The organism is Prevotella illustrans (assembly GCF_017426725.1).
Taxonomy (GTDB): Bacteria; Bacteroidota; Bacteroidia; order Bacteroidales; family Bacteroidaceae; genus Prevotella; species Prevotella illustrans.
On the sequence record NZ_JAERMS010000011.1, the window covers coordinates 303 to 57973 of the forward strand.

Annotated in this window: 48 protein-coding genes, 4 tRNA genes and 2 pseudogenes (2 of these 54 cut by a window edge); 32 read left to right on the forward strand and 22 right to left on the reverse strand. The window is 47.7% G+C overall.

The window, feature by feature from the left end:
• From JHU38_RS05140 to JHU38_RS05175, 8 genes are all read left to right on the forward strand, one after another.
• Positions 1-54 (forward strand) — tRNA-Gly (locus JHU38_RS05140); it begins 119 nt to the left of the window's first position.
• A 40-nt stretch (positions 55-94) separates the two neighbouring features.
• Positions 95-179, forward strand: a tRNA-Leu gene (locus JHU38_RS05145).
• A 23-nt stretch (positions 180-202) separates the two neighbouring features.
• Positions 203-286, forward strand: a tRNA-Leu gene (locus JHU38_RS05150).
• A gap of 21 nt (positions 287-307) precedes the next feature.
• Positions 308-380: transfer RNA gene (locus tag JHU38_RS05155), tRNA-Gly, on the forward strand.
• A 29-nt stretch (positions 381-409) separates the two neighbouring features.
• Positions 410-949 carry a hypothetical protein gene (locus JHU38_RS05160; RefSeq protein ID WP_107582815.1) on the forward strand — a complete coding sequence of 180 codons (540 nt, stop codon included), beginning with the start codon at positions 410-412 and terminating at the stop codon, positions 947-949.
• A 33-nt stretch (positions 950-982) separates the two neighbouring features.
• Positions 983-1399, forward strand: coding sequence for a single-stranded DNA-binding protein (locus JHU38_RS05165; RefSeq protein WP_107582813.1), 417 nt, complete (start codon positions 983-985; stop codon positions 1397-1399).
• Positions 1400-1454: 55 nt separating this feature from the next.
• Positions 1455-2789 carry a gliding motility-associated protein GldE gene (gene gldE / locus JHU38_RS05170; RefSeq protein WP_107582812.1) on the forward strand — a complete coding sequence of 445 codons (1335 nt, stop codon included), beginning with the start codon at positions 1455-1457 and terminating at the stop codon, positions 2787-2789.
• Positions 2776-3402 (forward strand): 4'-phosphopantetheinyl transferase family protein, encoded by a 627-nt coding sequence (locus JHU38_RS05175; protein WP_107582810.1) that lies wholly within the window; start codon positions 2776-2778, stop codon positions 3400-3402. Before gldE ends, JHU38_RS05175 begins: the two co-directional genes overlap by 14 nt.
• Before the next feature lie 130 nt (positions 3403-3532).
• Here the strand turns inward: JHU38_RS05175 and JHU38_RS05180 are convergent, their stop codons facing one another.
• The 3 genes from JHU38_RS05180 to radA all read right to left on the reverse strand — a co-directional run bounded on the left by JHU38_RS05180 (position 3533) and on the right by radA (position 7515).
• Positions 3533-4786 carry a phosphoglycerate kinase gene (locus JHU38_RS05180; RefSeq protein ID WP_107582808.1) on the reverse strand — a complete coding sequence of 418 codons (1254 nt, stop codon included), beginning with the start codon at positions 4784-4786 and terminating at the stop codon, positions 3533-3535.
• Between the two features lie 639 nt (positions 4787-5425).
• Positions 5426-6079: a 7-cyano-7-deazaguanine synthase QueC gene (gene queC, locus JHU38_RS05185; RefSeq protein WP_107582806.1), complete on the reverse strand. Its 654-nt coding sequence runs from the start codon at positions 6077-6079 to the stop codon at positions 5426-5428.
• A gap of 47 nt (positions 6080-6126) precedes the next feature.
• Complete coding sequence (gene radA, locus JHU38_RS05190) at positions 6127-7515, reverse strand: DNA repair protein RadA (RefSeq protein WP_107582804.1); 1389 nt, start codon at positions 7513-7515, stop codon at positions 6127-6129.
• 102 nt (positions 7516-7617) lie between these two features.
• Here radA and JHU38_RS05195 point away from each other — a divergent pair, with 102 nt between their 5' ends.
• A complete protein-coding gene (locus JHU38_RS05195) occupies positions 7618-8526 on the forward strand; it encodes an ABC transporter substrate-binding protein (RefSeq protein WP_107582802.1) in 909 nt (302 codons plus the stop codon).
• A gap of 10 nt (positions 8527-8536) precedes the next feature.
• On the forward strand, positions 8537-10756 hold the full coding sequence (locus JHU38_RS05200; RefSeq protein ID WP_107582800.1) for a tetratricopeptide repeat protein: 2220 nt from the start codon (positions 8537-8539) through the stop codon (positions 10754-10756).
• Between the two features lie 133 nt (positions 10757-10889).
• Here the strand turns inward: JHU38_RS05200 and rho are convergent, their stop codons facing one another.
• From rho to JHU38_RS05225, 5 genes and pseudogenes are all read right to left on the reverse strand, one after another.
• Positions 10890-12914, reverse strand: a complete 2025-nt coding sequence (gene rho, locus JHU38_RS05205) for a transcription termination factor Rho (protein WP_107582799.1) — start codon at positions 12912-12914, stop codon at positions 10890-10892.
• 242 nt (positions 12915-13156) lie between these two features.
• The gene (gene rpsA / locus JHU38_RS05210) at positions 13157-14935 is read right to left on the reverse strand and encodes a 30S ribosomal protein S1 (protein ID WP_107582797.1); all 1779 of its coding nucleotides are present in this window, start codon (positions 14933-14935) and stop codon (positions 13157-13159) included.
• A gap of 174 nt (positions 14936-15109) precedes the next feature.
• Positions 15110-16588: a DUF438 domain-containing protein gene (locus JHU38_RS05215; RefSeq protein WP_107582795.1), complete on the reverse strand. Its 1479-nt coding sequence runs from the start codon at positions 16586-16588 to the stop codon at positions 15110-15112.
• A gap of 22 nt (positions 16589-16610) precedes the next feature.
• Positions 16611-16934, reverse strand: coding sequence for a cupin domain-containing protein (locus JHU38_RS05220; protein ID WP_107582793.1), 324 nt, complete (start codon positions 16932-16934; stop codon positions 16611-16613).
• A gap of 34 nt (positions 16935-16968) precedes the next feature.
• Positions 16969-18257, reverse strand: a pseudogene (locus JHU38_RS05225) (NAD(P)/FAD-dependent oxidoreductase).
• Between the two features lie 373 nt (positions 18258-18630).
• On the opposite strand from JHU38_RS05225, the pseudogene JHU38_RS05230 reads away from it, so the two are divergent.
• From JHU38_RS05230 to JHU38_RS05260, 7 genes and pseudogenes are all read left to right on the forward strand, one after another.
• Positions 18631-19401: pseudogene (locus tag JHU38_RS05230) on the forward strand (imelysin family protein); the annotation flags it as partial.
• Positions 19402-19625: 224 nt separating this feature from the next.
• Positions 19626-20693: a hypothetical protein gene (locus tag JHU38_RS05235; protein WP_158267319.1), complete on the forward strand. Its 1068-nt coding sequence runs from the start codon at positions 19626-19628 to the stop codon at positions 20691-20693.
• Positions 20694-20728: 35 nt separating this feature from the next.
• Entirely contained in the window at positions 20729-21169 is a 441-nt protein-coding gene (locus JHU38_RS05240; RefSeq protein ID WP_232369848.1) for a cytochrome c biogenesis protein, read from the forward strand.
• A gap of 489 nt (positions 21170-21658) precedes the next feature.
• On the forward strand, positions 21659-21886 hold the full coding sequence (locus tag JHU38_RS05245; protein WP_232369849.1) for a hypothetical protein: 228 nt from the start codon (positions 21659-21661) through the stop codon (positions 21884-21886).
• A 100-nt stretch (positions 21887-21986) separates the two neighbouring features.
• A complete protein-coding gene (locus JHU38_RS05250) occupies positions 21987-24701 on the forward strand; it encodes a fimbrillin family protein (protein ID WP_107582785.1) in 2715 nt (904 codons plus the stop codon).
• Positions 24702-24940: 239 nt separating this feature from the next.
• Positions 24941-25201, forward strand: coding sequence for a surface protein (locus JHU38_RS05255; protein WP_158267317.1), 261 nt, complete (start codon positions 24941-24943; stop codon positions 25199-25201).
• Complete coding sequence (locus JHU38_RS05260) at positions 25198-25620, forward strand: PIN domain-containing protein (RefSeq protein WP_107582781.1); 423 nt, start codon at positions 25198-25200, stop codon at positions 25618-25620. Before JHU38_RS05255 ends, JHU38_RS05260 begins: the two co-directional genes overlap by 4 nt.
• A 418-nt stretch (positions 25621-26038) precedes the next feature.
• Here JHU38_RS05260 and JHU38_RS05265 read toward each other — a convergent pair whose 3' ends face one another.
• The 5 genes from JHU38_RS05265 to JHU38_RS05285 all read right to left on the reverse strand — a co-directional run bounded on the left by JHU38_RS05265 (position 26039) and on the right by JHU38_RS05285 (position 31076).
• Positions 26039-27229 (reverse strand): double zinc ribbon domain-containing protein, encoded by a 1191-nt coding sequence (locus JHU38_RS05265; RefSeq protein WP_107582779.1) that lies wholly within the window; start codon positions 27227-27229, stop codon positions 26039-26041.
• Positions 27230-27240: 11 nt separating this feature from the next.
• Positions 27241-27945, reverse strand: coding sequence for a glycoside hydrolase family 25 protein (locus tag JHU38_RS05270; protein ID WP_107582777.1), 705 nt, complete (start codon positions 27943-27945; stop codon positions 27241-27243).
• A gap of 64 nt (positions 27946-28009) precedes the next feature.
• A complete protein-coding gene (locus tag JHU38_RS05275) occupies positions 28010-28705 on the reverse strand; it encodes a hypothetical protein (protein WP_107582776.1) in 696 nt (231 codons plus the stop codon).
• 3 nt (positions 28706-28708) lie between these two features.
• Positions 28709-30001, reverse strand: a complete 1293-nt coding sequence (locus JHU38_RS05280; protein WP_107583194.1) for a Na+/H+ antiporter NhaC family protein — start codon at positions 29999-30001, stop codon at positions 28709-28711.
• A gap of 10 nt (positions 30002-30011) precedes the next feature.
• Positions 30012-31076 carry a LacI family DNA-binding transcriptional regulator gene (locus JHU38_RS05285; protein WP_107583192.1) on the reverse strand — a complete coding sequence of 355 codons (1065 nt, stop codon included), beginning with the start codon at positions 31074-31076 and terminating at the stop codon, positions 30012-30014.
• Between the two features lie 209 nt (positions 31077-31285).
• On the opposite strand from JHU38_RS05285, the gene JHU38_RS05290 reads away from it, so the two are divergent.
• From JHU38_RS05290 to JHU38_RS05300, 3 genes are read left to right on the forward strand one after another with little or no spacing between them, the layout of a single operon-like run.
• Positions 31286-34741: a sensor histidine kinase gene (locus JHU38_RS05290; RefSeq protein ID WP_107582774.1), complete on the forward strand. Its 3456-nt coding sequence runs from the start codon at positions 31286-31288 to the stop codon at positions 34739-34741.
• Positions 34728-35453 (forward strand): DUF5932 domain-containing protein, encoded by a 726-nt coding sequence (locus JHU38_RS05295; protein ID WP_107582772.1) that lies wholly within the window; start codon positions 34728-34730, stop codon positions 35451-35453. Before JHU38_RS05290 ends, JHU38_RS05295 begins: the two co-directional genes overlap by 14 nt.
• A complete protein-coding gene (locus JHU38_RS05300) occupies positions 35450-36037 on the forward strand; it encodes an ABC transporter substrate-binding protein (protein WP_107582770.1) in 588 nt (195 codons plus the stop codon). Before JHU38_RS05295 ends, JHU38_RS05300 begins: the two co-directional genes overlap by 4 nt.
• Positions 36038-36103: 66 nt before the next feature.
• Here the strand turns inward: JHU38_RS05300 and abc-f are convergent, their stop codons facing one another.
• Both abc-f and yihA read right to left on the reverse strand, forming a co-directional pair.
• Entirely contained in the window at positions 36104-37903 is a 1800-nt protein-coding gene (abc-f, locus tag JHU38_RS05305) for a ribosomal protection-like ABC-F family protein (protein WP_107582768.1), read from the reverse strand.
• A 6-nt stretch (positions 37904-37909) separates the two neighbouring features.
• Positions 37910-38497, reverse strand: coding sequence for a ribosome biogenesis GTP-binding protein YihA/YsxC (gene yihA / locus JHU38_RS05310; RefSeq protein ID WP_107582766.1), 588 nt, complete (start codon positions 38495-38497; stop codon positions 37910-37912).
• Between the two features lie 90 nt (positions 38498-38587).
• On the opposite strand from yihA, the gene JHU38_RS05315 reads away from it, so the two are divergent.
• The 7 genes from JHU38_RS05315 to JHU38_RS05345 all read left to right on the forward strand — a co-directional run bounded on the left by JHU38_RS05315 (position 38588) and on the right by JHU38_RS05345 (position 47781).
• Entirely contained in the window at positions 38588-39571 is a 984-nt protein-coding gene (locus JHU38_RS05315; protein WP_107582764.1) for a Gfo/Idh/MocA family protein, read from the forward strand.
• A 60-nt stretch (positions 39572-39631) separates the two neighbouring features.
• Positions 39632-40723 carry a DUF4421 domain-containing protein gene (locus tag JHU38_RS05320; protein WP_107582763.1) on the forward strand — a complete coding sequence of 364 codons (1092 nt, stop codon included), beginning with the start codon at positions 39632-39634 and terminating at the stop codon, positions 40721-40723.
• 623 nt (positions 40724-41346) lie between these two features.
• Positions 41347-42258, forward strand: a complete 912-nt coding sequence (locus tag JHU38_RS05325; RefSeq protein WP_107582761.1) for a glycosyltransferase family protein — start codon at positions 41347-41349, stop codon at positions 42256-42258.
• 68 nt (positions 42259-42326) lie between these two features.
• Positions 42327-43364 (forward strand): DHH family phosphoesterase, encoded by a 1038-nt coding sequence (locus tag JHU38_RS05330; RefSeq protein ID WP_107582759.1) that lies wholly within the window; start codon positions 42327-42329, stop codon positions 43362-43364.
• 82 nt (positions 43365-43446) lie between these two features.
• Positions 43447-44082 (forward strand): DUF4827 domain-containing protein, encoded by a 636-nt coding sequence (locus tag JHU38_RS05335; RefSeq protein WP_107582758.1) that lies wholly within the window; start codon positions 43447-43449, stop codon positions 44080-44082.
• Between the two features lie 43 nt (positions 44083-44125).
• Positions 44126-45517: a phosphoglucosamine mutase gene (glmM, locus tag JHU38_RS05340; RefSeq protein ID WP_107582756.1), complete on the forward strand. Its 1392-nt coding sequence runs from the start codon at positions 44126-44128 to the stop codon at positions 45515-45517.
• 68 nt (positions 45518-45585) lie between these two features.
• The gene (locus JHU38_RS05345; RefSeq protein WP_107582754.1) at positions 45586-47781 is read left to right on the forward strand and encodes an alpha-galactosidase; all 2196 of its coding nucleotides are present in this window, start codon (positions 45586-45588) and stop codon (positions 47779-47781) included.
• Positions 47782-47819: 38 nt separating this feature from the next.
• On the opposite strand, the gene JHU38_RS05350 is transcribed toward JHU38_RS05345, so the two are convergent.
• Positions 47820-48227 (reverse strand): hypothetical protein, encoded by a 408-nt coding sequence (locus tag JHU38_RS05350; protein ID WP_317196011.1) that lies wholly within the window; start codon positions 48225-48227, stop codon positions 47820-47822.
• A gap of 140 nt (positions 48228-48367) precedes the next feature.
• Here JHU38_RS05350 and JHU38_RS05355 point away from each other — a divergent pair, with 140 nt between their 5' ends.
• The 3 genes from JHU38_RS05355 to rsgA are packed head-to-tail and all read left to right on the forward strand — an operon-like array spanning position 48368 to position 50419.
• Entirely contained in the window at positions 48368-48871 is a 504-nt protein-coding gene (locus JHU38_RS05355) for a GAF domain-containing protein (RefSeq protein ID WP_107582750.1), read from the forward strand.
• Positions 48872-48904: 33 nt separating this feature from the next.
• Positions 48905-49465, forward strand: coding sequence for a ribosome recycling factor (frr, locus tag JHU38_RS05360; protein ID WP_107582748.1), 561 nt, complete (start codon positions 48905-48907; stop codon positions 49463-49465).
• Positions 49466-49486: 21 nt separating this feature from the next.
• On the forward strand, positions 49487-50419 hold the full coding sequence (gene rsgA, locus JHU38_RS05365; RefSeq protein WP_107582746.1) for a ribosome small subunit-dependent GTPase A: 933 nt from the start codon (positions 49487-49489) through the stop codon (positions 50417-50419).
• A 94-nt stretch (positions 50420-50513) separates the two neighbouring features.
• Here the strand turns inward: rsgA and serB are convergent, their stop codons facing one another.
• From serB to JHU38_RS05385, 4 genes are all read right to left on the reverse strand, one after another.
• Positions 50514-51755, reverse strand: coding sequence for a phosphoserine phosphatase SerB (gene serB, locus JHU38_RS05370; RefSeq protein WP_107583190.1), 1242 nt, complete (start codon positions 51753-51755; stop codon positions 50514-50516).
• Between the two features lie 19 nt (positions 51756-51774).
• Positions 51775-52644, reverse strand: a complete 870-nt coding sequence (locus tag JHU38_RS05375; RefSeq protein WP_107582744.1) for an aldose 1-epimerase family protein — start codon at positions 52642-52644, stop codon at positions 51775-51777.
• A 599-nt stretch (positions 52645-53243) separates the two neighbouring features.
• Positions 53244-53438, reverse strand: a complete 195-nt coding sequence (locus JHU38_RS05380; RefSeq protein ID WP_107582742.1) for a DNA-binding protein — start codon at positions 53436-53438, stop codon at positions 53244-53246.
• 29 nt (positions 53439-53467) lie between these two features.
• Positions 53468-54430, reverse strand: a complete 963-nt coding sequence (locus tag JHU38_RS05385; protein ID WP_232369850.1) for an SPFH domain-containing protein — start codon at positions 54428-54430, stop codon at positions 53468-53470.
• A 211-nt stretch (positions 54431-54641) separates the two neighbouring features.
• Here JHU38_RS05385 and mnmA point away from each other — a divergent pair, with 211 nt between their 5' ends.
• Both mnmA and JHU38_RS05395 read left to right on the forward strand, forming a co-directional pair.
• On the forward strand, positions 54642-55760 hold the full coding sequence (mnmA, locus tag JHU38_RS05390; protein ID WP_232369851.1) for a tRNA 2-thiouridine(34) synthase MnmA: 1119 nt from the start codon (positions 54642-54644) through the stop codon (positions 55758-55760).
• 148 nt (positions 55761-55908) lie between these two features.
• Complete coding sequence (locus tag JHU38_RS05395) at positions 55909-56646, forward strand: sigma-70 family RNA polymerase sigma factor (RefSeq protein WP_107582740.1); 738 nt, start codon at positions 55909-55911, stop codon at positions 56644-56646.
• Positions 56647-56762: 116 nt separating this feature from the next.
• Here JHU38_RS05395 and JHU38_RS05400 read toward each other — a convergent pair whose 3' ends face one another.
• Together JHU38_RS05400 and JHU38_RS05405 are read right to left on the reverse strand one after the other, a co-directional pair.
• On the reverse strand, positions 56763-57185 hold the full coding sequence (locus JHU38_RS05400) for a DoxX family protein (protein ID WP_107582738.1): 423 nt from the start codon (positions 57183-57185) through the stop codon (positions 56763-56765).
• 104 nt (positions 57186-57289) lie between these two features.
• Positions 57290-57671, reverse strand: the final stretch of a protein-coding gene (locus tag JHU38_RS05405) for a GYF domain-containing protein (RefSeq protein WP_146157025.1). The gene runs 524 nt beyond the window's last position; the window shows 382 of its 906 coding nt (coding positions 525-906); the start codon falls outside the window, past its right edge; it ends in the stop codon at positions 57290-57292.

The following is a 57671-nucleotide window of genomic DNA, read 5'->3' on the forward strand; positions in this document are numbered from 1 at the left end:
TAGAGCACGACCTTGCCAAGGTCGGGGTCGCGGGTTCGAGTCCCGTTTTCCGCTCAACATGCTGAATAAAATACCTTAGAAGATTTCTTCTTTTGCCCAGGTGGCGGAATTGGTAGACGCGCACGTTTCAGGTGCGTGTGTTTCACGACGTGCAGGTTCGAGTCCTGTTCTGGGCACCATTTTATTCGGCATACAACATTCTGGAGAGGTGGCGGAATTGGTAGACGCGCTACTTTGAGGGGGTAGTGTCAATTGTGACGTGGGAGTTCGAGTCTCCTCCTCTTCACCTTGTTGGTGGATTTTATTTGCGGAAATAGCTCAGTTGGTAGAGCACGACCTTGCCAAGGTCGGGGTCGCGGGTTCGAGTCCCGTTTTCCGCTCTTTGTTTTTTACGAGAAACATCAAATCAATGAATTTATACTTGCGATATTTTGATAAAGAGACGTTAGTTTCTAATGTCGAAGGAGCTTTAGACTTTCTTTATTCCATTCCGGAAATAGGTGTCAGCCCGGAGCTTGAAGCTGATATTCGCGAATATGTGAATAGCGATGTTCTTTACCCCAAGCGCTATAAAGTACGTCAGCGGGTGTATTTCATCATTATCAAGACATTAGCTCCCACGATGATGGATTTCAAGCAGAAGAAAGCTTTACGTCCTATTATCAATGAGAAGCAGGATTTAGCCGCAACGGCAGTAACACGCTTGACGGAGAATGTACCCGGTTGGTACGAAGGTTCTTTGGACTTCAAGCGGGTTGTCATGATTCCGGCAACAGGCAAACATGAGTATCGCGATACACATTTTGTGGTGGCTTGCAAGGCAACTTCCGGCCAGGAATGCTACGATCGTATTGTCGATTACCTGCGAGGACGCGTGGATGGCCGTTCTCAATTTCCTTCCGCAAAAGGAAAAAACTTCCGTTTCAGATATTTGGGAATGTGGAAATAATCCCTATCGCTTTGATAATTTCCTTTTTAGCCTATGAATAAAGTAATGTTGATCGGTAATGTGGGGAAAGACCCTGATATCCGTTATTACGATAATGATCAAGCTGTGGCCCAGTTTCCATTGGCTACGACAGAACGAGGCTATACGTTACAGAATGGTACGCAGGTGCCTGATCATACGGATTGGCATAATATCATTATGTGGCGGGGACTGGCTAAGGTCGCGGAAAAGTATATTCACAAAGGTGACAGGATTTATGTTGAAGGGCGGTTGCGCTACCGGACTTATGATGACCAAAAGGGACAACGTCGCTATGTGACAGAGATTCTGGCAGACAATATGGAATTGCTTTCGGTAAAGCATGATGACGGTTCGACCAGAAAGCCGCAGACCCCAACCGAAGAACGTAAAGAAACTACTACAGATTCAAATAGTCCACTTCCATTCTGATGCTTTTTGTCAGAATGGATTTTGATTTTTCAGATTAACATAAAGACCATCTACTTTGGATATTTCATTTCTTACAAACGCTTTGGACGACATCTACTTTCAGATGCCTACAATAGGAATTATGCTTGCAGGCATTCTGACGATCGTTTTGTTGTTTTTTTCCGGTTTTGCCAGTGGGTCTGAAATCGCGTTCTTTAGTCTCTCGCCCACAGATATCGCAGAGTTGTCGCAAGGTAAAACTCAAGATGACAGGAATATCCAACTTCTAAGAGAGGACAGTGAACGAACTTTGGCTACCGTACTGATCGTAAATAATTTCGTAAATGTTACGATCATTATGCTCTGCAATTATATTTTCGGGTCGCTGATTCACTTTGGACCGCAGGCGTATTGGCTGCAGTTTCTGATTATTACGGTCTTACTTACATTTCTTTTGTTGCTGTTCGGAGAAATCATACCTAAGATTTACAGTCGGCAGACCCCTTTGATGTTTTGTCGTAGGGCAGTGAATAGCATCCTGTTTTTGCGTAAATTCTTCTGGCCATTGGAAACACTTCTGTTGCGAAGTGGAGTGATGGCGGAAAAAGTGGTGCAGAAAGAGAGCCATGTGCTTAGTGTAGATGAGTTGGAACAGGCTTTGGAGTTGACCGATAAGAATGATATCAAGAACGAGCAAAGTATGCTCAAAGGTATCATAAAATTTGGTGATGAAACCGCAAAGGAAGTCATGACAAGCCGTCAGGATATTGTCGATTTGGAAATACACAGCAATTTCTCTATGGTATTGAAGTGTATCGTGGAGAATAATTACAGTCGTATTCCCGTTTATCAGGATAACGCGGACAATATTCGGGGAATTTTATATATCAAGGATCTGCTGCCCCATTTGCAGAAAGGAGCTAATTTCAGATGGCAAACATTGATTCGTCCTGCTTATTTCGTGCCTGAGACAAAGAAAATAGATGACTTGCTGCGGGAGTTTCAGGACAATAAGGTGCATATAGCCATTGTAGTTGATGAGTTTGGAGGTACGAGCGGCATTGTCACGTTGGAAGATATTCTGGAAGAAATTGTAGGAGAAATCAATGATGAATACGATGAGGACGAGAAAACCTTTTCGAAACTCAACTACAATACTTACATCTTCGAGGGTAAAACGCTACTGAGTGATTTCTGTAAAATACTCAATATCAACGACAATGAGTTCTCTGAGGTTGAGGGAGAAGCAGACTCTTTGGCCGGATTACTGCTCGAAATCAAAGGCGATTTTCTCAATGTTCATGAAGTAATAAACTACAAGAATTATACGTTTGAGATACTGTCTGTAGATGAAAGGCGAATTACCAAGATTAAAGTAACCGTTCATAAGAAAACCGATGGCACTCATTAAAGTTGAGCGACTTCAGCCCGACATCCTGTTGGGTTTGTGGGAAATCGAGAACGAAGTAGAAGACTTGCGCCCGCTTGTGCCCGAATTTATTTGGGAAAAGACGCAGGCAGACAGCAAGAGCGATTCGCGCCGAAAGGAAAAGCTGGCAGTCTATGCCCTGCTTCATACCATGACAGGCGATCGTGAACTTGTAATCTTTCATGAATCCTCGGGCCGTCCGGTCGTGGAAGGCTGGCATATCGCCATCAGTCACACCCGTGGTTACGCGGCAGTAATGCTCTCTAAGGAACACGATGTAGCCGTCGATGTGGAATACATGAGCAATCGGGTAGACCGGATAGCCGGCCGTTTCATCCGAGAAGATGAATACGCGCCTGATACGGTCAGTCGCCTGATCGCCTGGTGTGCCAAAGAAACGCTGTATAAGCTGTTCTATGAAGACGATTTGCAATACTTTGACATGCGTATAGTTGACTTTTCAGCGCTTGAAAAGGCCACGCCGGTTGACAAAAAGGCACATCGGGGCAGGATAGAGAACCTTTTGCGCAAAGTTACCGTCGATTTCAGCTATCAAATAACGCCTGCTTATGTGCTGACTTGGGCCGTCGGATAGCGAAAAAGGGCATAGCGCTCGAAATGTCGTTGTATGTAAAAAAGCAATAAAACAACATAAAAAAACTCATCTTGGTTTTGCGCCAAGATGAGTTTTTTTTATAATATAGATTCAATAAAAGTATCGTGCTTTATTCGCCTTTGATGGCGGCAACACCCGGCAACACCTTGCCTTCAATGGCTTCGAGCATAGCACCACCGCCGGTAGACACGTAGCTTACCTTGTCAGCCAGGCCAAACTTGTTGACCGCGGCAACGGAGTCGCCACCACCTACGAGTGAGAAAGCGCCGTTTTCCTGGGTAGCCTGAGCCACATACTTGGCGATTTCGCCGGTTCCGTGAGCGAAGTTCTCCAGTTCGAAGACTCCTACAGGACCATTCCAAAGAATAGTCTTAGAGCTGAGGATAATCTTCTTCCATGCTTCGAGACTCTCTTCAGAAGCGTCCATGCCTTCCCATTCGTCAGGAATCTGGTTGATTGGGAATACCTTGCGCTCCGTGTCGTTAGAGAAATCCTTGCCGCATACGGTAGCGACAGACAGACTGAGGTTGACACCCTTCTCCTTGGCAGCAGCCATTACATTGAGTGCTTCGGGCATTAAGTCGTCCTCGTGGAGCGACTTACCGATCTTTCCGCCCTGTGCCTTGATGAAAGTGTAGCCCATACCACCACCGATGATGAGGTTATCTACCTTGTCGAGCAAGTTCTTGATAACGCCGAGCTTAGAGCTTACTTTCGAACCACCGATGATAGCGGTGAACGGGTGCTGAGCGTTTTTCAATACATTGTCGATAGCGGTTACTTCTTTCTCCATCAAATAGCCCAACATCTTGGAGTCGGCGTCGAAGTAGTCGGCGATGACGGCTGTAGAAGCGTGTTTACGGTGTGCGGTTCCGAAGGCGTCGTTCACGTAAACATCGGCATAAGAAGCCAATTTCTTGGCAAATTCCTTCTGCCTTTCCTTCATGGCTTTCTTGGCCTCATCGTATTCGGGGGTGCCCTTTTCTACGCCAACCGGCTTGCCTTCTTCTTCCGGATAGTAGCGCAGGTTTTCGAGCAGCAGAGCCTCTCCCGGCTTCAATGCGGCGGCAGCCTCGTCGGCTTGGGCGCAGTCAGGAGCGAACTTGACGTCAACACCGAGGGCGGCGCTTACGTTCTTGACAATCTGACCAAGTGAAAGTTCAGGTTTTACCTTGCCTTTAGGCTTGCCCATGTGGCTCATCATGATGAGGGCACCGCCGTCGGCCAGAACCTTTTTCAGTGTAGGAAGAGCTCCGCGAATACGGGTTTCGTCAGTCACATTACCATTTTCATCCAATGGAACATTGAAGTCTACACGAACAATAGCCTTTTTACCGGCAAAATTGAATTGATCGATTTTCATTTGTTTTACGTTTATTTTGTGAATTAAAAATATACGAATAGTAAACTATCGCAAAGATAGCATTTTAAATTTGATTGATAAAATAAGCCATTGATAATTAATAGTTTTTTGTATAGCCGCAATTACTTATGCCATGTGAACATGGCAAAATCTGAAGATTTTGTTAGAAAAAACTACCTGATTTTAACACTTCTACAACACGTCATCCAGCTGCCGGCATGTCGAAAAAATCCTTCAATTTGCCGATTTTGAACCCCTTTTACACTAAAAGCTATCCTTTTATCGGCTCAAAGCATAACGATTACGCCGTCAAAGCATAGCTTTTAGCGGGTGAAAGAGCCGCGATTACGGCCTAAAAGCATAGCTATTGATGATAAAAAAGCAAAGAGAAAACACACGAAAAAGTACAATCTGTTGATAACCAGCGATTTATAAAGTTGCTCTAAAATCGCTTATTTGCGCCCGTCGCTTTTCTTTTTCAGAATAACGCCACTTTTTTGATGGTATATGTAAAGATAATTCAGCGCATTAGACATCATTGAGACTTGTAAACCTGTCCTTACTGATTTTCTACAGCCCCGTTCTTCCTTTACAAACGATCTAAAATTTCCGCCGAAGCCGATAAAAAGGCACAGTTGGTTAGGCTTCGTATGGTGTGGTATCGTTAATGTCGGCAAAGGCCAAGGCTTCTTTGCGTTCAATGCAGGTGCCACATTTGCCACAATGTTTGTTGCCGCCCTTGTAACAGCTCCACGTCTCGGTATAGTCTAACTTCAACTTCTTGCCGATGACGGCAATCTCGCCTTTCGTAATATCGGTGTAGGGAGCTTCTACGCTCACGTTGACAAAGGTTCCGGCTTGCGCGGCACGGTCGATGGCTGTGATAAATTCGGGTCTGCAATCGGGATAGATGGTATGGTCACCGGCATGATTGGCAATGAGAACCTTTTTGAGGCCGTGGCTCTCGGCGATGCCAATGGCTATCGACAGCATGATGCCATTGCGAAAAGGCACGACGGTCGACTTCATGTTGTCTTCTGTGTAGTGGCCTTCGGGAATGGCCGTGGCCCCATCGAGGAGCGAACTCTTAAAATACTTGCTCATGAAATCGAGCGGAATCGTCAGATGGTTGATTCCTAAACGCTCACAGTGCATCTTGGCCAGTGGAATTTCTTTGGCGTTGTGGTTGCTTCCATAGTCAAACGATATTCCAAGGGCTATTTCGTCCTTTTTGTCGTAAAGCAGTGTGATGGAATCCATGCCACCGCTGACAATAATAATAGAATCTTTCATTGTTATTAAGTATAATCCCCCGTGGCTGAAAGCTATTTGTCGGGGGGCTATCCGAAGAGGAATCTGAGCGCCTCTTCCACCTTTCTTACAGGGTATAATTTCATGTTAAACTTTGCGGTATTGAGTCCCTGCAGATTATATTTGGGGATAATCATGTGGGCAAATCCTAACTTCTCGGCCTCTGAAATGCGTTGCTCAATGCGGTTGATGGGGCGCACCTCACCGCTCAGTCCCACTTCGCCGGCCATGCACCAGCCCGATTCTATAGCCGTGTCGACATTGCTGGAAAGAATGGCCGCGATAACGCTGAGGTCCATAGCTAAGTCCGTGACACGCAGTCCACCGGCGATGTTGACAAACACGTCTTTCTGCATCAGTTTGAAGCCGACCCGCTTCTCAAGTACGGCCAGCAGCATATTGAGCCTGCGTTGGTCGAATCCTGTGGCCGAACGCTGAGGAGTGCCATAGGCCGCGGAGGACACCAAAGCCTGTGTTTCAACAAGAAATGGCCTTACGCCTTCCACCGCCGACGAGATGGCAATGCCTGAAAGGCCCTCGTGGTCCTGCGTGAGCAACAACTCCGACGGATTGGAAACCTGTCGCAGACCATTCTGTTGCATCTCGTAAATACCAAGTTCGGACGTACTCCCGAATCTGTTTTTGATACTTCGTAAGATGCGATACATGTGATGTTGGTCGCCTTCGAATTGAACGACGGTATCAACAATGTGTTCCAGAATCTTCGGACCGGCCAATGTGCCTTCCTTGTTGATATGTCCTATCAGGATGACGGGGGTGCCGCTGGTCTTGGCAAACCGCAGGAGGAGGGTGGCGCATTCTCTTACTTGCGTTATGCTTCCGGGTGAACTCTCAACCTCTTCGGTGGAGATTGTCTGTATGGAGTCGACTATGAGAATGTCGGGACGTATGTCGCGAATGTGTTCAAAGATATTCTCCAACGATGTTTCACAAAGAATCATCAGATTGTCGTTCTGCTCCCGGCATAGTCGCTCGGCCCTCATTTTCAGTTGGTGGGCACTTTCCTCTCCGCTTACATAGAGAATCTTCCGGTCTTTGACGCTCATGACGGTCTGCAGCGTGAGCGTACTTTTGCCAATGCCGGGCTCACCGCCCAACAAGACGATGCTTCCCCGCACGAGACCACCGCCTAACACGCGGTTCAGTTCGTCGTCGTGCATGTCGATGCGCGGTTCGTCTTTCGCTGAAATCTGATGGAGAAAAAGAGGTTTGTTGCCCTGAGTCGTAGAAGAACGAACCAATTGGGCTGTATTTTTGGCAGCGTTAGCGCCTTTGTCGTTAGCTATCCGAATCTCTTTGAATGTGTTCCACTGTCCGCAATTCGGACATTTTCCAATCCATTTCGTAGACTCTTGACCGCAATTACTGCAAACATACGCTATCTTGTCTTTTGCCATGATGGGTTCGTTGTGTAAATCTTTACAAAAGTAGTGATAATTTTCAGAGTTACAAAATAATTTATTATTTTTGCACAGATAACGAAATCAGTAGAATTAGTAATGATTTTCCTTAAAAAATATATCCTCTGTCTTCTTACTTTGGCCTTTTTCTGTTCATGTGGAAACTCCTATGAAGAGCGACAACGCCTCTCGCGTGCGGAGCAAGCGCGTATTCGCCGGGCCGATTCCCTGGCCTTGAAAGTGGCCGTGCTACCCACACTGGATTGTCTGCCCATTCTTGTGGCTAAAGATAATCGCCTTTTTGACACCCTTGGCGTCAACGTTCATCTGCGCCACCTGAACGCTCAGATGGATTGCGATACAGAGATTATTGGCGGTAGCATTGAAGGGATGGTGACAGATTTAGTGAGAGCCCGGCGCATTGCGGCTCGGGGTGTTCCGTTGGAATACGTTGCGACGACGGAAGCGTCCTGGCAGCTGATCGCCAATCGTGCCGCCCGTCTGCGTCGCTTGAATCAGTTGGGCGACAAGATGGTTGCCATGACACGTTACTCTGCGACCGATTATCTGACACAGCATACATTGGACACCGTGAAACTGAAGGAGCAGGTTTTCAACATTCAAATCAATAATGTAAAATTGCGACTTGCCATGTTGTTGAATAACGAAATCGATGCCGTGTGGTTGCCTGAGCCGCAGGCCACTAAGGCCCGGTTGAACGGCCATAACGTGCTGGCCGACTCGCGTAAGTTGGGTGTCAATTTCAGGGTGATCGCTTTTCGTAAAAAAGCCTTGGCCGACAAACGGCGCCGACAGCAGCTCAGGTTATTTATCAAGGCTTACGACATGGCATGTGACAGTATCAACAAGAATGGATTATCGCATTATGCCGGATTGCTTCAAAAGTATGATGACGTGGATGAGAAAACGTTAAAATTTTTGCCGGTTATTCGTTATCAGCACGCACGGAAGCCACAAGCAGCCGATATCGAAAAAGCTTCTAAATAGACATTTAACGATGATTATAAAAAATAAGGACGCCCAACAGCGGTTTGATGAGATTCGTGAGGCTATCACGGCACGGAATATACTGTCAGCCATTGATAAAATCCGCGGTTTCCAGAGTGTTTTCAGGTGTAGTTCTGACCTTTCGGTGGTGGATGATTTGGAAAGTGATTACCGGATGATGCTTACTTATTATCGGCAGGGGATAGCCGATCATAGTCGGGAGCGGATCTTCGAGAATGTTCAGAAGCGCCTTTTGACGGCTTATGCCAATTTGCGGGTGGATTATTTGCGTCGTAACAATATCGTGATGACAACCGCGTTGATCAGGATTGCCGGCCGAACGACCGATGTGGCGCAAGTGCGCAATCAACTGGAAGAATTTGTTTCCGATTTGGCCATGCTTTCCTTAGGTTCAGGTGATCAAGGCGAAGCGAAACGGGAAAGTCTGTTTGCGGCTCGTTTTGCCACAATTAATCATGCCTTCAACTATATTCTTACGTCGCACATGTGGAATGAGAGTGAGAAGCAAGATTGGACGGCGCTTATCCTTACGCCGACCATAGACGTAAATGACAGCCTGGTTTTGGTGAGCGCCGTTATGATGGCTTGCCTGATGCAATTTGATTTACGAAAATTGCAGACTTTGATGGATGTCTACGCCTTTGCTGCCGACGAACGCTTGCGACAGCGTTCTTTGGTGGGGTGGGTATTGTCTTTGTCGCATGACACGGATCTTTATCCGGAGCAATTACCCATGGTGCGTCGATTGTTGGAAGAAGAACACTGCCGTCAGGAACTTGGTGAGTTGGGTTTGCAGATATTCTATTGCATGGACGCGGACAAGGATAGCAAGGAAATTCAACGGGATATCATGCCGGGTTTGATAAGAAACAGCAATTTGAAATATTCTGATCGAGGCTTTGTCGAAAAAGATGATGAAGATAGTATAGAAGATATTCTGCATCCGGATTTGAAAGACAAGGCGATGGAAGAGTTGGAAAAAGGCTATCAGAAGATGATGGAGATGCAACGACGGGGAAGTGATATCTATTTTGGAGGCTTTGCCCAGATGAAGCGTTACGGTTTTTTCTATTCGCTTGTCAACTGGTTTATGCCTTATTATACGGATCATCCGGATCTGAAATCGGTAATTCATAAGTTGCCTAATACCCGGTTGCTTGATGTTTTCGTAAAAGAGAATCCTTTTTGTGATAGTGATAAATATAGTTTTACGCTGGCATTGTCGGGCGTCATTGATAAATTACCGAAGAATGTACTCGAAATGCTGGAGCGTGGTGAGTTGCAGCAGGGCATGTCATCTATGAATGTGCGTCAGGATGAGCCGCGCTATGTCCGTCAGACTTACTTGCAGGATCTGTATCGGTTTTTCCGCCTGTTCATGCAGAAAGAAGAATTGCCGCGCGCGTTCTCTGCCGATCAACTGCGGGGCATCTCCGTCCAGACTGCTGATGTGGCTTTCTTCATGGATCATCCTGTTTTTTCAGACAAGGCGATGGATCAGCAGAAAAAGCGATATGTTCACTTTTTCTTGAAGCGGCACATGATGGCCGAACTTGAACGGATTGTTGATAGCATGTCGGACCAGACAGCGAAAGACTATCTTATCGGTAAAGCAACGTTGCTTATGGGGACAAAAGAAGGTTGGGAAGAGGCCGAACAGTTGCTCCGACAGGTATTGCGACAGGACGAGAATGATGTTTCGACTTTGCGAATGTTGGGCAAACTGTGTCGTGAGAAAGGTGATGACAAGGTTGCGGTACTTGTTTATGAAAGGCTGATGGAGCTGTTTCCCGACAAAAGAGCTTATTTGTTCAACCTTTGTTTGTGTCTTGAGGATATGAAAGACGCTCGGGCACGTAAGTTTATCTTTGAGTTGATCTACAAATTTCCTGAGGATTTGAATGCTGTTCGGCTGTTAGCGTGGGATTTTCTGCAAGCAGGTGAGTTTCAAAAGGCTTTGACTGAATACGAAAAGGTGCAGGCTAAGGGTGAAATGGGGAGAGCCGATTTCGTGAATATGGGCTATTGTCATTGGTTTTTGGGTGAGATAGAGATGGCTGTAGATAGTTTTCGGCATGCCGTAGTGTTCAGTAGCGTAGAAAAAGTGGCCCAAACTTTGGACACGGATGCTGCTTTGATTTCACAATTCGTCACGAATGGCGTCGAGATATCCTTGATGAAAGACTTGATTCGTATGGCAGGAAATTAGTTCGTAGGACTTTGTTGCGGAATTACCTTATCTGTTTTTGTAATTCGGGAATATAAAAAATAGCTTTTGTAGTAGACTTTTTACCGTCTGTTCTGCAAAAGCTATTTTATTTTATCAGTATGATTTTTCTGTATTATCCATTCATGGAAAGAAGAAATTCCTCATTGTCATGCGTCCTTTTCATACGGTCGTGAATGGAATTCATGGCCTCTATCGGATTCATGTCGGCAATGTACTTGCGCAGAATCCACATGCGGTCAAGCGTTGTCTTGTCTTGCAGCAAGTCATCGCGTCGCGTGCTTGAAGCCACAAGGTTGACAGCCGGGAAGATACGCTTGTTGCTAAGACTGCGATCAAGCTGCAATTCCATGTTACCGGTTCCCTTGAATTCCTCAAAGATGACTTCGTCCATCTTCGAACCGGTATCAATCAGGGCTGTCGCGATGATAGTCAGTGAGCCTCCTCCTTCAATATTGCGTGCCGCTCCGAAGAAGCGCTTGGGCTTCTGAAGGGCATTTGCGTCAACACCACCGGTCAGAATCTTGCCACTGGCAGGACTTACTGTATTGTAGGCACGGGCCAAGCGAGTGATGGAGTCGAGGAAAATAACGACGTCGTGACCACATTCGACCATGCGTTTTGCTTTTTCCAATACGATTCCGGCAATCTTTACATGACGCTCTGCCGGTTCATCAAAGGTTGAGGCGATTACTTCCGCGTTTACCGTACGTGCCATATCGGTAACCTCTTCTGGGCGTTCGTCAATGAGCAACATCATCAAATAGGCTTCCGGATGGTTGGCAGCGATGGCATTGGCTATGTCTTTCATCAAGATTGTCTTACCTGTTTTGGGTTGTGCGACAATTAAAGCGCGTTGGCCTTTGCCAATAGGTGAGAACAAATCTACCACACGTGTTGAAAGATTGGTAGTTTCTTTGTCTCCACAAAGTGTGAACTTCTTGTCAGGAAAGAGTGGGGTAAGATGCTCAAAGGGAATGCGGTCTCTTACTTCGCTGGGATCACGGCCGTTGATTTTGTCAATCCCTGTCATGGGGAAGTATTTCTCTCCATCGCGTGGAGGGCGAACCTTGCACTGAATGACATCGCCCGTCTTGAGTCCGTATTTCTTGATTTGGTTTGTGGCAATATACACATCGTCTGGTGATGACAGATAGTTGTAATCGCTTGATCTAAGGAAACCATAACCATCTGGCATAACTTCTAAAACACCATTTGCCTGTATGATATCCGAAAAATCGTATTTACCAGTAGCTACTATTTGCTGTTCGGGAATCTGGTAAGCCGGTGATGGAACAGGGGTGGTCGGGTTATCAAACATATCATAATTAGGCACAGCCCCCTGATCTTCAATGGGTAAGTCTACCTTAATGATGAAGTCTGTACCGTCACAGGGATCTTCTTCCCAAAAGTCGGAATGGACTTGACGCTCCGCTACATGATTTTCACCATTATTGCCGGCTGCCGGCTGACTTCCGGCAGACTCTTCGGAAGGTTCTGTACTGATCTCCTGAGCGCTGTTGTGCTTTGCTATTTTTGCTTGGAGCTTTGCAATGAGGTCTTCATTAGGTGCTTCTTCATTTGTGTTTGCTCCAAACTGTTCTTCCGGAACAAAAGAGTTTTCTGTTTCTGTTGGTTGTATTTCCGGTTCCGGAGTTTCTTCTGTAGTCGGCACAACCTCTTCTTTGACTTCCGCTTCTTTTTGCTCTTGCACTTTTGTCACGTCTTTTTTAGGCTTGCGACCTCTGGTTTTCGGCTTTTCTGTAGTTACTTCCTCAACTTTTGTTTCTGCAGAATCAGCGTCATTCTCTGTGCTTACGGTGTCTTCTGTTTCCTCTGTGTCTTGAAAAAGTTGTTGTGTTTGTTGGTTACCGGTTGGCTTTTTTTTCTTTACATCGAAATTTTCACCATCCTTTCCCTTTACAGAATAGACCCTATCTGTATCTTTTTTGACAATGCGTGTGCGTTTACGTTTGGCTCCTAATGGATTTTTGTTTCCTTCGTCAGTAGCTTGTTTGTCCAGTATCGAATAGATAATGTCTTCCATAGAGCCTTTGTTATCATACGAAGCCCCCATGTCATTAGCAATATCTTCGAGTTCATTCATGCTCTTAGACAATAATTCGTCTTTGCTAAACATATGAATTATTTAAAAATATTTGTTTTGAAAAAGTTCGTTTCAAGAAGAGAAACGAATAATGTATTAAACTTTGTGGGTGCAAAGGTAATGTTTTTTCTTTACAAATGGTCAATAACAAGATAACAATTTGCCGACTTAACATTTATTAGGAATGGACTGTGAGTCCATGAAGAAAATGAAAAAGAGCATATTACAAATGTTTGCAATATGCTCTTAGTTATGTGATTTAGGGTAATAAATGGTTATTCACCCTTTTCCATCTTGGCTTTCAGATCGGCAAGTACATCGAGATCACCCAGTGAAGTGCCGGCTGTTACATTATTGATAACAGGAGCGTCGCCCTTCTTAGCTGTATGTTTGCGAGCCGGCTTGGTAGCTGCCGCTTCTTCCTTACCCTCTTCGAAAGTGCGAGAGTGAGACAGGATGATGCGCTTGGTGTCCTTTACGAACTCGATAACCTTGAAGTCGAGCTCTTCGCCCAGTTGCGCCTGCGTACCGTCTTCCTTGACAAGGTGCTTAGGAGTTGCGAAACCTTCACCACCTTCATTCAATGTGATGACGGCACCCTTGTCCATCATTTCGGTAATCTTACCGGTATGTACAGAACCTGGAGTGTAGATGGTTTCGTAAGTATCCCAAGGATTGTCTTCAAGCTGCTTGTGACCAAGACTGAGACGACGGTTTTCCTTGTCGATCTCGAGAACGACAACATCGATGTCAGCACCTACAGTGGTGAACTCCGATGGATGTTTAACCTTCTTAGTCCAAGACAGGTCGCTGATGTGAATCAAGCCGTCAACACCTTCTTCCAGTTCAACGAAAATACCGAAGTTGGTGAAGTTGCGAACCTTTGCGGTGTGCTTGCTGCCAACAGGATATTTATTCTCGATCGCTTCCCATGGATCTTCCTTGAGCTGCTTGATACCGAGGCTCATCTTACGCTCATCACGGTCGAGTGTAAGGATAACTGCCTCTACCTCATCACCTACGTGCATGAATTCCTGAGCTGAACGCAAGTGCTGACTCCATGACATTTCCGAAACGTGGATGAGGCCTTCTACGCCCGGAGCAATCTCAACGAATGCACCGTAATCGGCGATAACGACAACCTTACCCTTTACATGGTCGCCAACCTTGAGCTCGGCGTCAAGTGCATCCCATGGGTGAGGAGTGAGCTGCTTCAAACCGAGTGCAATGCGCTTCTTCTCTTCATCGAAGTCGAGGATAACGACATTGATCTTCTGGTCGAGGGCAACCACCTCGTGCGGATCGCTTACGCGGCCCCAAGAGAGATCTGTGATGTGGATGAGTCCGTCAACGCCTCCGAGGTCAACGAATACACCGTAAGAAGTGATATTCTTAACAGTTCCTTCGAGTACCTGGCCTTTTTCGAGCTTGGAAATAATTTCTTTCTTCTGTGCTTCCAACTCAGCTTCGATAAGAGCCTTGTGAGAAACAACTACATTGCGGAATTCCTGATTGATTTTAACAATCTTGAATTCCATGGTCTTGCCTACGAATACGTCGTAGTCACGTATAGGATGAACGTCGATCTGGCTACCTGGCAAGAATGCCTCGATACCAAATACGTCAACAATCATACCGCCCTTCGTGCGGCACTTGATGTAACCTTGGATAACTTCCTCGTTGTCGAGAGCAGCGTTAACACGCTCCCAGCTCTTGCTCAGGCGAGCCTTCTTGTGAGAAAGGACCAATTGGCCTTTCTTGTCTTCCTGATTTTCTACGTAAACTTCAACCTTGTCGCCTACTTTCAGATCGGGATTGTAACGGAATTCAGAAGCGGGGATGATACCGTCGCTCTTATAACCGATGTTTACGATAACCTCTTTCTTGTCTACAGAGATTACGGTTCCCTCAACAACCTGATGTTCAGAAACTTTGTTAAGGGTTTCGTCATAAGATTTTTTCAGGTCTTCTTTGCTGACGCCTGCACTCGCGCCATTTTCAAACTCTTCCCAATTGAAGTCATCCAATGGCTGTACGTTCTTTAAATTTGACATAAATAATTAGTAATTGTTTTTAAAATTAATAAAGTTAGACTTTATATTAATTAACATATTGCCGGATATCCGGCATAAATCGGGCGCAAATTTACAAATAATTTTCATTATAACCAATGAGTTACGGTTGTCAATTATTTCGTTTAGTAATTATTAACGTGCTTAGATTGCATACTATTCTTTACCAAGAAAATGTTCTTTCGCAAATTCCATATCCTGCACGATCTCTACCGTTCCCAGATAATTGCCATCATGATCACGCACTGCCATGTAGTTGACAAGCATAGAACGACCATTCTTCTCCATCCAAACAGGGAACCGGACGCGTTTTCCTGTGCGGAAATCGTCGATGATAGCCCTGACCATAGTCTCTATTTTGGGCGGATGGCAGGTGAATACTTCACGACCGAGCGCCATCAGTGGGCGTTTGAACACCTTAGGCCCCTCACTGAAATAGCGGTTGATATTGCCAGCGTCTACGAATGTTATCTCCATCGGGAGTGTATTGAGCATGGCAGTGAGTTGTTCCAATGTCAGCGTACCACCGGGCATAACAACCTTGCCCTGCTCCTGCTGCATTTTACGGCTATGCGTATTTTCTGCTTGTTGCCATACCGTTCTCTCCACGCCGAGACACTCCGCGTAATCCTTTCCGTCGTGATAAATCTGAATCCATTCGTTTTCCGTGAAGTTGGCTGCACACAGAGGGAAGAGGATATTGTTCTCTTTGTAAGTCATTTCGAGAGCACGAGTCAATACTTCCTTGGCCCGTCGGTTCCATTGCTCGTCATGTTTGACCTCTCTGCTCAGTCTGCCCAGCTCATCACGAATCTCATCATCCACTGTCCACATCACCTGCGAGGGACCGGTAATGTCGTATTTCACCTTTAAATGCGGATAGAGCAAATCACCTTTCTTGGCATAGTGAATGGCGATGGCGCGTATTCTTCCAATGTCTTCACCGATGTCCTCACCTGCCTGCTGGCGCTCAAGCGCTTGATTGGCCAATCGGACCAGCGCTTCATTTTCACGATAGAGCGTCTGAAGCGGATGACCCTCTGTATGCTCCAAAGAGTTTGCCCTGTCTATATCTTGGTTTCCGGCTATCTTTTCCTCGTGCGTATTGCCATGGAAGAGGGCCGAATGCACGTCGCACAGGCGTTGCACCTCCCGTAGGGGCACGCCCTCCTTCATCAGTTCCTGTTCGGCTTGCATAATCTCGGCAGCCTCCACTTCGTTGAAGTTCGCTATAAAGTCGGCCCTTACCTGCTCCAGGTCTTCGCCATTGGAGAGCCGCTGAAGATAAGATTTCAGCAATCCGATTCTGCCCTTGGCTTCAGCTTTGGCATGATCATAGCTGATTTTTCCTACCAAGGGCTTAGCTTTTTCCACCTTATTATATATAGTAGTCTTAGGCGTTGGGCCAACTCCGGATATTTCGAATCCATGCTCCTGTAGGCTTTTGATGATATCGACCATACTGATACCTTTCATCTGTGCGCCTTTGGGGATGGTCATTATCTTACCGACCGAGCGAAGCATCACTTTCTTCTTTATTTCCGTGAAGCCCAATGCTGCCATGATGTCTACCAATTCAGGATATTCCCGGGTTAGTTCAAAAACCGTTTTGCTGAAATCTATTTTTTTTGCCATATTGTTCAAAGTCTTTTATTTTTTATCCACGAATCATCGTTAACATCATCTTGAAGCGTTTTCCGGCGTGCAGCGCATGGACAGCTCCGCTCGGGATGACATAGCTTTCGCCGGCTTTCACTACGAAGTCTTTGTGGTCCACCATCAGTTCCGCTTCTCCGTCTGTCACCTGTATCAGAGCGTCGAACGGCGCCAGGTGTTCGGAGAGTCCCTGTCCCTTGTCAAAAGAGAAGAGCGTAATGCTGCCTGCTTTGCTGTGGACGATTTCCTTACTCACTACACCTCCTTCGGCATAGTCTATCAACTCACTTGCATTAAAAACTTTTCCTTTTTCAAATAGTGCCATAATCTTGTTACTTTTTGGTTCTTTGTTGCGTTTGTTACTTTTCCTCCGTCGGTTTCCCGGCGGGCCTCAGGATAAGGCGCAGACTCTGTTTATAGTTCATATAGTTCCACATCCAATTCAGGAACACAATGGTCTTGTTCTTTACACCGAGGATAGACCTCAGATGTACGACGAGCCACAAAAGCCATGCGAAAAGTCCGCCGAATCTTAGCTTGCCGATTTCGGCCACAGCCTTCTTTCGGCCGATGGTGGCCATGGTGCCCAGATTACGATAGATAAAAGGTTGTGGTGCCTGATCGTGGTCCATGCCTTTCAAGTTCTTGGCTACGATGTCTGCTTGTTGCATGGCCACTTGAGCCAGCTGCGGATGACCGTAGGGATATTTCGGATCGCCCTCTACCAGACTCTGGTCGCCGATGGCATATACATGTTCCATACCTTTTACGCGGCAGTAGCGGTCGGTCAGTATACGTCCACCCCGACCAATGCTCTCGGCAGGAATCCCCTTTATGCTGTTTGCCACAATGCCACTTACCCATATTACGGTTTTCGATGGAATGCGGGTTCCGTTCTTCAGCACCAACCGGCCGTCCACATAGTCCGTCACCATGCTGTTCTGTCTGATGTGAACCCCCATCTCTTTCAGGTCTTTTTCAGCTTCTGCCGACAACTTAGGATCTATCGCGGCCAGCAACCGGTCGCCCGCGTTGATCAGATAGATGTGCATACGAGCCGAGAGATCAGGGTAGTCACGGTGAATTACGGTGCGTTTCATTTCGGCCAGTACGCCCGCTATCTCCACGCCCGATGGTCCTCCGCCCACGACGGCGATTGTCATCAGTGCCTCGCGTTCGGCCTCGTCGGGTTGGCATACGGCCTCTTCCAGTCGAGAAAATATCGTGTTGCGCAGTTGCATCGATTCCGAAACCGTCTTCATCGGATAAGTGTTCTGTTCCAGATTCTTATTGCCGAAGAAATTGGTTGTGGCACCGGCTGCCAGCACAAGATCGTCGTAGTGCACGGTTCCGAATGTAGTTTGAATGGTCTTTTCCCGCGTGTTGATACTCTGGACCTCACCCATGCGGAAAAAAAGTTCTTGTCATTCTGAAACATTCTGCGGAAAGGGAAAGAGATATTGCTCGGTTCCAGTCCGGCCGAGGCAACCTGATAGATCAGCGGTGGAAATTGGTTGTAGTTGTTCTTGTCTACCAGCATAACCTGATAATCTGTCTTTTTCAGGCTCAAGGCCAGCTTTAGCCCTCCCAGGCCTCCACCTACGATAACGATTCTTCTCTGTTCGTTCCTTCTGATGTTAGCTCTCATATTTCTGCTTTTTTATTCATGTCACACGATATTGTGCTCATTGATAGCATAGCAATAGTCATGCCAAGGAGATAAGATATTTTCAAGCGGTTGTATTTTTTTCTTTCTTTCCCTTATTTCACCATGGTTGGCAGCCGTTTTTGGCTTGCTCCGAAATCAGCATAGAACAATCGCTTTCTAAAAGCAGCCCTTTTACCTTGCAAAAGCTATGCTTTGACATTCCAAAAGGGCTGCTTTTAGCGTGTAAAAGCATAGCTTTTGCAAGGTAAAAGGGCAGCTTTTAAAAACCGATAGCTAAGTGTCTGTTTATTAGTGGGTTTGAGATGCGCTTGGCTTGGGTAAGACGCGATACCTATAAATGATTATTGTGGAGAATGAAAAGCGAATAGATCCGCATATCGACTCATGGCCACTCGACCATAAGCAGTTGCGGGATGTGCTCAACAAGAAGGACATCATTGATGGTATCAACGGCTCCGATCCTGTTAAATACATTTATACGCAAAACAAGGACTTCGCCTCTGTCGTGGGATTCCACGGACTGGAGTTCATTCTCTTCCGTGATGGCAAGAACCGTACGCTCGAAGCCATCAATGCCGGTAAGGAAACAGCTGAAGGTTTGACAGGCGTGAACACGCTTGATGAGCTTGCTTTTGCCGCAGCCGTATCGGGCGACTTGCGTAATATGACATATCTGCTGGAGTACGGATGGCTCGGCACAAAGGTTGAGGCTGCCCACTCGGCCGTCTTGCAGGCTGCTCCTTGGCTCACCGAGAAAATGAGCCACAAGGGACTTTCGCCCAAGGATGTCAGCTATGGTGACTATGTGCGCAGCGCCAAGCTGTCTACCGGCATGTTCGCTACTTGGCAGGAGACTCTGAAGAACATCTTTGTAGGCGGCTGCTCCAATATCTGTCAGGAGGTTGCCACCCAGAAACTGGGACAGGCTTACCGTGTAGCCACGGGGTCGGGCACGCAGGATGATGCCGCCGACTATATCGAGTCGCCTTACAGCAAGCGTTCGTTCATCGACTATCAGGATAATATCCGTTCTATCAAGAATTCGCTCTATGGCGCGCGCGACGTGGATGCGCCTGTCGCAAAGTCACTGCTGAACTATCGACTTGATTTATCCCGAAATAACGATAGAAGCCGGCGCGTTCCGTACGCTTCCCGTACCGACGAATTACGCCGTAAGATTCGAGTCGACCATCGGTATCGGAGGTAGCGGCTTGATCGACGCCATCGTCCCAAGTGGCAGACAACGGACGACAACTATTGGATGCCGATGATGATAGCCGGCCGTCAGTTGCCCCGTTATCAGCATCAGACCATTTATCCTTATACGGATCTCATGCAGCACAAACGTTGCAAAAGGGAGTTGGGGTATTAGGTCTGCTTTTCTGTCTGACACAGGGCGTTCACGCGCAAGCCGTTCTGCCCCGAGAGACGGCCTATAGGATGGGGAAGCTGTTCATGCTTTACAACGATCGCATTTGTCCCATGCAGACCTTTGCCCTCGATTTCACCAAAAAACTTTATGGCAGCCGCCGCTACAATGGGCTGACTGCCGAACAAGTGGTGTCGGGATGGATATTCTATAGTGACGATTGGGCCGATGAGCCTTTCATCAAAGTGAAGAGTGGAGAAGTGAGAGCGGCCCTGAGTCTGGATAAATACTGTTCATTGAACAGCTTTTTCAGTGGTGCCGGAGGCGGCTACAAACTTGGGCCCTATGTGCAGGAGTATTACGAGGGCCATAATGATAAGTTGCATCAGCAGATTATTGACATAGACCGGAAGATAGCGCTCATCATGGATTTGCGCCGAGGCAGCCTGCTGAAGCTTTTCCCCTACACTACAATCGCCCACAAGAAAGGGGAGGGGAGAACTACTACGTGGTATGCCCCTACCGACACTTTGCCCACCAGGATGGAGAGTCGGCATGCAGAATATATCGGCAACGTATTCTCGCTGATATTTACGGACGTGAAAGCCGGCAATCTGCAACGTGTGGATGAGTTTTTCATCAGAATGAAATATTATCAGGCCACCAATGCGGGCGCGAGTCTGCCGCCACCGCTCCGATTCAAAGCAGAGCGTCTCAACAACGCCATTCTCTTGCCCACCATCCTCTTTATGGTCAATCTGGCGATGGGATTCGTAACCCTTTTCCTAACGATTCGCGGTCTCACATCTGACAAAAGGCTTGTTCGTGGTATGCGCGATAGTGTGGTAACGGCACTTGCTATCCTGTCGTCGGTCTTGTCGTTTGCGGTTCTGACGCTGGCCTTGTCGCTTCGTTGGATGGTCAGCGGCAACGTTCCGCTGAGCAACGGCTACGAGTCGATGTTGTCGGTGGCCTGGTTCGTGCAGCTCTTTACAATCTTTATGTCGCTTCGTGTGCGTCATTTGGCCCTGTTGGTTTCCTGTTGAGCGGCTTCTTCCTGTTGGTAAGTCACATCGGCCAGATGGATCCGGCTATCGGCCGGATTATGCCGGTGCTCAACAGTCCATTGTTGAGCGTTCATGTGAGCGTCATCATGATGAGCTACGCCCTGTTGACACTGACATTCGTCTGCGCCATTATGGGACTTTGCATGCCTTCGCAGACTGAGAAGCTGCAGGTATTGAGCCGTGTGTTTCTCTATCCGGCCATCGTGACGCTGGGAATCTTTATCGGCGCCATTTGGGCTAATGTCAGTTGGGGTGCCTATTGGAGTTGGGATCCGAAGGAGACGTGGGCCTTGATTACATTCATGATTTACGCCGTTGTACTGCACACGCAAAGCCTGCCGACATTCAGCTGTCCACGCGCCTATCATCTGTATGTATCGATAGCCTTTCTCTGTATCTTGATGACATTCTTCGGCGTTAACTACGTGTTAGGCGGCATGCACAGTTATGCTTGAACAACCGTATGGGAAATTGATGGAATAGAAAAAGAGGGTGAGGAATTGCAAAAATTTTAAATCAATCACATTTCTTTGCATAAATCCAAATATTTCCCTTACCTTTGCCACCACATCCTAACCATCAGTCATTGAACGCATTAGAGAGACATACTCACTCCCGGCAACATGCCCTATATAATAAAGGTGTATTTGCGACGCAGGAAAACAAGTTGTTTTCTGAAAAAAGTTTATTGAATTATTTGGCAGTTCCAAATAATTTGCTACTCTCTCTCTCTCATAGGCGCACCGCCGCTTATACCCTACACAAACATCTTTTCATACGCGCGCGAGGCGACCCGCGCAACCTCAATAGGCAAAGGACTCCCGAGAGTTTCCCTTGCCCCACTTTCTGTGCCTTTTTCGCAGCTGTGCGAAAAGGAGAATAAGCGGCTTTTAAGCAATTCAAAAAGCAAGTTTTAAATCCAAACTAAAATGAAGCGTATAAACATGAATGTAAAAAATGGGCAAGCCAAGCACAGGCACCCCTATGTCAGTCCGTACTGCGAAGTCATCGCCGTAGAGAACGAAAACCCCATCCTTGCCGGCAGCCCTACCGTGCAGCCCGGTGGCGGCGGTGGCGGCTCTATCAGCGTAGTGCCGCCGGGTGAAGACGACGAAGACACCGAAATCTCCGGAGCCAAGAAGTTCAACCTGCGGGAAGGATGGGACGACTGACAAGGAACCTGCCCCGCATGGGCGGAGAATGCCCGGGAGGCGTCCTGTCATCACGCAATCCTTATTAAAATTGAAATTACAAAGAGAAACAAACAAGACAATGAAAACAATGAAATTCCTATTATTGTCGGGCATCTTTGCCTCACTGGGCATGCTTGCCTCCTGCGCCGATGATGACCTTGCCAATGGTGGCGGGACAGGCGGCGACAAAGGCACAGCCGTAACCTTCTATGTGAGCGACGCGCAGGACGACGCCCAAAACGTCATGGCGGCGCCTGTCGCCGGAAGCACACGCGCCTTCGCCGGTGGAGTCTCCCTCGTAGGTTTTACCGAGGGACTTGCCATGCAAGGCCTCACGCCCGAAGACCTCACCGCGCAGAAGCTCCCCGCCGAGGGCGGCGACGGCAGCGCCTGCCTCATCGAGACCACCGTGGCGGGCGTCAACCCCATGCAGCACACGGGAGCGCAGACCCGTGCCAACATTTCGGCCGGCATCACAAACAAGTTCTCTTCCATCGGCTACCGCAGCACCACAACCTCCGTCATCGGCACCACGCCGTGGTTCCACAACAAGGAGACCAATGCCGACGGCACGCTCGCCAGCCCCATCCTCTGGGCATGGGCGCAGCCCTACGGCAAGTTCTACGGCATCTCGCCACAGGTAACGAGCTCCTACAACAAGCTCACCCTTTCCGACGCAAACTACGCCTCCACGCCCTACGTGGATTTCGAGGCAGAGACGGACGTGAAGAAGCAGAAGGACCTCATGACCGCCTGCTCGGGCGTGGTGCACTACGCCACGCGCTTCGTCGTCCCCACCACCAGTCTCGCTTTCCGCCACGCCCTCACGGCCGTGCGCTTCAAGGTGGGTCAGAACCTCTCGTGGAACAAGAAAATTACCAAGGTGGAGATTGTCAATGCAGTGAGCAAGGGCCGCTACACGCTTGCCACGGATGAGACTGGCGCGGGTGCCGGCTGGAGCGGACAGAACACTCCGGCTACCTTCACCCTCGGCGGTGACGGCACGGTCAGCGTGAGCACCTCGAAGGACGCGAACAACATCATCATGGGCAATGCCGGCGACAACTACACGTTCTACATGATTCCCCAGTCGCTCTCCGGCGTGAGCGTGAAGATATACTTCGATGGCAGCAGCACGCCTGCCATCACCGCCAACCTCTCGGGTACATGGAAGCCTGGTACCACAAAGACCTACGCCCTGTCGCAGAACACCTCCGACTGGAGCTATACGCTGACGACCACCAACCCTGCCGCCGCTGCCTATAACTCCACCACGGCTGCCAGCTATACCGTGCAGAGCTACCGCCAGGCACCTGACGGCACACAACAAGCTGTCAAGTGGAAGGTTGTGGGCTATGATGCCGACAATGATGGTACTTTCTCTATGACCGAAAAGCCGTCTTGGCTCACCGGCTTGAGCAAGACCGAGGGAGATGGCGGTACATCTGCCGAATCTGGTACGGCCACGCTCACAACAGGTATTGTTGATTTGCTCGCCGCCCGCAACAACGCATTGAAGGCTGCCACACCCCTGGGGTCCGCAGGCGCTCCCTACGACCTCTCCACCAAGGGCGGAAGCGTAGCGCGCAGTACCGCCAACTGCTACATCATCTCCGCGCCGGGCTATTACGAAATTCCGCTGGTCTATGGCAACGCAATAACAAATGGCAACAACAATCCCAGTTCTTACCAGACCTCTAACACCGGCACTTATATTCTCAGCAACTTCAAGGACCACGCCGGTCAGAACATCACCGACCCGTGGATCACGCAGACCAACGGCGGCGCCAACGCCCCCGATGCTGCCAAGATTGTGTGGGCTGATGAGAGAGGTCTCGTGACCAATCTCGCTGTTACGGGCAGCGGCACCAATGCCTTCGTGAAGTTCGAGGTTCCCGCCTCGGCTATCAAGAACGGCAATGCCGTCATCGCCGTGACCAAGGGCGGCGTGGTGGTCTGGTCCTGGCATCTGTGGTTCGCTCCGCAGGACGTGCTTAGCACTACGGAAGTAACCAACTTCCAGAAAGTGAAATACAACTTCACCAACGAGACGCTCGGCTTCAAGTACACCTCATTGATGAGTACCACCTATACTTCTCCCCGCAGCGTCAGGGTGAGGGTGGAGCAGACCGTCGCCAACGGTGGTGCGAAGAAGTTTGCCACCATCACCATCACTCAGAACAACGGCAATGTGCGCCAGGGTGGTTACTCCACGCTCTACCAATTCGGGCGCAAGGATGCCATGCCGGGTGTGCAGACTGTGAGTGACGGCTCGTTCACCAAGAACGGCGGCAATAACATGTCCATCCAAAACGGCATACAGAATCCCGGTACATTCTATATATCGGGTAGCGGCTGGAATGCAGGTTACAACCAGTACAACCTCTGGTCGATGGAGAACACCACAACCGGCTTCAATGACAACGCCGTGGTCAAGACCATCTACGACCCCTGTCCTGCCGGTTTCAAGATGCCCGCCTCCAACGCCTTCACGGGCTTCACCACCAACGGACAGAACGGTGGTCCAATGAATACCAGCGGTGCCTGGGACAACGGTTGGAACTTCAACAACAAGGTCAGCAGTCCTGATGCCACCGTATATTTCCCTGTCTCGACTTATCGCAACGGCAACGGCGGTTCGCTGTACTACCTGGGCGGCTACGGCTGCTATTGGTCGGCCGTCCCGAGCGACACGAACTTCGGTTGCTACCTGTACTTCTGCCAGTGGTACGCGAACCCGCAGTACTTCAACAATCGGTCGTACGGGTTCTCTGTCCGCCCTGTCTCAGAATAATCCGATTGATTTGATTCATTCGGTTTATTCCGGGCGGCGGCAAGGCCGCCCGGAATACCCTCGCTCTTTGACATACTGCCACACGACGGAAACGAAAATCCGTGCCGCGGATTTGGAATTGCCGCAAGAAAACGCTATATTTGCAGAAAATTGGCGGCGCTCGGCAAATTGAAAGTAAACTTTCTTTGCACTCGCTTGCACAATTTTTGCACCGAGACAATATTAAAGGAGGCAAAAATATGAATATCGCATCAATGAACAATCTGTGGAGTTATTTGCAAGGACTTTCGCTATCGGCACAAAACCGTCACTGGTTGGCTAAAAAGCTGATGGCGTCGGTTGAAGAACCCACGATGAATCCTGCCAAAGGTACAGTAATCACCGAAACCGACATCATGGTTTCACCCGAAGTGGCTGCACTCGTCAAGGGGTTTGAACTGCCCGACACGTTCGATGCCAAACAGGCAAAGTTGGATTATTTAGTAGCGAAATACAAATGAGAAACGTATTTCTTGACACCAATGTGCTCATTGACTATTTTGGCAGCCGCAACGGCTTCCCGGAAGCAGCAACAATCGTTACGTTGGCGCAGCGACAGAAGATACGCCTATATGTGTCTTCGCTTTCGTTTGCCACAGCCGGTTACATTCTGAGCGCGCACCACAAGCGCAGCCATGCGGAATTCATGAACCTGTTCGACCGCTTCACGACCCTCTGTCACGTTACGACCGTGGATGCCGATACGGTAAGCCATGCCATCCATTCCGATTTTCATGATTTCGAGGATGCTTTGCAACATGATTCTGCGCTCACAGCACAGTGCGATGTTATCGTTACGCGCAACAAGCCGGATTTCGCGACATCGAAACTCACTGTTTACGAACCGCACGAGTTTCTCTCTGCCATCGTTAGCAGGTGATTTTTACAAATTACGAATCACGTCTTTCCGTCCACCACGCTCCGCATCGTCCGAGAGCATAGGACGATTGCTTTTCCGCAAACCGCCGGCCGGGATTTTCCGTTTTCCGTCGTGTGTTCAATGCCAAATTTCACGGGTTTTGTTTTATCCGAGGCCTCGGATGAGTGGAAAACAAGAAAAAATGTGTTTCCGAGGCCTCGGATGAGCGGAAAACAAGAAAAATGACGTTTCCGCCATGGCGGAAATACAAAAAACGGTAAAAAATACGTTTCCGCCACGGCGGAAGCATTTTCTTTTTTATGGCGCAAGACTTGTGTGAGAACAGGGCTTGCGCCTTTTGTCTTGTGCTATTGAAAAAAGCGGTTGAATGTCCGAAACCATTCAACCGCTTTTATGCCGGTACGTTGGAATAGAAAGCTTATTCTACAATCTTTGTCATGTTCATTTCGGAGATTTCACCATCGGGATTGATACGGGCTTTCACCTTGAACTTGTTGTTGGCTGTGGTGCCATCGGTCTTCTCCACTTCCTGAATGGTTGAGAAGTTGACGGTATATTCGTATTCCTCGTCGCCCACTTCTTTCTTGTCGATCTTGTAATCGTTGTTCAGTTTCCAGTTCATGCTTTTGGTATCTTCCTTGTATATCTTGTTCATGAAAGTCACGACGTCGCTCTTGGTGGCATCGGGCTTGCCCAGGAAAGAGGTGAGCAGGCTGCTGACAGATGAGCGGAGCCCTTCTTCATCGCGGGCGCTGACGCTTTGGAAGAAGTTGCGGAAAACAGAACTGATCATTTGGCGTTCCTGTGGCTGAACCGTTTGGGCGCTGATTCTCTTCAGTCCGTCGTTGGCTTCATCCACATATTCGCCGTTGGGATGGTCTTCCAGATAACGCTTGTAGGCTCCTTCCGAGTCGGCAGCTAACGCCGAAACCCAGTCGAGTGAGTCGATCTTGTGTCTGGCTTCTGCCTTGTGGGGGGAGTTGGGATGATTCTCAAGATATTCTTCGAAACCTTCTTTCGAGTTGTTGACCAAGGCGTCGTTCCACTGTTGGTCTATCTGTTGCAGCGTGGACAGATGGGCCCGGATGGAGTCGCGGTGAGCTTGGGGCGCGTCGGGATAGGTGTCGAGATAGCTCTGCAGCACGGCCGGATCTGAATTTTTAATGGCGTATTCATAGGCCTCGAGTTCTTTCTTTTTACCGGCTTCGGCATAGAAGTACCAAAGTCCGGCGCATATGATGGCTGCCACGATGAAACTGATAATCAGCACCGTTCGGTTATTTTTCTTGGGGGATGAGGGTGTAGGCTGCTCGGTCTGTGTCTGTGGAGCGGTTTTTGCTTCGGAATGTTGTGGAGCAACCGGCGGAATGGGCGGAGTGGGGGATGTCTGCTGTCGCTGTATGGGGCTTTGCGGACGTGTCGTGCTCATCTGTTCATCGCTCATCGTGAGGTGCCGGCAGACGGGGCATGCGCTTTGGTCCTTGAAATAAACTTCGCCACATTGTGGACATCTGGTGATTTTGCCCGCAATCTCTACACCACATTGTGGGCAGACGGGGGCTTTGTCGCTGATTTGATGTCCGCATTCGGGACATTTTATGATTGCCATATTGTTTGTTTTTAGTGTCTGAATCTGATTTCACGCAGCGAATGGCGGCCCATGAATCTGCTTTTGTCAACATATCCATTGATACCGTTGATACGGCCTTTACCCGTATATTGCCACATGGTGATGTCTCGATCGTCTTTCAATACAGGTTCACGGGTTGTATATTGGGCTATCATCAGATGGTAATTGTCGATCTTGCCCAATAAGTAGTGGTCGTAGAAATTGGCGAAAGTGTAGAGAAGGGGCTTTTGTTGGTAGGCATTTTCTACCATTTTCAGGAATTTAAACAGCGAATCACAGAATTCTTCGGTATTGAGTCCATTCTTTGTCTCAATATCTATCATCGGAATCAGGTCTTGTTCGCCGGGCCTGCACTGGAGAATAAAATTGTTGAGCTGTTTTTGCAGATCGGTTTTAGGACGAAAAAAATGGTAAGAACCGACTTTCAAACCATATTTATGAGCCAACGCGATGTTGTTTTCGTATTTATCATCGATACGATCTCCACCCTCAGTGGCTTTCAGATATACGTAAGCCATTTTCGTATTATCACCTATTGTCTCCCAAAAAACATCGCCCTGATAGTGACTGAGGTCAATGCCGTGAATGTGGCTGCATGTGTCTTCGCATTGTACATAATCGTTTTGCGCGTGAATGGTGAGAGAAAATAAGATCAAAGCTAAAAAGATAGTTGCTTTTCTATATATCTTGTCCATAATTGCAAAGTTAAACGAAAAATATTGATATGATGCAAAAATGAAACAGAATTAAAATTAATTATCATTCTTCGATTTCGGACAAGCTACGCCCGAAATTCCTAATAAAATTACTGATGTCTTCGATTGGCGCATAGCGATAATAGCGCAGCGAACGGCGGAGGTTGCGGCGTAGCAGCGTTGAGTTGTTATAGACGAATCCTCCTTTGCCTTGTTTGAAGTGCCAGGCTTGGCTATCTTTTTCTGTATTGGTTATGGTGCGTATCATAAGCGGTATGGCTTGTCTCTCCGTCTTTTTGACGAATGGCAGTTCCTCTTTTGTAAAGCCAAAACAACTAACCAGAATTGTTCCTTGTAGTTGTGCCATACGGCTGATATGTAATTGTGAAAGCCAGTTGTTGAGTTTGCCATAATCAACCTTAGGGCCTCGGGAACGGATATATTGTCCCAACTGTATGATGCCTCGGATGGGTATTCCGTGGTTCATGGTAGCGTTGACATTGCTGACTATGATTCGCAGAATGTAGATTGTTTCCAGCGAAGGTGTATCTTGTAGCCGTTCTTTTTCCTGCAAATGTTTCAGACGCATGTTAAGCAGAGGATTGGCCAGCACCACTTCGCCGGCCGGCATGTCCGCGATATTGCGCATCATGCAGACCATCTTCCGGGTTTTGAAGGCAGACATGGGCTCAAGAACTTCCTGCGTTTTGAAGTTGTCTGCCCTGAGTTTGGTAAAAAGATTCCGTTTGATGATTTCCATGATTTAGCTATATTTACGTGGGAATCTGAAGATAATGGCCAACAGCGAAGCGATTCCGATGGCCATGGGGTAATAGAGATAGGGCAAGATCTGGATAGGATTTAATCCGGATAGTCCTGCGGCCAACAACATCTGTACGCCATAAGGAATCAATCCCTGCACACAGCATGAAAAGGTATCGAGTATGCTGGCCGCCTTTCTGCTGTCAACCCCAAATCGATCGCCAATCTTTTTCGAAATGTTGCCTACCGTCAGAATAGCTACAGTATTGTTGGCTGTGCATATATTGACCATTGAAACCAATGCGGCAATGGAAAGTTCGGCACCTCGTTTGCCCGTGATGCGGCGGGTCAATTTATTGATGATGAAATCAATACCTCCGTTTTCGCGTATGATCTCCAGCATGCCTCCTGCCATCATGGCGATAATGACAAGTTCACCCATTCCTAAAATGCCATCGCCCATGGCCGCAAACCATCCGTAGACGTTGTAATCGCCAGAGGCAACACCGATGATCCCACAGAGCACCAAGCCCAACGTGAGCACTGCCATGACATTCATTCCGGCCACAGCAGTAACCAACACAAGTAAATAAGGTAAGATTTTAATATAGTCAACTTGAGGAACTTCGGTAGGAATGGTCATGTTTTTTCCCAATATCCAGTAACATAGGAGAATTAAAAAGGCTGAGGGGGCGACGATACTGAAGTTGACCCGAAACTTATCGTTCATCTTACAGCCTTGGGTTTGGGTCGCTACAACGGTGGTGTCGGAAATAAACGAGAGGTTATCTCCGAAATAAGCGCCACCTACGATAGTGGCTGTCATAAGCGCCGGGTTGAACGCTGTGGAATGAGAAATGCCGGCCGCGATGGGTACTAAGGCTACGACAGTGCCCACACTCGTACCGATAGATATGGAAATGAAGCAGGCTGCCAGAAACAAACCGGGCAATAACAGATTGGCGGGAAGCAGCTGTAGCGCCAGATTGACAGTGGCATCAATGGCACCCATCTCTTTGGCCGAAGCGGCAAAGGCGCCCGCCAGGACATAAATCCACAACATCAGCATGAGATTGGTGGCTCCGGCGCCTTTGCTGTAGGTGTCGATTCGCTTCTTGATGGGAAGTCCTCCGGAGATAATGATGGCGTAAATACTTGATATCATGAATGCGACAGAGAGTGAAAGATTGGGCTCACTCTCTGCTTTATCTACTGAATAAATCGTAAATATAATGATAAATGCAATCAGTATCAATAGTGGTGACAACGCCACTAAACCTTTTCTCTTGTTCAATTTCAATCTGTTATAATTGCGTCCGGCGATAGAATTTTACATTTTCTTTCGACAACAGCTCAATCGGCATATAATTTACGGGCTGAACTTTCTTTTTAAGCACGATGGCCTGAAACAACGCGTTCACACTGCTATAGCCTTGTTGGTAAGCATGTTGGGCAATAAGAAACGAGATACTTCCTTGCAACAAGCACTCCGCATTTTTGGCAACCATGTCGTAACCCATAATTTGAATGTCACGATAATTGTGCCGCAAGAGGAAGTCGCCTACCAAATGCGCCTTGGAATTTAGCGTGATGCAATGGTGTATGTCGGGATGCGTGTGGAAAAATTGTTCCAGTATTTTGTCGAAATCATCTTTGTTCATGCCCAAAGGTAGCTCAAGTTCCGTTATTTTTATATTAGGAAAATGGTCACGCATGTAATGTCGGAAGCCCACTTCTCGGTTTGCTTGCTGTTTACTGACGACAATACCGTCCTTGGTATGCTTCATCAGCATAATCTCCTTTTCCTGCGAAGCGATGAGCATCAAGATTTTGGCCGCGAAAAAGCCGCTGGCAAAAGAGTCTTGACCAAAGAACGACAGAGGCTTCAGGTCGGGCATGTAGGAGTCGAGCAATACAAATGGTATCTTGAGTCTGTGTAGTTGATCCGTGAAACCACGAGTCATTTCGAGTGTCGACGGCACGATGACCACGCCATCCGGCTGAGTGTCAAGACAACTTTCATATACTTCCTTAAACGAACTTTCATTGAATCGTTCGTAATAGTGGAAACTAACGTTGATATGAAAGTCTCGCCGGGCTTCCATTGCTTTGCGGGCACCTTCTTCGATCTCTTCCCAATAGGCTTCGGAAGCGTGTTTGGGCAGCACAATCTGAATCTGATAGGATTTGTTGTAAGCCAAGGCACTGGCATACATGTTGGGCTGGTAGTTCATTTCCTTTAAGGCTTTTTCTACCTTTTCACGCGCAGAGGGCGACACATTGGGGCGATTATGGAGCACACGGTCTACGGTGCCTACCGATACACAGGCTCTTTCAGCAATGTCCTTAATACGTATTTTCTCTGTCATTATCTGGTTTGTTTTGACACTTATGGCTTGGGTGCCCCTGTAATACGATACTCCGTGCACGCACACCAGCTTACTAACCGCTACAAAAGTAGTAATAATTGTTGGGAATTAACATGATTGCGCAGCTATTTTTTGTGTGATTGTGTTTTTTGTTTGATTTATTTCAGACTTTGCGGATTATTCCGTATTTTTGCAATTACCATGCTATTATGGCCGAACTCTATCAAATCGTTTTGAGAGCATTGAGACTTTTATTTTTATTTCGTCAATGTCTCCTTGGACTTGTTATTCTTTGGAGTATATCGTTCTTGTCGGCTTGTGAACCAACTTATAATAAAGAGGTCGATATTCTGAATCAAGCTTCTTACGCGTTTCATTATAGAAGTCTTGATTCTACAAAGGTTTTGGCAGAGCGAGCACTCAATCTGGCTGAGCTTTATGACGCCGGTTGGTCGGAAGCTATGAATAATCTTGCTTTTGTTAAGATAGCCAGAATGGATTATGATGGTGCCAATGATCTTTTAGATGAAGTTCTTTACAGAAGCGACAACCAACTGGAGCTTTACGTTGCCAATGTTCAAAAGATGCGATTGTGCCAGCGTCAGTCGCGCAATAAGGATTTTTATATTTACCGTCAGCAAGCGATACGATGTCAGAAGCGTATTCGTGAGGATCTCAAAGCTCTTTCCGGTCGGCAGCAACTACGCCTTACTTATGCCAATAGTGAATACGCTATTGTCGAATCTACTTACTATTATTATATTGGACTGCCAAAGAAATCAATGAAGGCACTTGAGCAGATTGACCCAAGTAGCGAGATTATCAAGGACACAGCCCAGCTTCTTGCGTATTATTATAATATAGGGTCTGGTGGAATCATTACTGCGGGCAGTCAGCGTGAAATCTATCAGCGTGAATTTGATTATCTCATACAATGTCTTATAGGCGCTCTTAAACATGGTTATATCTATTGGGAGGCCAACTCACTTCAGGCGATCAGCGAGCACATGCGCCGTTCGGCCATGCGTGATACGCTGATTCGTGACAATCTCCCTGCCATGAAGTTTATCAATAAGGATAATATGCCCGACTCTCTTTTGGCTGGCAATCTGGCCGAAAGAGCCGCCGACCTTTTCTCTAAATATGGCGATGTCTACCAAACTGCAGGCGCTTATCGAACATTGGCAGAATGTTATTGGGATTTACGAGACTACCGTAGCGCCTTAATCTGTCTGAACGAAGCGTTGGAACAAGATACGGTCATCAATCGGGCGCCTGATTTGGTGGCTTCTATCCGTGAGCAGTTGTCACTGGCTTATTCTGCCATCGACGATAAACCCAACAGCGATTACAACCGCAATATCTATTTGGATATGCAGGAAATGACACGCCAAGACCGCCAATTGGACGCGCGTGCGGCCCAGCTTGACCTTTCTTCTGAGCAGCTGAATGTGATGATAGCCGGCGTTGTACTGATGATCCTCGTTGTTGTAGCCCTTCTTATTCAGTTTTCACGTATGCGCAGGAAGAAGGACGCGGAAGAATCGCTCGATGATCTCCTGGAACCGTTGCGTCGATGGAATATTAGCGAGGCCCATGAAATGACCCGTTTGAGCGAACAGAATGAAGAAGTGGATGAGCAGATCAAAGTGTCCCGATTGCATGTGTTGAACAATAAAAAGAGAAATATTGAACAACGGGCTAAGGTTGCGCTTGTAAACAGCATCACTCCTTTCATTGATCGTATTCTGAATGAAATCAATCGATTGCAGCATTCTTGTGAAGATCCTGCCATCAGAAACCAGCGTTTTGATTATATCGCCGAACTTACGAGTCAGATTAATCAGTATAATGATATTCTTACACGTTGGATTCAGTTGCGGCAAGGCGAATTGAATTTGCGTATCGAGAGCTTTCCGCTGTCCGAGCTCTTTAATTTGGTAGCCAAGGGACAGATGAGTTTCAGCTTGCGTGGGGTGCGACTCCGGGTGATTGATACGTCTTTGGTAGTGAAGGCTGATAAAACCTTAACGCTGTTCATGATCAACACGATTGCCGACAACGCCCGAAAGTTTACGGCGAAAGGGGGTACCGTCACCGTTTCGGCCGAAGAATCGGAGGCTTATGTTGAGGTGTCGGTTACGGATAATGGCTGTGGCATGGATGAGGAGCAACTTTCACACGTGTTCGATCATAAGCCTGTGAATGGTGGTCATGGCTTCGGACTGATGAATTGTAAAGGTATTATTGAGAAATATAAGAAAATCAGTAGCGTGTTCAGCGTCTGCGTGATTGGAGCCGTCAGCAGAAAGGGAGAGGGGAGCCGCTTTTTCTTCCGGTTGCCGAAAGGCGTTGCCCGTGGCCTGGTGCTGTTGCTGATGGGCACACTCACGATAGGACATTCATGGGCCAAGAACGAGCATGTGGTCTTTGGCAAGGCTTTCCAACACCGTCGTGATCTTTACGATGCCTCGCGCTATGCGGATAGCGTGTATTTTGCCAATATCAATGGTGCCTACGACCGGGCATTGGCGTTTGCGGATTCTACCATGAAATACCTGAACACCATTCCCCGCCGTTTGCGAAACCGTGATTACAATCTCGTTTTGCTCGATATGAAGAACGAAGCGGCTGTAGCGGCGCTGGCTTTGCACAAGTGGGACGTGTACCGGGCTAACAATAAAGTCTATACACAATTGTTCCGCAAGATGTCGGCCGACAATACGCTCGACAACTACGTGCGCGTGATGCAACGAAGTGAAAACAGCAAGAACGTTGCCATCATCCTTTTAGTGTTACTCTTGCTTAGTATTTTCCCCGCTTATTTCTTCCTTTATTATCGTCATGTGGTCTTTTATCGTTATTGCGTGGAACTGATCAATAAGATTAATGATAAGTTATTGTCTGACCTTTCGGCTCAAGAGAAATTGAATCAGCTCAATTTGATATGGAGTAGTCGCAGGCGTTATCTCAGCGGGCGTGAGAACCGGCTGGCTGCCATCGTCAATCAGATCAGGTCGGCATTGAAGGAAAGCATTCAGAATAAACAGCTGTGGCAAGACAACATTGACCTTACCCGTGACGAATTGCGCCGCACCCGGTTTGAGGAAGCCCGGCTTTATATCAGCAACAGTGTGCTCGATAATTGCCTGTCTACCTTGAAGCACGAAACCATGTATTATCCTTCACGTATCAGTCGATTGATGGAAGAGGGGCGCGAAGATAATCTCGTGGCTATCGGCGAAGTCGCCAACTATTACAAACAGCTCTATTCCATCCTGAGTCAACAGGCTATGAGGCAGTTGGATTATGAACTACGGATCGATGAAGACATGTTGAAATATCTCTTGGATCTGCTGAAAAAGCTGAGCAAGTGTCAAACGGCGGCTATAGAAGTGCATGAACGCGATGAGCATTATGTCGTTATAAAGGACACGTTGACCGGTGTCACGCTTACCGAGGAGCAGTGCTTAAATCTGTTTACGCCTACGTCTGTCAATATTGAGTTCATGATCTGTCGGCAGATCGTGCGCGAAATTGGCGAGATGACCAATATGCGGGGAAGCGGCATTCAGGCATTGCGACAAAGTAATCATGAAATCGTGGTAGAGATAACGCTGCCTAAAAAGATAATGAATAAAATGCTATTATATGAACAAGTTTAAAATTATCATCGTAGAAGATGTTCCTTTGGAACTGAAAGGAACTGAAGGCATTATCAGAAATGATATACCCGAAGCCGAGATTATCGGCACGGCAGAAAACGAACCCGGCTTTTGGAAACTTTTGAAAGCCGAAAAACCTGATCTTGTTTTGCTCGATTTGGGATTAGGAGGCTCTACTACGATTGGCGTGGAAATTTGCAGGCATACCAAAGAAAGTTATCCTGATATCAAGGTATTGATTTTTACGGGCGAGGTGCTAAACGAGAAACTGTGGGTCGACGTGCTGGATGCCGGTTGCGATGGAATCATTCTGAAGAGTGGGGAGTTGCTCACCCGAGGCGACGTGGCAAGCGTGATGGGTGGTAAAAAAATGGTTTTCAATCAGCCTATTCTTGAGAAAATCATCGAACGTTTTAAGCGTAGCGTCAATAATCAGATCATGCGTCAGGAAGCATTGGTCAATTATGAGATCGATGAATACGACGAACGCTTCTTGCGCCATTTGGCTTTGGGATATACCAAGGAGCAAATCACGAATCTGCGAGGTATGCCCTTTGGCGTGAAAAGTCTGGAGAAACGCCAGAATGAACTGGTTCAGAAACTCTTCCCCGAGGGCAATGGCCGGTTGGGTGTCAATGCGACACGACTCGCGGTGCGTGCCCTTGAACTTCGAATCCTCGACATTGATAATCTGTTGCCCGACGAAGAATGAATTCCAAGCTGTCTGTCTTGTCGGTGATATTGGCCATTATAGAAGTCTTTATTATTTTGGCTTCATGGCTTATCACCGCCGCTATGCCCGAACTCTCTGTCCGTTCGTTGTTGAGCAGCGAGGGTATCAGATGGTTTTTCGGTCAATTTTCTTTCAATCTGGCTTCGCCCGTGTTGGCCTGGATGGTGCTGGCCATGGTCGGAGTGGGAGCGGTGGAAGAAAGCAGACTACTTGCTTCGCGCCACGAACGTACCTATCGTGAGCGTTTTGCCATGACACTCGTATGTATAGAGCTTCTGCTCATCGTCGTTGTGATGGGCTTGCTCACCCTCCTTCCACAGGCAGTATTGACGAATATTGAGGGAGAACTCTTCCCGAGTAGCTTCTCATGGAGCCTCATTCCCGTCATTTGCTTTGCGTTGAGCCTTTTCAGTGTCACATACGCTTTGGCCAGTGGCCATATTGACAGGTTAGACCGACTCTTCGATATCTTAACTGCCGGCATCCGCAAATATGCAGGATGGCTTTTGGTGTATATACTGTTGAATCTGGTTTATCACTCATTTTGTTTTGTCTTTCAATAATAACAGGTGTGCCAAGCAATCTCTTGACACACCTGTTGTTATATACGCGACTCTCTGTAATGATACTTACATGAGTTCAGAAAGTTCCAGCCATCTCATTCCTTTCTCATCAAGTTCATCTTTAAGAATCGGTAGTCGTTTGCTCTTTTCGGTCAACTCGTCTACCGAAAGGTTGCCACTGCATAATTCGTTTTCAATAGCTGCCTGTTCTTTTTCCAACGTTTCAATGTCTTTTTCAAGCTGTTCAAACTCCCGTTTCTCCTTGAAAGTCATCTTGCGCTTGGTCTCATGGTGATAATCTTTCTTGGGCGTATCCTTGACTTGGGCTTTTTCTGCGTTCTCCTTACTTTGCAGTTGGTTGAACTCACGGTATTGTGTGTAGTTGCCGGGGAAGTCCTTGATGACACCATCGCCCTTGAACACGAGCAGATGGTCTATCACCTTATCCATGAAAAAGCGGTCATGACTTACGACGATGACGCAACCGGGGAAGTCTTGCAAATATTCCTCCAACACTTGCAAGGTCTGAATGTCGAGATCGTTGGTCGGTTCGTCCAACACCAGAAAGTTGGGATTGCGCATCAGCACCGTGCAGAGATAGAGCTTGCGCTTCTCGCCGCCACTTAGTTTGTAGACATAGTTGTGCTGTTGTTCGGGCGAGAACATGAAATATTGCAGAAACTGGCTGGCTGTCATGTGTCGGCCGCTACCCAAATCAATGTAATCGGCAATGTCGGTGATGATATCAATGACCTTCTGGTCTTCTCTGAACTTCAAACCCTCTTGTGAGAAGTAACCAAATCTCACGGTGTCACCGATATCGAAGCGGCCGCTGTCGGGCCGCACCTGTCCCAAGAGCATTTTAATGAAAGTAGACTTGCCCGTTCCGTTGTTGCCGATAACCCCCATTTTCTCGAACCGGGCAAAGTTGTAGTAGAAGTCTTTCAGGATAATCGTTTCCTGTTGGCTGCCCGTTGGGTTGTTGCCGTCGTTGAACGATTTGCTGACATATTGGCATTCGAATATCTTCGAGCCAATATACACGTTGCTTGCTTTCAGCCGTATCTGCCTTTCTTCTATCCGTTGCTTCGCTTTGGCCTCCAGTTCGTAGAACGCCTCTTCGCGGTAGCGTGCCTTGTGGCCACGGGCTTGTGGCATGCGACGCATCCATTCCAGTTCTGTCCGATACAGGTTGTTGGCCCTTGCTATTTCCGCTCTCGTATTATCGATGCGTTCCTGGCGTTTTTCCAGATAGTAACTGTAGTTGCCCCGATAGGTGTAGATGGTCCGGTTGTCGAGTTCCAAAATCAGATTGCACACCCGGTCGAGAAAGAAACGATCATGGGTAACCATGAACAGCGTCTTATTGCCACGGCTCAGAAAACCTTCGAGCCATTCAATCATTTCTAAATCCAAATGGTTGGTGGGCTCGTCAAGGATGAGCAGGTCGGGCTCCGTAATCAGAACATTGGCCAATGCCACCCGTTTTTGCTGCCCGCCACTGAGTTGTCCCATCTGTTTGTCCAGATTCTTGATCTGTAATTGCGTCAGAATCTGTTTGGCCTTTAGTATCTTTTCGGGGTCGCCCTCATGATTGAAGCAGGCTTCGAGCACCGTTTCTTCGGGCGCAAACTTCGGACATTGTTCCAGATAGCCCAGCCGCAGGTCGTTCTTGAAGATGATGGAACCTTCGTCTTTGCCCTCTTTGCCGGTGATGATGCTGAGCAATGTCGACTTGCCGGTGCCGTTTTGCGCCACCAGACCTACACGCTGGCCTTCGGCGATAGAAAAATTGATATGATTAAAAAGAACTTGAGCACCAAAACGCTTGCTCAAGTTCTGAACATCCATGTAGGGAACTGCCATTGCTTTCTATATGAATTTCTCAATATAATCTAATACCTCGTCGCGTCCAACCCTCTTTTCAGACGATGTAATGAATGATGGCGGCAACTCTTCCCATACATCTTTCAGTTTGTCGAGCCATGCCTGCGCATTCTGTCTGGCCTTGCCCGGTCCCAGTTTGTCGGCCTTGGTGAAGATGATAGAGAAAGGAATGCCACTCATTCCCAGCCAGTCTACAAACTCACGGTCAATTTTCTGTTGCTCATGACGGATGTCAATGAGTACGAAGAGATTGACAAGCTGTTCGCGTTGCAGCACATAGCTGTGTATCATCTGTTCCAATTTGACGCGTTCTGTCTTTGAGCGTTTGGCAAATCCGTAGCCGGGCAGGTCTACCAAGTACCATTCATTGTTGATGATAAAGTGGTTAATCAGCAGCGTCTTGCCGGGTGTGGCAGAGGTCTTGGCCAACTGTCGTTTGTTGCAAAGCATATTGATGAGGCTTGACTTGCCTACATTCGATCGGCCGATGAAAGCAAATTCGGGTAGTTGGGTCGTAGGACATTTGCTCACCGTAGGCGAGGAAATGACAAATTCAGCTTTCTTTATTTCCATATATAATAGTAGGGTATTTATTGCAAAGGTAATAAAATAATATTATCTTTGCATGAAAGTGAAATGTTTTATAGCAAAGCAATTTTGTAAATGAAGCTAATCAATTGGGGGGTTATTGGCTGTGGCGAGGTGACGGAGAAGAAGTCGGGCCCGGCTTTTAACGAAGTACCCGGCTCTCATGTAGAAGCCGTGATGAGTAGGAACGAAACGAAGGCACGTTCGTACGCCGAGCGCCATCAGGTTCCTAAATGGTACACCGACGCGCAAGAACTGATAGACGACCCGGAAGTCAACGCCATTTACATCGCGACGCCTCCCAGCAGTCATGCTACCTTTGCCATCATGGCCATGATGGCAGGAAAACCCGTTTATGTAGAAAAGCCTTTGGCCGCAAGCTATGAAGATTGCGCCCGCATCAATCGCGTCAGTCAGCAGACGGGGGTGCCTTGCTTTGTGGCCTATTACCGTCGTTATTTGCCTTATTTTCAACGTGTCAAACGTATTATAGACGACGGAGTGATTGGCAATGTCACCAATGTGCAGATTCGTTTCTCGGTTCCACCGCGCGATTTGGACTACTCGCAGTCGACAACATTGCCTTGGCGATTGCAGCCCGATATCGCCGGAGGCGGCTATTTCTATGATTTGGCACCTCATCAGCTTGATCTCTTGCAGGAATTGTTTGGCGTCATCACCCGAGCCCACGGCTATTGTGCCAACAGAGCCCATCTCTATCAGGCCGAAGATTCCATTAGTGCCTGCTTTTTCTTTGAAAACGGATTGCCGGGCAGTGGCTCTTGGTGCTTCGTAGGCCACCAGAGCGCCAAGGAAGACTGCATAGAAGTAGTGGGCGAGAAGGGAACACTGACGTTTTCGGTCTACGACTACAATCCCATACAGGTGATTACCAGTGAGGGCCGCACGAGCATTCGGGTGCCCAACCCGCCTTATGTGCAGTTGCCTATCATTCAATCGGTCATAGAGGATTTGCAAGGCATAGGTTCATGTTCGGCCACCAGTGTCAGTGCCACGCCGGTTAATTGGGTGATGGATCGTATTTTAGGCAAGTTTTAGTTGCTTTTTGGTTTCGTCGGACCGTCGTCTGACTCAAATCATAGTATAGGTATTACGGTAATGAACGCGAGACAAATAGTGCTGTTTTTGTGTTGGATAGGATTGTCTGTGCCGGTTTGGGCCGGTGGAGATACGTTATCCGTGGCTCCGGTTTCGCGCCATCAGCCGCGACGTGGCTTTCTTCACGGTCTTTACGAGTTTGTAAGGGATTTCTCGCGTGTAGATACCAATTACATAGAACCGCAGCATTATAATTTCACTTTCATGCTGCAGAATACGAATACCTATGAGGTCTATCGCTTACAGAGCCGCACGGGGCAGAGCGTGACGTTCTCTCCCGAGCCAACTTACAAAATAGGGCCCTACTTTGGTTGGCGTTGGGTGTTTCTGGGCTATACGCTCGACTTGGTTCACTCGGGCGGCAGCCGCAAGCAAGATTTCTCGTTGTCGCTCTATAGCAGCCAGCTTGGCATCGATCTGTTTTTCCGGAAGACGGGCAACGATTATAAAGTGAGACGCTTCAAACTGGCCGATGACATTGATACCTCGCCCGTCGAGCAGATGCCTTTCGACGGATTTCATGCCAGTATCAAAGGGTTTAACCTTTATTACATCACCAATCATCGCAAGTTCTCCTATCCCGCGGCTTATAGTCAGAGCACGGTGCAACGCCGTTCGTGCGGCAGTCCGCTGTTCGGAATAAGCTATTCGAGCCATAAGATCGATGTCGACTGGCAGCGACTCATGGAATTGTCACGATGGCGATTGCCCGAGGGGACGTTCAGCGCTATCGACAGCTCACTCACGGCGAGTAAAGTGAACTATAAGGACTTCGCCATCTCGGCGGGCTATGCCTATAACTGGGTATTTGCACGTGATTTCCTTTTTGATATTTCCTTGTCGTTGGCGATAGCCTACAAGCATACGGAGAGTAAACTGGACCGTGACAATTTTATTTTCCGCAATTTCAATCTCAAGAATTTTAATCTCGACGGTGTCGGACGCTTCGGTATCGTGTGGAACAACACCCGTTGGTATATCGGCACAAGCGCTATTTTTCACACCTATAACTATCGGAGGCCGGAGTTTTATACCAATTCTACGTTCGGCAGCGTCAATTTCTACGTAGGCTTTAATTTTGGAAAGCGATGATTCTGAAATGTTAAAAAACTTCCGTTTTCTTTACACCAAGTTGTCGATTCCTTCGCTTCTGAATCACCAACGTCATTCTTCGGCCGAAAAACGGCTTATTTTTGAAGTTTTGCTATCATGTTGATTTATAGCAAGTTATCTTTTCTTGGGAAGCTGTCGTGCCTTTCCGGTTTTCCAAAAGCAGCCCTTTTAGCTCCTAATAGCAGCCCTTTTAGCTTGTGAAAGCATAGCTTTTGCCTTGTCATTGCACTGCTTTTACGCTTCAAAAGTGTACTTTTACACCTTTTTTGCCGCTTTTTCTACCCCTAATCGCCTTGCGAAGACTCTCCAAATAGCTCTTTTTGTCGTTTTGAGGAGCTAAATGGCAAGTTTTGGAAGTGTTAAAATTTTGTTGTATAAATGTCTATTTTGAGAATCTAAGTAGAATATTTTGTTGCTTATTTGATGGTTACAATATTTTGTGATACCTTTTTTCGTCTGATCAATTCAAGTTGTATTAGAGCTTGATGGTTATGAAAGAATTCCGTTTTTCTTGCCGTAGAGTTTGGCATAATCATAAAATTACGCTAACTTTGTTGTCAGACTTGAATAGGCAAGTCGAATAACTTAAATTTAAGATAAGAATGAAACCAACATTGTTGCTATTGGCTGCGGGTATGGGCAGTCGATATGGAGGACTGAAGCAGCTGGACGGTTTGGGGCCCAACGGCGAAACGATCATGGATTATTCCATTTACGATGCCATTCAGGCAGGCTTCGGCAAGATTGTCTTTATTATTCGTAAGGATTTTGAAGAGCAGTTCAAAGAACAGGTATTGACGAAGTATGAGGGCCATGTGCCACTGGAACTCTGCTTCCAGAGTTTGGACGCGCTGCCCGAAGGTTTTGCCGTTCCGGAAGGCCGACAGAAGCCTTGGGGCACCAATCATGCGGTATTGATGGCCAAAGATGTAGTGAAGGAGCCTTTCTGTGTTATTAACTGTGACGATTTCTACAATCGTGACTGCTTCATGGCTATGGGAGCGTTTCTGAGTGAGCTACCCGAAGGTAGCAAGAATCGCTATGCGATGGTGGGATTCCGTGTCGGCAACACGCTGAGTGACAATGGAACGGTAGCGCGTGGTATCTGTTCGAAAGACGCGGAAGACAACCTGACGACGGTCGTGGAGCGTACGGAGATAGAGCGCCGTGACGGAAAAGTGCAATATAAGGATGAAAACGGTGAATGGATAACCGTGTCGGACAATACGCCGGTCAGTATGAATGTGTGGGGATTCACTCCCGATTATTTTGCGTACAGCGAAGCGTATTTCAAGGAATTCTTATCAGATACGGCCAATATGACCAATCTGAAGGCCGAATTCTTTATTCCGCTGATGGTCAATAAGTTGATTCTGGATGGAACGGCTTCGGTCAAAGTGCTCGATACGACGAGTAAGTGGTTCGGCGTCACCTATGCGGCCGATCGTCAGGGCGTCGTTGACAGAATCCGTCAGTTGGTGGATGACGGTGTATATCCGGCACACCTGTTTTAAGATATATCTGAAAAATAAAGAAAAGGCACATCATCGATGCGCCTTTTTTTAGTACCTTTGCATTCATTATGAATATTGACGTACTAACAGACAAACAGTTGGCCTTGCTCAGAGAGGCTGTCGAACAGGCTGAAAAAATCGTGGTCTGCTGTCATAAGTCGCCTGATGGCGACGCGTTGGGGGCGGTGCTGGCCTGGTCGGAGTATCTCAGAATGCAGGGAAAAGAGCCTACGATGATTGTGCCGGACGCTTTTCCCGACTTTCTGAAGTGGTTGCCGGGCAATGAAATGCTGATGCGCTATGACAAACATAAAGCCAAAGCCGATAAAATCGTGGCCGAAGCCGACGTGGTTTTCTGTCTTGACTTTGACGGGCTCGACCGTTTGGGCGATATGGCACAGGCGATGGAGGGTTTCAGAGGACGCTATGTCTTGATGGATCACCATACGAGTCCACGTATTCCCAATGCTTTGGAACTCTCGTTCCCATCGATGTGCAGCACGTGTGAGCTGTTGTTTCGCATGATCTGTCAATTAGGCAGGTTTGAACAGATGACCCGTAAGATGGCTGTAGCTCTCTATACGGGTATGATGACTGATACCGGAGGGTTTACTTATAATTCTACGCGTCCTGAAATCTTCTTTATCATTGGTCAACTGTTGACCAGAGGAATTGATAAAGACAAAATATACCGCAATATTTTCAACGTGTTTAGTCCTTGGGCGATAAGGTTGCGTGGCTATCTTATGTCGCAGAAACTCAATGTCTTTGATGATTTTCATGCAAGTTATTTCACTATATCGCGGCAGGATATGAAGAACTTCCATTTCGTCAAAGGCGATGTGGAAGGTTTGGTGAATGAGCCGTTGAAAATCAAAGGTATGAAACTGAGTATTTCGTTGCGTGAGGATGATCGCAGAGACCATGTTGTTTGGGTGAGTCTGCGTTCTGTTGATGATTTCCCCTGCAACCAAATGTCGGCGGAGTTTTTTAATGGTGGCGGCCATCTGAACGCGAGTGGGGGGCACCTCAACTGTTCTTTGGCCGAAGCGGAGAAGGTTGTTCGCCAAGCCATTGTGCATTATGAAAAATTATTGAAAGGTTGAAAATATAATAAAACATTACATGGCACACCGGTAGAAATAAGGAAAATTTACTACCTTTGTCCAAAACTATTTTGTTGATAAGATGAGAAAAGTATCTTTGTTGCTGCTGGCCATCGTGGCTTTAGTAACTTTTGAATCGTGCAAGGATAGCGAAACGTATGCCGATCGGAAGAAGAAAGAGCGTGCTGCCATCAATGATTATATTGCGAAAAACAAAATTAAAGTGATTTCGGAAGCTGAGTTTTTTGCGCATGACAGCATGACAGATGTTAAGAATAACGAGTGGGTTTTGATGAACAGCACGGGCGTTTATATGCAGATTGTCAGAAAAGGTGTTGGATCAAAGGTCAAGCAGGGGGAAATAAAGAATCTCTTGGTGCGCTTTGACGAGACAGACTTGAAGACCGATTCTATTACGTTGTCAAACCGTTGGCTTTATTATTCAAGTTTGGTAGACCACATGGTCATCAAGAATACTTCCGGTTCTTATTTAGGTGTATTCATCGCCGGCAAAAGCACGATGTGGAGTCGGTATCGTTCTACGGCTGTGCCCAACGGATGGATGGTGCCGTTTGACTACATTAACATCGGCCGTCCGAAGAAAGATGGCGATGAGATAGCCAAGGTGAAACTTATCGTACCAAGTTCGTCAGGCACGCAAAATGCCACGAACAGCGTCACTCCGTATATGTATGAGCTGACTTTCCAGGAGGAATAATCTTTGATAGCGCGGACCTTAATCAATTTTAATTATATACTTTATGACACTCATTAAGTCTATATCCGGCATTCGTGGAACGATCGGTGGTAAGACGGGAGATACCTTGAATCCACTGGATATCGTCAAGTTTACATCTGCTTACGCGACCTTTATTCGGCGCAGTGTAAAGAATCCTTCCAATAAAATTGTCGTAGGACGTGACGCACGTATCTCCGGCGCGATGGTCAAGAATGTGGTTTGTGGCACATTGATGGGCATGGGATACGATGTTGTCAACATCGGTCTGGCCACAACGCCGACTACGGAACTGGCTGTAAGGATGACAGGGGCCGACGGCGGTATCATCATTACGGCAAGCCATAATCCTCGTCACTGGAACGCATTGAAGTTACTCAATGCCGAAGGCGAGTTTTTGACAAAGGATAACGGTAACGAAGTGCTGGAAATAGCAGCCCGTGAAGATTTTGATTTTGCCGATGTTGATCATCTGGGACATTATGTCGATGATGATTCGTTTGACCGTCGACATATTGATGCGGTCTTGGCGTTGAAACTTGTGGATGTCGAAGCTATTCGGAACGCTCATTTTAAAGTTGTTGTCGACAGCATTAATTCGGTAGGTGGTATCATTCTGCCGAAGTTGCTCGACGCGTTGGGTGTAACCTATAAGTTTCTGAATGGCGAGGCCAGTGGTGATTTTGCCCACAATCCTGAACCATTAGAGAAGAATTTGGGTGGAATCATGAGCGAATTGAAGAATGGTGGCTATGATTTGGGTATTGTGGTTGACCCCGATGTTGACCGTCTGGCATTCATCTGTGAAGACGGAAAGATGTTTGGTGAAGAGTATACATTGGTCAGTGTGGCCGACTATGTGCTACAATATACCCCCGGCAATACGGTGAGTAACTTGAGTTCGACCCGTGCGCTGCGCGACATTACTGAAAAGCATGGTGGCGTTTATACGCCGGCTGCCGTGGGTGAGGTCAATGTGACAACGAAGATGAAGGAAGTAAACGCCGTGATCGGTGGCGAAGGTAATGGTGGTGTGATCTATCCCGAGAGCCATTATGGCCGCGACGCTCTGGTTGGCATAGCGCTTTTCCTTAGTAATCTGGCTCATAAGGGAGTGAAAGTGAGTGAGTTGAGGAAGGAATATCCTGATTACTTTATCGCTAAAAACCGTATAGACCTGACACCAAGCACTGATGTCGACGCGATATTGGAAAAGGTGAAGGCGATGTTTGACGCGCAACCCGACGCCAAGGTAAATGATGTTGACGGTGTGAAGATTGATTTTCCCGATAAGTGGGTGCATCTGCGCAAGAGCAATACCGAGCCGATTATTCGTGTCTATAGCGAAGCCGGCTCCATGGAGGAGGCCGACCGGCTGGGCAAGCAGATGATGCAAGTCGTTTACGACATGCAATAAGATACTAAGACATAGACTTTCCTATAGCGGGTCTATGTCTTTTTTTATAATAACAATCCAATATTTTCATGAAAAAGAAACTACTTATAGTTTTGATGTTATTGGCTCCTATCGTTTCAAGGGGCGAAAGTGTCGTGATACAATCCGGAAATATTGCGCTCGTATTGAATGTGGAAAAGGGTAAGTCACCTAAGTTCATGTACTTTGGCAACAAATTGACCGGTGACGACTTGAAGAGTATCTCCACACCGACGGAAGGACGGATGGACGTATATCCGGCTTACGGGATGAACACTCCCGTGGAGACCGCCTTTGCCATGACGCATGCCGACGGAAATATGTCGACTGTACTGGTGGCAACGGGTCATGAGGTGAAGCCACAGGGCAAGACAACATTGACAGTGGTGCATCTGAAAGATACGCTCTATCCACTTTATGTAGACTTGAATTATCGTTCTTATGCCGATGTCGACATGATTGAAACTTGGGCTACCATACGGAACGAAGAAAAAGGAAAGGTCATGTTGACGCAATTCTCTTCGGGGTGCATGCCCATTCGGCGTGACGATGTTTGGGCAACCCATCTATATGGCTCTTGGGCCAATGAAGGAAGAGTGGCAGAGGAACCGCTTAATCCCGGACAGTTAGTTATCAAGAATAAGGACGGCGTGCGGAACAGCCATACGGATCATGCGGAAATCATGTTCTCGCTCGATGGCAAGGCCAGGGAAAACTGTGGCGATGTCATTGGCGCCGCGTTGTGCTATGGAGGCAATTATCGCTTGAAGGTAGAAACCGATGATACGGAATATCATTACTTCTTTGCAGGAATCAATGAAGACAACTCTGTCTGCCGACTGAAGAAGGGCCAGTCGCTGGAGACGCCGGCTTTGGCCTTTACCTATAGCAGGGAGGGATTGAGCGGAGCATCCCGCAACTTCCACCGCTGGGGGCGGAATTATAAGTTGGCCAACGGTAATGTGGAGCGCAGTATCTTGCTGAATAGTTGGGAAGGTGTCTACTTCGACATCAATCAGCAGGGCATGGACGGCATGATGAGTGACATAGCGGCTATGGGCGGTGAGCTTTTCGTGATGGATGACGGTTGGTTTGGTGAGAAATATCCACGTAAAGATGACTCTTCCTCGCTTGGTGACTGGAATATAGACAGGCAAAAGTTGCCCGACGGCATTGAAGGATTGTTGCGTGACGCTAAGAAGTATGGTGTCAAATTCGGCATTTGGATCGAACCGGAGATGTCGAATACGGTGAGCGAACTCTATGAGAAACATCCCGACTGGATCATCAAGGCACCGAAGCGGAACGCAGTTTTGGGACGTGGCGGTACGCAGGTGGTGCTCGACCTCTCCAATCCGAAAGTGCAGGACTTCGTGTTCGGCGTAGTGGATAACCTCATGACAAAGTATCCGGAAATTGCTTATATCAAGTGGGATGCCAACATGGCGATTATGAACCATGGCAGTCAGTATCTCCCGATGGAGGAGCAGAGCCATTTGTATCTTGCCTATCACGAAGGATTTAAGAAGACATTGGAACGCATTCGTGCCAAATATCCGTTGTTGACGATTCAGGCTTGCGCCAGCGGCGGCGGTCGAGCCAACTGGGGAATACTGCCTTGGTTTGATGAATTTTGGGTCAGTGATGATACCGACGCATTGCAGCGCGTCTACATGCAGTGGGGAACGAGCTTGTTTTTCCCCGCTATCGCGATGGCCAGCCATATCAGCGCGTCGCCTAATCATCAGACACATAGACTGATACCGCTGAAGTATCGCGTGGATGTAGCCATGAGCGGTCGGTTGGGAATGGAGATTCAGCCGAAGAATATGACGGAAGAAGAGAAGGCATTGTGCAAGAACGCGATCTCTGAATACAAGCAGATTCGTCCGATTGTGCAGATGGGAAATATCTATCGCTTGCAAAGTCCTTATGAAAATAAGGGAGTTGCTTCACTGATGTACGTGGATGACGCACGGCAAAAGGCCGTGTTCTATTGGTGGAAGACGGAGACGTTTGTCAATCAGCACCTTCCCCGCATCAAGATGGCAGGCCTGGATGCCGGTAAGATGTATAAGGTGCATGAGCTGAACCGAATCGATAATCGGCCTTTAGCTTTTGAAGGAAAGACCTTTAGTGGCGCTTACTTGATGTCGCAAGGGCTTGAAATCCCTTATACCCATCATGTTGATTACCATAAGAATACTGCTTGGGCAAGTCGGGTGCTCTATCTTGAAGCCCAATAGGACTAAAAGTCTCTCATCGTTGATGAGGGGCTTTTATGCTATTCTTCTGTCCGGTCAGGGGCTTGATGGAGCTTATACGACTTTGATGTGGTTGCGGACGGCTTGATTTGCTCCACGCGATTGACGATACTGTCGCCTGATGGTAGCAGAAAGAAGCCTATTCTGACGACATTTCCTATCTGTGCGCTGCCCTTTACCTTTACGTGATGTGCCTTGAAATATGAAGTTGTGTCTCGGCGACTGGGATAGGAGAGCAACTGTAACTGCGATTTGTTCGACGCCTCACCTATATAATAAATACCGATGCTATCACGGCCTTCCGTCAAAGTTGTATGAGTCGAATCCTGTTGTATGCGAACTTTGGGCTCAACGGGTTCGAAAACAGACGCGGCCACCGTGTCTCCGGGGTTGTCTTCTTTTGCAAACCTGCACGACATTGTGCCCATTGAGGAGATTATGATGGCAAAAACAAATAGAAAAAGCTTTTTCATCGTGATGCGTATTTGGTGCGAAAGTAAGTAAATAATTTGGAACGGAGAAATAAATAACGTAAATTTGTGTAGATCAACTTTATAGTTTAAAACGAATGAATCATACAGATAAAACAGCTCTATACAACACTTTGATTGAGCAGATCAGAAGTTTGGTTGCCGGTGAGCACAACATGATCGGGGTTTTGGCAAATGTTTCGGCAGCCATGAAGCAAACCTTCCCGAACCAATATTTCTGGGTAGGCTTCTACCTTGTGCGGAATGACGAGTTGCAATTAGGGCCTTTCCAAGGCACGGTAGCCTGCATGCGCATCGCGAAAGGGCGTGGCGTCTGCGGCACGGCATGGAAAGAGAATCGCACGCTCATTGTTTCCGATGTCGAGCAGTTTGCCGATCACATCGCCTGTTCTTCCCTTTCACGTTCCGAAATCGTAGTACCCATTCGTGAGAAAGGTTCTGCGAGGGTGTTGGGCGTTATCGATATTGACAGCACATCGCTTCATACATTCGATGAAAAGGATGCGGAAAAATTGGAAGAGATCGCTAAAATATTGGCGGAAATATTGGAGAATCAAAGAATAATCTCTAATTTTGTGTAAAACAATATCATTAAAATATAATAAAAGGATTATATGATAGACGTAAAGACGACATTGAAAGACGCGGAAGAGCGCATGCAGATGGCTGCTATGTACCTTGAGGACCAGCTTTCTCATATTCGTGCGGGCCGCGCCAACGTCGCTATCCTGGATGGTGTACGTGTGAACAGTTATGGTTCAATGGTCCCCTTGAACCAAGTAGCTAACGTTTCTGCGCCTGATGCTCGGACAATCGCCATTCGACCATGGGATAGAAAGGCCATTAAAGACATTGAGAAAGCCATCATGGACAGTGATGTGGGTATCACGCCGGAGAACAATGGCGAGATCATTCGTTTGGGAATACCTCAACCGACAGAAGAAAGACGCCGTGAATTGGTGAAGCAATGCAACAAAATAGGCGAGAGAACGAAGGTTGAAGTGCGTAGCGCGCGGGCTGAAATCAAAGAAAAACTGAAGAAGGCGATTAAAGACGGGCTTTCTGAAGACTTGGAAAAAGACGCCGAAGACGATTTGCAGAAGCTGCATGACAAGTACATCAAGAAGCTTGACGCGCTGCTTGAAGAGAAGCAGAAAGAAATTATGACGGTATAATCCATTAAGAACAGCATTGTATTGAAGGGACTTGTCATTAAAAATACCGGCAGTTGGTATTCAGTGAAGACCGACGACGGACAAGTGATAGAAAGTAAAATAAAGGGTAACTTTCGTTTGAAAGGTATCAGAAGCACCAACCCTGTCGCCGTAGGTGACAGGGTTGAACTTATTACAAACCAAGAAGGAACGGCTTTTATCTCTGCGATTGAAGACCGCCGCAACTATATTATCCGTAAATCGCAGAACTTAAGCAAGCAAAGTCATATCTTAGCCGCGAACGTTGACCAGGCTTTTCTGGTCGTAACGGTCAACTATCCGCAGACAAGCACCATTTTTATCGATCGTTTCTTGGCTTCGGCCGAAGCCTATCGTGTGCCTGTCGTTCTTATTTTCAATAAATCTGACCTGCTGACAGCGGATGAACAGCGTTATGAACGCATGATGATGACCCTCTATCAGACCATCGGCTACGCGTGTTACGAAATCTCCGCGACCACGGGAGAGGGCGTAGCGCAGTTGATTCCCTTGCTGAAAGACAAGATAACACTGCTTAGCGGCAACAGCGGGGTGGGCAAGTCGACCTTGATTAACCGAATATTGCCCGGTGCTAACTTGCGAACGGCTGAGATCAGTGACGCCCATAACACGGGCATGCACACCACTACGTTCAGCGAAATGCTGGAGTTGCCTGATGGCGGTTACCTGATTGATACGCCGGGAATCAAAGGATTCGGAACGTTTGACATGGAACCGGAGGAGCTGACGAGCTATTTTAAGGAGATTTTCAAGTTTTCCGAAGGTTGTAAGTTCAATAATTGCACCCATACCCACGAGCCGGGGTGTGCCGTCTTGGCAGCCGTTGAGAATCATTATATAGCGGCGAGCCGTTATCAGAGCTATCTCAGCATGCTTGAAGACAAGGATGAGAACAAATATCGGGAGGCTTATTAGGCTCGAATACACATTTTTGATTATTCAAGAAAGGCTGCGAGGACACCAGCTTTGCAGCCTTTCTTATTTTTATTTAGGCCTTTTCCCGGCCTCTTTACAGTCTTCCTTGTTCTCCGAGATAGCTGTCTTTGAATCCGAGGAAGTACAGAATACCATCAAGGCCGATGTTATTGATACTTTGTTTGGCGTTGGCCACCACTCTGGGCTTGGCATGAAAGGCGATACCCAGACCGGCTTCGGATATCATGGGAAGGTCGTTGGCACCGTCACCGACAGCTATCGTCTGTGCCAGATTCACCTTTTCCACTTGCGCGATCAGTTTAAGAAGCTCGGCTTTGCGGTGTCCGTCAACGATTTCGCCTACGTAGTTGCCCGTGAGCTTACCGTTTTCGTCTATCTCCAGTTCGTTGGCATAGACATAATCAATGCCATAACGGCGTTGCAGATATTCGCCGAAGTAGGTAAATCCACCACTTAGAATCGCGATCTTATAGCCACATGTCTTCAGTACCGACATGAGTCGGTCGGCTCCTTCCGTGATAGGGAGCTGTTCGGCAATGTCCTGCATGACATGCGCGTCCAGCCCTTTGAGCAGTTTTACCCTTTCCGTGAAACTCTCTCTGAAGTCTATTTCGCCCCGCATGGCTCTTTCTGTGATTTCTCTCACCTGCTCACCGACGCCTGCCCGTTCGGCCAATTCGTCGATACATTCCGTCTGAATCAAGGTCGAGTCCATATCAAAGCAGATGAGACGGCGCATTCTGCGGTACATGTCGTCTCGCTGGAAAGAGAAGTCTATCTCCATATCGGTCGACATCTTCATCAGCTGTTCCTGCATCCGGCTGTGGCTTTCGGGCGTTCCTCGGAGTGAAAACTCAATACAAGCTCTGACATTCCTCTTCGGGTTGAGAATGCTCTGGCGGCCGGTCAGGCGGAGAATGGAGTCGATGTTCAGCCCTTGCGCCGCGATAATCTGTGTGGCCGACGCAATTTGTTTGGCTGTCAGTTTCCTGCCGATGATGGTCAGGATGTAACGGTTTTTGCCCTGTCGGCCCACCCAGTTCTCATATTCGGTATCGCTGATGGGCGAGAATCCGATGTTGACTCCCAGTTCGGTGGTCTTGAAAAGCAGTTCCTTCATCACCTGTCCCGAGTAACTTTCGTCCATTCTGACAAGGATTCCGAGCGACAAGGTGCTATGGATATCGGCCTGACCGATATCAAGAATCTGCGTATTATACCGGGAGAGAATCGTCATGACCGACGCTGTCAGTCCGGGGCGGTCCTGTCCGGTAATGCTGATCAATATCTGTTCTTTCTTTTCTGTTGATTCCATTGAGTCTGTCTGCTTTGCGTTACTTTCCAATCGTAATCGTGTATTCACTCATAAACGAGGCACCGGGCTGGAGTTTGTTCATCAAGTATTTATCCTTAAACTCTCCTTCAAATTCCGCCCAGTCGTGAATGCCGTACCAAGGCTCTATGCAGATGAAGGGAGCGTGCTTGCCCGCGGGGTTCCAAATGCCTACGGCCGGACTCTTGAAGTCGACGCTGACAACGGGCTCATCGTTTTCGTCCAGCAGTTCCACATGTTTCAGCTGCTGATGGTCGAAGATGATCGCGTCGTCTTTAAACGTCTCTTCATCCACTTCCCACATGCCGCCGTTCGTCTCCACTTTGTGATAGCCCGGCTTCAGGCAGCCTTCCACGTTGCCGAAAACGCGCATCGGTTCAGCTTCGTCCAACTTCAACTTCGCTTTCATCGGCTCTCCCTTTCTGCAACCGGGCACGGCAAAGGCCGGATGTCCGCCGATTTGGAAAAATATATCCTTGCTGTCCGTATTCTCCACGTGCCAAACCACGTGAATCCTGTTGCCGTTCAGTTTGTAACTGACGGCCAGATTGAAATGAAAAGGATATACTTTGTAGGTCTCGGCCGTGTCGTGGAGGCCCAGGATTATCCTGTTTTCACCTTTCGCCAGCACCGTAAAGTCGGTGTCGCGGGCAAATCCATGTCGGTTCATCCGAAACTCTTTGCCGTTGATGCGAAAAGTATTTTTCCACAGTCCGCATACGATAGGGAAGAGGAGGGGCGACTTACGTCCCCAATAGTTGGCGTCTCCGTCCCACAGGTATTCGTGTCCCTCGCTATCTTTAATGCTCTGCAATTCGGCTCCATGCTCCGAAATTTCGACCGTGAGCAGCTCGTTCTTAATTTGTTCCATACGGTTTTCCTATTGATTTACTTCTTATGCAAAGATAGCAACTTTTCCGTAAAGCCATTCGTTTAGCCCTAAACTTTTACCACGATGGGTCTCTTGTTCCGCCATCATATTTATTCATGCGGGAAATCAAGACAGAAATGAGTGCGGTCCATTAATTGTTAAAATCGGCGAATTATCTTTACATCTTCTTCCGAATGGCCGCGTCGTTTGCCACAAAAAGTTTTTCGCGGGCAAATACGCGAGTTTTGGGCGGATTTGTATGTGGTTGTGAATCAGTGTCTTGCGTTTTTAAGTGAACAAAAGGGGCGAAAAAGGGGCTTGAAAATGCAGCTTTAAGGGTGAGAAAGCGGCGTTTTGAGGCGATAAAAGTAGCCCTTTTAGGAGATGATAGCTGCGCTTTTGCGGGCTGAAAGCATGACAATGAGTTCGTAATAGTGCGGATTTGACAGTCTGAATGTTATGGAAAAGGAATTTTAACACTTAGATGACACGGGACAGAAGTGTTAAAATTCTTACATTTTCTTTGACAAAACAGAAGTGTGTTTGCCTGTTTTTACGAGTCAGACCTGCCTTTGTTTCTGCTCAGACGATAAACTCGCTTATGGCGTTTCTTCGTTCTTGTTTTTTCGTTTCTTGGGCAATCGTCCGTTTTTGCGCAGTGCCTCGGCTATAATCCATTGTAATTGGCCGTTAGTACTGCGAAATTCGTCGGCGGCCCACTTCTCTACGGCCGCCATCGTGTCGCTGTCGAGCCGCAGGATAAATGATTTCGTGTTTGTTTCTTTCTTAGCCATTTTTCCGGGTTGATAGCCATTTGGGCCGCTTACATGTTGAGGGTGCCGGTGTTGACGACAGGTTGCGCGTTGTCTTCACCGCACAACACCACCATCAGATTGCTCACCATGGCGGCTTTCTTGTCGTCGTCCAGTTCTACAACGTCGTTTTCAGTAATCTTGTCAATGGCCATTTTCACCATGCTTACCGCACCTTCCACAATCTTCTCACGGGCTGCGATGATGGCGTCGGCCTGTTGCCGGCGCAGCATGACGGCCGCAATTTCGGGCGCATAGGCCAGGTAGTTGATTCGTGCCTCTACGATTTCAATGCCTGCCATGGCCAGCCTTTCGTCGAGTTTGGCCTCCAGTTGCTTGTTGATTTCATCACCACCACCGCGTAGCGTCAGTGCGTCATCGCTCTCATTGGCGTCGTATGCATACTGTCCGGCCGTTTGGCGAAGAGCTGCGTCGCTTTGTATCTTGACGAAGTTTTCAAACGCTCTCATAATCATATTCACGTTACTATGCGCCTGAGTGGTCTGTGCCATGGTCTGCGCGTCGATTTCGAACATCGCTTTATACGTGTCAGAGAGCTTCCAAACCAGCACCAAGCCAATCATAATCGGGTTTCCCTGCTTGTCATTCACCTTTATTGGTTCTACATCGAGGTTACGGGCACGCAGCGAAAGCTTCTTGCCGTTGATGAAAGGGTTGACCCAATAGAAGCCCACTTGCTTGAAAGTGCCTTCATAGGAACCGAAGAACATCATGACGCGGGCCTCGTTAGGCTCTTGCCGGATGAAGCCGCCAAGGCAAAACAGACAGGCAACAAATAGCAGAATGCCCCCCGCGACGCTTATACCAAGGCTGTATATAGTACCCAGATAGGTCCAGTAGGCGCTTATGCCAAGGCCTGTCAGGATTACAAACAGTGCCAAGAAGCCATTCAAGATAAGGCCATTGAATTCCACTTCCAGTTTCATTTCGTTTTCAAGGTTTTTCTCTTCCATGTTCTTAATGCTTTTAAAGGGTTAATGATAGTCTTGCTTTAAGCCGTTTGCAGTGGCTTTTTTATAAAATAAATGATATCATTTTGATATCACAAATATATGCGTTAATTTGATAAGTTGTAGCATATATACCTTATATTTAATGTATATTAACCCTTGGGCGCTTCTTTTCGGCTTCTGCGTTCTTCCTTCTTTTCGTAACTTTGCACCTATGATGATAACCGAGGAAGATATGATCGACGGGCTCACCGTCGATGAGCTTCGCCGAAAGCGCGTTGCGGTGTTGCTGTCAGGGGGGGTCGACAGCAGTGTCGTTGTCTGGGAGTTTGCCCGTCGAGGGCTTCATCCCGACTGTTTCTATATCAAGATTGGACCCGAGGAAAAGGAGGAATGGGACTGTTCCAGTGAGGAAGACTTGGAGATGGCTACGGCCGTTGCGGCCAAGTATGGCTGTCGGTTGCAGATTGTCGATTGTCACCGGGAGTATTGGAATCAGGTAACTCGCTACACGATGGAGAAGGTGAAGGCCGGGTTTACGCCCAATCCCGACGTGATGTGTAACCGATTGGTCAAGTTCGGAGCCTTCGATGAGAAGAAGGGACATGACTACGACCTGATTGCTACGGGCCATTATGCCCGGACGGAGGTGACAGACGGAGAGAAATGGCTCGTCACGAGTCCCGATCCCGTCAAAGACCAGACCGACTTTCTGGCTCAGATTTACGACTGGCAGTTGCGTAAAGCCATCTTTCCGATAGGCCATCACGTGAAGAACGAAGTGCGCGAGATAGCCGAGGCCGAGCATTTGGTCAACGCCAGACGCAAGGACAGCCAGGGCATTTGCTTTTTGGGACAAATCAATTACAATGATTATCTGCGTCGTTACTTGGGCGACTGCCCGGGCGACGTCATCGAATTGGAAACCGGCAAGAAGATCGGTGAGCACCGGGCGTTGTGGTATCACACCATCGGCCAGCGCAAAGGACTGGGCTTCGGCGGCGGTCCTTGGTTTGTGGTGAAGAAGGATGTGGAGCGCAACGTTCTGTATGTCAGCCACGGTTACGACCCGGCTACGGCTTACAAGCAAGATTTTAAGGTGCACGATTTCCATTTTCTCACCCGCCGGGATGTGCTTGCTACGGGTGGCAAGGTAACGTTCAAGATTCGACATACCCCCGAATACCATCCGGCCGAGGTCGAGCGGTTGTCCGACCACGAGTTTATCATTCATTCTGTGGAGCCCATCCACGGCGTGGCACCGGGTCAGTTCTGCGTAGTCTACGACGCGTGTCATCACCGTTGCTACGGCAGTGGCGAGATAACTTTCTGACCCATGCGCACGGAAGAGCGTTTATCAGATAACAGTTGTCTCATAGAATATTTTATTCCGATTTTCTTTTGATTCCTTGTTCTTTTTATGTAAGTTTGCAGGAAGCAATGCAATGAATGTCTTTTGTTTTCATTTTGAAATATAAGATATGAGAAAGATAAAAACCGGTAAACCGCTTTCTGAGCGTGAAAGTAATTCTCTGAAAGCTTATTTGGATGAAATTGGCAAGGAGAGTTTGCTGTCAATGGAAGAAGAGCAGGCTCTTTCGGAGCAGATACGCCAAGGCGATCGTCAAGCGTTGCACAAGCTGACGGAAGCCAATCTCCGCTTCGTCGTGGCCGTGGCCAAGCATTATCAGGGACTTGGATTGGGCATGAACGACCTTGTCAGTGAGGGAAATGTGGCGTTGTTGCATGCCGCGGAGAAGTTTGACGCCGGACGCGGACAACGTTTTGTGGCCTATGCGGAGATGTATATACGCCGGGCGATTGAACGGGCGTTGAACGAACAGGCCGGTATTTATCGGTTGCCACAAGGCGAAAAGAATCCGATTGAACAATACAATAGCAAACCTTTCTCCGTGGACGCTCCCTTGTCAACGGGCAAGAGCGCTACTCTTTTGAGTGTGTTGCACGACGATGAAGCGCCGGAAGCCGATCAAGGACTTGTAACAGAGTCCGACCGGAAGGCTTTGGAGGAAGCGATGACCGTACTGAACGACCGTGAACGTGTGGTAATCGCGGCTTTTTATGGAATCGGCCAAGACCATACGACACTGGCGGAGATAGGCAATCGGCTGGCGGTAAAGCGCGAGCGGGTGCGTCAGATTCGGAAAACGGCATTGCGAAAATTGGCCAAACACAATCCGGTATTGAAGAAACTTTAGTCGGGCGACCGGCTTTGAAAGTTTGGAAACAAGTAGGGGGCGCAACGGAAAGACCATCTTTCCGCTGCGCCCTTGGCTTTTGGTTTCGTCATTCCGCCAAAGGAATGCCGTAGTCTTTAGTCGAGTATACCGCCTTTGGTCACCGCATACTTGCCGGCACCGGTCAGACAGAGCACGGTTGCGCCAAGCAGGTAGAGCATGGGCAGTTCGATGGCCCAGCCGCCGGTCATCGGGTCGACGGAGAAAATCTGTCCGAGATGCGCCATGAGGATGGCGACAACCATGTTGCCGGCAAAAACAACGGCGGCCGCACGGGTCCACAAGCCGATAACAATCATTATCGAAGCAACCAACTCGGCAGCCAATGCGCCATAGGCGATGAATGAGGGCAGGCCCATTTGTGTGAGCATGCCGCCAATGAAGCCGACGCCGGCTGTCAGTTTGTGTACGCCGTGAAACAGCATAAGACCGCCGACGGTAAGTCGTAAAAGAAGCAATCCACAGTCATTGCTACGCAAGAAATCTTTTTCTAAAGTCATTTTATTTGATGTTTGATAGTTAATAAAACTCCCTTCGGGTTGTGAGGGAGATTGGAGAGACCGGCAAATGATCATGCCATTCTTTCCGTTCGTATCGTAAAAGCCTATTTAAAGAGGTTCAGAATGTCGTCGATGATTTTGCTGATGCCGCTTTCCGTCGCGCTGTCGGTTTCCTCTGCCACTTTCTTCTTCACCATCTTACCGATGGAATTGACAATTTTGTCCTTGGCTTGTTTGGTAATTTCGTCTGTAGGACCATCGCTATCATCGTCTTTCGACACGCCGGTTTCATTCTCATCATCCGTATTTTGGCTGTCTATTGTCCCGCTTTCGTCCTGTTGGCTCGGCATTCTGAGTTTCTTCTTCTCCAGCGCTTTGGCAATATCATCATCGTTCAGGGTGATCACCTTGCCCAAAATGCCAAACGAAACCGTGTGTTCCTTGCCATTCCAGTTGACCGTTGTCTTCGAGAAAAGTATGTAATTA

Excerpts from the sequence above, each read along its gene's own strand:
- rpsA (WP_107582797.1), bottom strand. The coding sequence starts at position 14,935 with ATGTCAAATTTAAAGAACGTACAGCCATTGGATGACTTCAATTGGGAA.
- mnmA (WP_232369851.1), top strand. The coding sequence starts at position 54,642 with ATGATGATAACCGAGGAAGATATGATCGACGGGCTCACCGTCGATGAG.
- JHU38_RS05200 (WP_107582800.1), top strand. The coding sequence starts at position 8,537 with ATGATTATAAAAAATAAGGACGCCCAACAGCGGTTTGATGAGATTCGT.
- glmM (WP_107582756.1), top strand. The coding sequence starts at position 44,126 with ATGACACTCATTAAGTCTATATCCGGCATTCGTGGAACGATCGGTGGT.
- JHU38_RS05385 (WP_232369850.1), bottom strand. The coding sequence starts at position 54,430 with ATGGAAGAGAAAAACCTTGAAAACGAAATGAAACTGGAAGTGGAATTC.
- queC (WP_107582806.1), bottom strand. The coding sequence starts at position 6,079 with ATGAAAGATTCTATTATTATTGTCAGCGGTGGCATGGATTCCATCACA.
- JHU38_RS05195 (WP_107582802.1), top strand. The coding sequence starts at position 7,618 with ATGATTTTCCTTAAAAAATATATCCTCTGTCTTCTTACTTTGGCCTTT.
- JHU38_RS05290 (WP_107582774.1), top strand. The coding sequence starts at position 31,286 with ATGGCCGAACTCTATCAAATCGTTTTGAGAGCATTGAGACTTTTATTT.
- abc-f (WP_107582768.1), bottom strand. The coding sequence starts at position 37,903 with ATGGCAGTTCCCTACATGGATGTTCAGAACTTGAGCAAGCGTTTTGGT.
- rho (WP_107582799.1), bottom strand. The coding sequence starts at position 12,914 with ATGTTTAGCAAAGACGAATTATTGTCTAAGAGCATGAATGAACTCGAA.
- JHU38_RS05380 (WP_107582742.1), bottom strand. The coding sequence starts at position 53,438 with ATGGCTAAGAAAGAAACAAACACGAAATCATTTATCCTGCGGCTCGAC.
- JHU38_RS05165 (WP_107582813.1), top strand. The coding sequence starts at position 983 with ATGAATAAAGTAATGTTGATCGGTAATGTGGGGAAAGACCCTGATATC.
- JHU38_RS05345 (WP_107582754.1), top strand. The coding sequence starts at position 45,586 with ATGAAAAAGAAACTACTTATAGTTTTGATGTTATTGGCTCCTATCGTT.
- JHU38_RS05350 (WP_317196011.1), bottom strand. The coding sequence starts at position 48,227 with ATGGGCACAATGTCGTGCAGGTTTGCAAAAGAAGACAACCCCGGAGAC.
- frr (WP_107582748.1), top strand. The coding sequence starts at position 48,905 with ATGATAGACGTAAAGACGACATTGAAAGACGCGGAAGAGCGCATGCAG.
- JHU38_RS05215 (WP_107582795.1), bottom strand. The coding sequence starts at position 16,588 with ATGGCAAAAAAAATAGATTTCAGCAAAACGGTTTTTGAACTAACCCGG.
- JHU38_RS05295 (WP_107582772.1), top strand. The coding sequence starts at position 34,728 with ATGAACAAGTTTAAAATTATCATCGTAGAAGATGTTCCTTTGGAACTG.
- JHU38_RS05220 (WP_107582793.1), bottom strand. The coding sequence starts at position 16,934 with ATGGCACTATTTGAAAAAGGAAAAGTTTTTAATGCAAGTGAGTTGATA.
- JHU38_RS05325 (WP_107582761.1), top strand. The coding sequence starts at position 41,347 with ATGAAACCAACATTGTTGCTATTGGCTGCGGGTATGGGCAGTCGATAT.
- JHU38_RS05255 (WP_158267317.1), top strand. The coding sequence starts at position 24,941 with ATGAATATCGCATCAATGAACAATCTGTGGAGTTATTTGCAAGGACTT.
- JHU38_RS05250 (WP_107582785.1), top strand. The coding sequence starts at position 21,987 with ATGAAAACAATGAAATTCCTATTATTGTCGGGCATCTTTGCCTCACTG.
- JHU38_RS05180 (WP_107582808.1), bottom strand. The coding sequence starts at position 4,786 with ATGAAAATCGATCAATTCAATTTTGCCGGTAAAAAGGCTATTGTTCGT.
- JHU38_RS05300 (WP_107582770.1), top strand. The coding sequence starts at position 35,450 with ATGAATTCCAAGCTGTCTGTCTTGTCGGTGATATTGGCCATTATAGAA.
- yihA (WP_107582766.1), bottom strand. The coding sequence starts at position 38,497 with ATGGAAATAAAGAAAGCTGAATTTGTCATTTCCTCGCCTACGGTGAGC.
- JHU38_RS05375 (WP_107582744.1), bottom strand. The coding sequence starts at position 52,644 with ATGGAACAAATTAAGAACGAGCTGCTCACGGTCGAAATTTCGGAGCAT.
- serB (WP_107583190.1), bottom strand. The coding sequence starts at position 51,755 with ATGGAATCAACAGAAAAGAAAGAACAGATATTGATCAGCATTACCGGA.
- JHU38_RS05395 (WP_107582740.1), top strand. The coding sequence starts at position 55,909 with ATGAGAAAGATAAAAACCGGTAAACCGCTTTCTGAGCGTGAAAGTAAT.
- JHU38_RS05285 (WP_107583192.1), bottom strand. The coding sequence starts at position 31,076 with ATGACAGAGAAAATACGTATTAAGGACATTGCTGAAAGAGCCTGTGTA.
- JHU38_RS05245 (WP_232369849.1), top strand. The coding sequence starts at position 21,659 with ATGAATGTAAAAAATGGGCAAGCCAAGCACAGGCACCCCTATGTCAGT.
- JHU38_RS05275 (WP_107582776.1), bottom strand. The coding sequence starts at position 28,705 with ATGGAAATCATCAAACGGAATCTTTTTACCAAACTCAGGGCAGACAAC.
- JHU38_RS05265 (WP_107582779.1), bottom strand. The coding sequence starts at position 27,229 with ATGGCAATCATAAAATGTCCCGAATGCGGACATCAAATCAGCGACAAA.
- JHU38_RS05330 (WP_107582759.1), top strand. The coding sequence starts at position 42,327 with ATGAATATTGACGTACTAACAGACAAACAGTTGGCCTTGCTCAGAGAG.
- radA (WP_107582804.1), bottom strand. The coding sequence starts at position 7,515 with ATGGCAAAAGACAAGATAGCGTATGTTTGCAGTAATTGCGGTCAAGAG.
- JHU38_RS05160 (WP_107582815.1), top strand. The coding sequence starts at position 410 with ATGAATTTATACTTGCGATATTTTGATAAAGAGACGTTAGTTTCTAAT.
- JHU38_RS05270 (WP_107582777.1), bottom strand. The coding sequence starts at position 27,945 with ATGGACAAGATATATAGAAAAGCAACTATCTTTTTAGCTTTGATCTTA.
- JHU38_RS05315 (WP_107582764.1), top strand. The coding sequence starts at position 38,588 with ATGAAGCTAATCAATTGGGGGGTTATTGGCTGTGGCGAGGTGACGGAG.
- JHU38_RS05400 (WP_107582738.1), bottom strand. The coding sequence starts at position 57,185 with ATGACTTTAGAAAAAGATTTCTTGCGTAGCAATGACTGTGGATTGCTT.
- JHU38_RS05355 (WP_107582750.1), top strand. The coding sequence starts at position 48,368 with ATGAATCATACAGATAAAACAGCTCTATACAACACTTTGATTGAGCAG.
- JHU38_RS05175 (WP_107582810.1), top strand. The coding sequence starts at position 2,776 with ATGGCACTCATTAAAGTTGAGCGACTTCAGCCCGACATCCTGTTGGGT.
- JHU38_RS05335 (WP_107582758.1), top strand. The coding sequence starts at position 43,447 with ATGAGAAAAGTATCTTTGTTGCTGCTGGCCATCGTGGCTTTAGTAACT.
- JHU38_RS05240 (WP_232369848.1), top strand. The coding sequence starts at position 20,729 with ATGGATCCGGCTATCGGCCGGATTATGCCGGTGCTCAACAGTCCATTG.
- JHU38_RS05260 (WP_107582781.1), top strand. The coding sequence starts at position 25,198 with ATGAGAAACGTATTTCTTGACACCAATGTGCTCATTGACTATTTTGGC.
- JHU38_RS05320 (WP_107582763.1), top strand. The coding sequence starts at position 39,632 with ATGAACGCGAGACAAATAGTGCTGTTTTTGTGTTGGATAGGATTGTCT.